The organism is Bradyrhizobium sp. MOS003 (assembly GCF_003020125.1).
Lineage (GTDB): Bacteria > Pseudomonadota > Alphaproteobacteria > Rhizobiales > Xanthobacteraceae > Bradyrhizobium.
This window is the reverse complement of record NZ_PYFW01000005.1, coordinates 57,011-113,023: the sequence shown is the minus strand read 5'-3', so window position 1 is coordinate 113,023 and position 56,013 is coordinate 57,011. Positions and strand designations below refer to the sequence as shown.

Here is a 56,013-nt window from a genome sequence, read left to right as displayed (position 1 = left end):
CTACAAGGGCAAGGTGGTGCCGTATCACGACACGGACAGCGCCAACAAGGAGATGAACTCGCTCGACTTCATGGACGCCACCACGCAGACCGTGCGCGGTGCCGCGCAATATCTGTCGCGTAACGGTGCCAAGGTCGGGCTGACCGGCTTCTGTCTCGGCGGCGCCGTCACCATCATCGGCTCGGTGCATGTGCCGGAGCTCGCAGCTGGCGTCGTATTCTACGGCATCCCGCCGGAACAGGCGGCCAAGCCCGCCGACGTCAAGATCCCGCTTCAGGCGCATTTCGCCAACAAGGACGATTGGTGCACGCCGGAGCTGGTCAACGGCTTCGAGAAGGCCATGAAGGCCGCCGGCAAGTCGCTTGAGCTGTTCCGCTATGACGCTGAGCACGCCTTCGTCAACGAGCAGCGCCAGGCCGTGCACGACCGCGAAGCCGCCGAGCTCGCCTGGGGCCGTGCGACGGAGTTCTTCCGGAAGCATCTTGGATAGCATGACGGGCAGCCTGAAACTCAGTTTTCGGCCGCTCGAAATGGACGATCTCGAGGCGATCAGTCTCGTGCACTACCGCGCCTGTCTGATCGCCTACCGATTCTTGAACTGGTCGTATTCGCTGCAAGAGGTCGAGGCTTGGTACTCGCCAAAGTTCGCCGAATGGAGCTGGACTCTTGCAGCGTTCGAGGCCGACGCCATGGCGGGCTTCATTGCGCTGAAGGACCGGCATGTCGACCAGCTCTACGTCGATCCATCGCGCCACAGATGCGGTGCCGGTTCTGCCCTGCTGGAGCGCGCGATTGCGAGTGCTCCCGGCCGGATCACGCTCGATGTTTTCGAGCAGAATTTCGTCGCCCGCTTGTTCTACGCGAAGCACGGCTTTCACGAGCGCGATCGATGGATGAACGAGGAAGAGGGAGCCATCGACCTGCTATATGTCCGCGAGGGCTGAGCAGCAGTTTGGGATATTTTGGGCCTTTCAGTCCTTCGAGGAGGGGCTTGGACGGCAAGGGGGCCGGTTCCGTCTCTTGACATGGCGTCTGCCGGATGGTGAGTATCCGGCCATGAGCATCGCAGCCCGCCCAGCCCGTCTTTGGTGGCGCACCTCCTAACGAGGTGGCCGGTGCGATTTTCCTTTCCCAAATCGTCTGAGGTCGCCTGCACAGCGCGGCGGCCTTCTCGTTTGTCCTGTGTGGCGTTTCCTCGGCAAGTTTCGTAAGAGGACGACATGAACAGGACCGTCTTTGCCCTCCCGGCCAGAAGCGATTATTTGACCCGCGCGGGTTTGGCTATCACGCGCGTGGCGGAGCAGTTTACCGGCGGCGCCAACAGGCTCGACGACCTTATCAATCTGCTCGACCGCCGCCGCGGCGTGGTGCTGTCCTCGGGCACGACCGTGCCCGGCCGCTACGAGAGCTTTGACCTCGGCTTCTCCGATCCGCCGCTCAAGCTCGAAACCACTGGCGTCAATTTCAGGCTGGAAGCGCTGAACGAGCGCGGGCACGTGCTGATCGCCTTCCTGGCCGATGTGCTGCGCGAGCCCTGCGTCGTGATCTCCGAGAAGACGCCTACGCGCCTTGCCGGCCATATCATCCGCGGCGATTCGCCTGTTGATGAGGATCAGCGCACGCGCCGCGCCAGCGTGATGTCGCTGGTGCGCGACATCATCGCAGCCTTTTCCGCCAATGACGACGGGCTTCTCGGCCTGTTCGGCGCCTTCGCCTACGACCTCGTGTTCCAGATCGAGGACCTCGTGCAGAAGCGCGCACGAGAGAGCGACCAGCGCGACATCGTGCTCTATGTGCCCGATCGCCTGCTGGCCTATGACCGCGCCACCGGCCGCGGCGTGGTGCTCTCATACGACTTTGCGTGGAAGGGTAATTCCACCGAGGGCCTGCCGCGGGAGACCGCCGAGAGTCCGTATCTGAAGACGCCGCGGCAGGGTTTTGCCGATCACGCCCCCGGCGAATATCAGGCTACGGTCGAGACCGCGCGCGCGGCCTTCGCCCGCGGCGATTTGTTCGAGGCGGTACCGGGACAGCTGTTTGCCGAGCCCTGCGAACGCTCACCGGCCGAAGTTTTCCAGCGCCTCTGCGTCATTAATCCGTCGCCTTACGGCGCGCTGATGAATCTCGGCGAGGGCGAGTATCTAGTCTCCGCCTCGCCGGAAATGTTCGTGCGCTCGGACGGACGCCGCGTCGAGACCTGCCCGATCTCGGGCACCATCGCGCGCGGCAGCGATGCGATCGGCGACGCCGAACAGATCCGCCAGCTCCTGAACTCGGAGAAGGACGAGTTCGAGCTCAACATGTGCACCGACGTCGACCGCAACGACAAGGCGCGCGTCTGCGTCCCCGGAACGATCAAAGTGCTGGCGCGCCGCCAGATCGAGACCTACTCGAAACTCTTCCACACCGTCGATCATGTCGAAGGCATGCTGCGCCCCGGCTTCGACGCGCTCGATGCCTTCCTCACCCATGCCTGGGCCGTCACTGTGACAGGCGCGCCAAAGCTGTGGGCGATGCAGTTCGTCGAGGATCACGAGCGCTCGCCGCGGCGCTGGTATGCCGGCGCGATCGGCGCGGTGAATTTCGACGGCAGCATCAATACCGGCCTGACCATCCGCACCATCCGCATGAAGGATGGTCTGGCCGAAGTGCGCGTCGGCGCCACCTGCCTGTTCGATTCCGATCCGGCCGCTGAAGACCGCGAGTGCCAGGTCAAGGCCGCCGCGCTGTTCCAGGCGCTGCGCGGCGATCCGCCGAAGCCGCTGTCGACCTTTGCGCCCGATGCGACCGGTTCGGGCAAGCGGGTGCTGCTGATCGATCACGACGACAGCTTCGTGCACATGCTCGCCGATTATTTCCGCCAGGTCGGCGCCGACGTCACCGTGGTCCGCCATGTCCACGCGCTCGACATGCTCAAGCAGAAGAGCTGGGACTTGCTGGTGCTGTCGCCCGGTCCCGGCAGGCCTGAGGATTTCGGGATCAAGAAGACCATCGATGCGGCGCTGGAGAAGAAGCTGCCGGTGTTCGGCGTCTGCCTCGGCGTGCAGGCGATCGGCGAATATTTCGGCGGCGAGCTCGGCCAGCTCACCCATCCGGCCCATGGCCGGCCCTCGCGGGTGCAGGTGCGCGGCGGGCGGCTGATGCGCAATCTGCCAAACGAGATCGTCATCGGCCGCTATCACTCGCTCTATGTCGAGCGCGACAGCATGCCGGAGGTTCTGTCCGTCACCGCCAGCACCGAGGACGGCGTCGCCATGGCGCTGGAGCACAAGACGCTGCCTGTTGCCGGCGTGCAATTCCACCCGGAATCGCTGATGTCGCTCGGCAATGAGGTGGGCTTGAAGATTGTCGAGAATGCGTTCCGGCTGGATGCGCGCGTTGATTGAGAGGCACCAATGACCTTTGACCACGATATTAAGGCAAGCGTCCGCACCATTCCCGACTATCCCAAGCCGGGGATCATGTTCCGTGACATCACGACCCTGCTTGCTGATGCGCGCGCCTTCCGCCGCGCGGTCGACGAGCTCGTCAATCCCTGGGCCGGCAACAAGATCGACAAGGTTGCCGGCATGGAAGCGCGCGGCTTCATCATCGGCGGCGCGGTGGCGCACCAGCTCTCGGCCGGTTTCGTGCCGATCCGCAAGAAGGGCAAGCTGCCGCACACCACCGTGCGCATCGCCTACTCACTCGAATACGGCATCGACGAGATGGAGATGCATGTCGACGCCATCTCGCCGGGCGAGCGCGTGATCCTGGTCGACGATCTCGTCGCCACCGGCGGCACCGCCGAGGGCGCGGTCAAGCTCTTGCGCCAGATCGGCGCCAACGTCGTCGCGGCCTGTTTCATCATCGACCTGCCCGAGCTCGGCGGCGCCGCAAAGCTGCGCGCCATGGACGTGCCGGTGCGCACGCTGATGACGTTTGAAGGGCACTGAGAGTCAGATCGCCTCGGCCTTCAGCTCCGCCAGCCAATGCTGCATGCGCTCCTTCAGGAGCGCGTTCCGGACGTAGCTGCTCTCTTCGTCCTCCAGACGCTCGCATTCGCCAAAAGTCAGGCCGGCCTCGCCATGTGCATTCCAGGCAGCCTGGAGGCTGCGGCAGGTGTGGCTGCCCTGGCGTAGCGAGAACCAGATGCGGTTCTGGATCGTCTCCAGGTTGGGGGCCTGTCCGACCCAGGCTTCGCCGGTGGCCGCACAGCGGACGACATAGATGCCCGCGATGATCTTTCGCTCCTTGTAGGCGGCGATCGCTGCTTTTCGGTCGATGCTCACGGTGACGGTCCCTGCTGCGGGGATACGCATGCCCGCCTCAATAAGCCCGCTCCAGCTCGCAGTCAATATTATCCGGGTAAAATTATCTAGGATCTCTGCAGAATCAGGCTGAGTTCGAGCTCGCGGAAGGCAAAGTAATTCCGCCGGGTCCATTGGTGCAGCTCGGTCGAGGCGTCCTTTTCCTGGCGCAGATAGCCGGTGAAGGAGAAGTTCAGTCGGTCGACATAGGTCTTGAGGAAGCCGGGCAATGCGGGCAGACGGAACAGGCGGCCGCCGGCCATCGCGGCCGGCAGCTCGCCCCGAATGACGTATTCGTTGTCCACCGTGATCAGATTCATCCGCGGGATCCGCCCGCGCAGCATCTCGTGAGCGCGGGCCGAGGCGCGGTCGGTGTCGGCGACGAACAGGATCTGTGGTGCGACATGGCGACGGGCGGCCTCCTTCAGCAGGCCGATCTCGTCGGCCATCTTGAAGAACTCGTCGAAGGCGTGGAAGCCGAGATCAATCACCTTGGCGACGCCGTCATCGACGATGACGCGGTCCATCAGCTGCATCTTGCCGTAGGTGTCGATGACGTCGGCGGTCTCCGTGATCTTTGGCAGGTAGTCCAGCAGCGACGGTTCCTTCAGATTGACGTCGAAGGCCGCGACGTTGCCGTTCTTGAGCAGCAGAAATTCGGCAAGCAGCCGCGCCAGCAGCGTCTTGCCGACCTGCGGGCGGGGCGAGCAGATGATGTAGACGGGCGTTGCGGGCATTGCGGCTCTATCTGAGCGAACTCACCGCCCCAATCCAGCCGTATCGGCCCGGACCGCGCAACTATTTTTCGCTGTTGCGGGTCGTGGCTTTCGACCCGACGATATCGGTCAGGCGGATCCGGTCGAACTCGCTCCAGACGTTCGCCAGCCAGTGCCGGACATAGCCGCGCAGCACAAACGAATAATTCGCGGCCTCGTCGTTGATGCCCTTGTTGGCAACGAACTTCAGGAACGGGACGGACGAGACTTCGACCTGCTCATAGGCCATTTCGTTGAGCTTTGGGATGGTCAGCTCGGTCGCGTCCTTGATCCGGTTGAAATACGATTGGTAGGTCGCCTGGTCCCACTGGAAGAACTGGGTGTCGTTGATGAAGTTCTTCACCAGGAAATATTTCGCGCCGCCCATGAAGCCCGCGGTCTCGGCGATCTCGTCCAGTGAGGCGATCGAGGGGCCGAGGATGTGGAACACCGCGAAGGTGATCTGGCCGGCCTTGGCGGCGTCCAGGAAGCCGATGTCGCGGAGCGAGGCCAGCGCCGGCGAAAGCAGGCCGGCGCGGACGTCGATCACGGTGACCGACGGGCTTGTTGCGTTCAGCGTGTCGAAGATCTTCATCTGATCGGCCGTCGTCGTCATGTCGACGATCTCGGTGATGTCGGGGTGGAAGCGCTTCAGCGTTCCGCGCGGCGACTCTGTGTCGAACGCGCGCGTCGGCACGTTGTTGGCGGAAAAATAATCGAGCAGGGTGCGCGATACCGTGGTCTTGCCGACCCCGCCCTTGTCCGCGCCCACCACAACCACTGCCGGCTTTGCCATTGCTGTCCCCTAACGCGCCCTCCGATCGCGAGGTCGCAATCGGCCGGGCCCCAAATCGATGTCCCGAGTCTGCTGTTGGGCGCGAACATGGCAGAAACAAGGGAGAATTCAATTCCTCGGCATGCCGATACGGCGATTCCCGAAATTTTTCCCAGCCCCATAAAACTTGAAGCGCGCTGGAGGTAAATGACGCACTCAATGGCGGCCCCAGGGGCCCATCGGATTGATGGGGCTTCCTGCTGCGGTTCCGGCGGGGCCGGGTGAGGGCACGGGTGGCGGACCAGCCGAGCTACCAGCGTCGTTCCACGGTCCCTTCGTCACCGGCGGCGGCGCATCGGGCTGGTCGGTCTGCGGCTCCGGCTCGTCAGTCTCGTCTCCGGGCGGCGGCAGCGGGCCGGGATCGCGGCCGCCGGCAAACTTGACCAGCGCGTCGACCCGGGATTGCACGGACGGGTGGGTCGCGAACAGATCGGCAAAGCCCTCGCGAGGATTGTCGACGCAGAGCTCCATCACGGCCGAGGTCGCGCCGGGCAGCTCGCCGCGATTCTCGATCTTGCGCAGTGCGGAGATCATCGCATCGGGATCTTTCGTCAGCTCGACGGAGCCTGCGTCGGCGAGATATTCGCGCGACCGCGACAAAGCGAGCTTGACCACCTGGGACAGCAGCCAGGCCACCACGATCAGCACGATCGCGATGATGATCACGATCACGGCGCCGCCGCCGGAATTCTTGTTGTCGCTCGAGGACGAGCGGGATGAGGAGGAGGATCCCGAGGACCACGAGCCCAAGCCGGAGCCCCAGTTGGAGTTCGCGAACAGGCGGAAGAACAACTCGCCGAAGAAGCCGACCACGCCGGCGATGATGACGGCGACCACCATCAGCTGCACGTCGCCGTTCTTGATGTGGGTCAGCTCGTGGCCCAGCACCGCCTCGATCTCCTTGTCGTTCAGCGCGCTGAGGAGACCCGTGGTCACGGTGATGGAATATTGCCTGGGATTGAGGCCGGTCGCGAATGCGTTCAGCGCCGGGCTCTCCATGATCTTCAGCCTCGGCATGGTGATGCCGCGCGAGATGCAGAGGTTTTCCAGCAGATTGTAGAGCCGCGGCTCCTCCTGCCTCGTGACGTCGTGGCCGCCGGTCACCGCGTCGATCATCGACTGGTGGAAGAAATAGGCGATCACGACCCAAACCGCCGCCACGATCGTCGCAACCGGTGCGGCCACGATCAGATCGTGGAGGGCGCGCCTCAGATAATAGACGACGGTCTCATTGCCGTTGCTGAAGACTTCTGCGACCAGCGCGCCGGCATAGACCAGCACGTAGACCAGCGCGAACAGGCCGGCGAGCAGCAGCACCGAACGAAACTTGTTCGAGGCAATGTGCGTGTAGAGACCATACGCGGCCATGACGCGGGGTGCCCTGCCGGCCTATCGGCTCAACTTCAGAATTTCACCTGCGGCGCTGCTTCGACTTCGGTGCGGCTGGCGCCGAGATCGAAGAAGTCCTTCTTGGTGAAGCCGAACATGCCGGCGAACAGCGCGGCGGGCATCTGCTGGATGCCGGTGTTGTATTCCTGGACGGCGTTGTTGAAGAAGCGGCGGCTGGCCGCGATCTTGTTCTCGAGGTCGGAGAGTTCGGATGCGAGCTGCTGGAAATTGGCGTTGGCCTTGAGGTCGGGATAGGCCTCCGACAGCGCGATCAGCCGGCCGAGCGCGCCGGAGAGTTGGTTCTCGGCCGCGGACACCTGCGCCGGGCCCTGCGCCGACATCGCCGAATTGCGCGCCTTGATGACGTCGTCGAGCGTGCCGCGCTCATGCGAGGCGTAGCCCTTCACGGTCTCGACCAGGTTCGGGATCAGATCGTGGCGCTGCTTGAGCTGCACGTCGATATCGGCAAAGGCCTGGCCGACCCGCTGGCTCAGCGCCACCAGCCGGTTGTAGGCGCTGAACGCCAGGAACACGAGAACGACGACGACGCCGAGAACGATCCAGCCGGTCGACATGGAGAACTCCTGAAGGGGGAAGAGGCGGGCGCTAGGGTAAACCAAATTGGCGCGGAGCGAGAGCCCCTGCGCAGAGGGGAGGTAGGATTTGGTCGGATCGGGAGCCATCCGAGTTCAAGGCAAAAGCGGCGAACGATGGTTAACTTTCGGACAGAACAGCGTCACCCCAGCGCCAGCGGCGCGCCCCAGCATAGGCAGCCTTGTCGCGGCGAGGCACCCTCGTGATAGCGACACCGTCCTCGGTGCAGAGCTTGGCGGTGATCTCGGCCTTGCCGACATCCGGCGGCGCCAGCACGCGCGCGGCGCGCGTTGTGGGCGGCGTGCGGGTCAGGGCGACGTAGATGAAGCGCTCGTCCTCGAACGGCACGTCGGCGCCCTTGATCTGGCGATGGGCCTGCGAGCGCGGCAAACGCTGGCTGAAATGGCACCAGTCGGGCGCGATGAGCGGGCAGGGCTTTTCGTGCGGGCAGGGCGCGGCGACGTAAGCGCCCGCTGCGATGAGTTGCTGGCGCAGCGCGAGGATACGCGCATAGCCGGCCGGCGTGCCCGGCTCGATCACGATCAGGGCACGGCGCGCCTTGGCCCACATGGCGTCCGCGAGCTTGCGCTGATCGGCCTCGCCGAGCTCGCCGATGATGTAGCTGGCCACGACGAGATCGGCCCGCGCGACCTCGATGAGGTTGCCGCCGGCATCGCCGGGCAGATAACGGCACTCCGCCAGCCGCGAGCTGTCGCGTGCGAGTTCAAGCGCGAGCCGGCTTAGCGTGGCGTTGGCATCGAGCAGTGTAAAATCCTGCAGCGACGGAAACGCCTCGGCGGCGGCCCAACTCGCGGTGCCCGGGCCCGCGCCGACGTCAAGCAGCGTTTCCGGGGTAAGATTGGGCGCGATCTCGGTCAGCGCATTCAGGCTGGCCGCCACGGCCGCATAGGTCGCCGGCATGCGCGCGAGCGCATAGGCGAGGGCATCGGCATCGGACTTGATGGAGCCCGAGCCGCCGCCTGAGCGATAGGTGGTCGAGATCTTCTGCGAGCGCTGTGCGGCCTCGGTGCGCGAGAAGCCCTGAAGCTTGCCGTCGAGGGCGGCCTTGAGTTCAGCGGGAAGGGTGGGCGAGATCATGTTCGCCCACCGTCATTTCTGGGCCAGCCGTATCACGCCACGTTCTGGTCGAGAATGTCCACCGCCTCGGACAGGCTGACCGACACCAGCTGCGAGACGCCGCGTTCGGCCATGGTGACGCCGAACAGCCGGTTCATCCGCGCCATCGTGATCGGATTGTGCGTGATGATGATGAAGCGCGTATCGGTCGAGCTGGTCATCTCGTGCAGCAGGTTGCAGTACCGTTCGACGTTGTGGTCGTCGAGCGGCGCGTCGACTTCGTCCAGCACGCAGATCGGCGAAGGGTTGGTGAGGAACACCGCGAAGATCAGCGCCATAGCGGTCAGCGCCTGCTCGCCGCCCGAGAGCAGCGACAGCGTCTGCGGCTTCTTGCCCGGCGGTTTTGCGATGATTTCGAGGCCGGCTTCGAGCGGGTCATCGCTCTCGATCAGGTGCAGCGCGGCTTCGCCGCCGCCGAACAGCTCGACGAACAGGCGCTTGAAGTGGTTGTTGACGACCTCGAACGAGGTCAAGAGCCGCTCGCGCGCCTCCTTGTTGAGGCTCTGGATACCCTGGCGCAGCCGCTTGATGGCTTCGACCAGGTCGTCGCGCTCGGTGACCAGACCGTTATGCTGGGTCTCGACCTCGCGCAGCTCTTCCTCAGCGCGCAGATTGACGGCGCCGAGGCGCTCGCGGTCGCGGCGCATCTTTTCGAGGTCTTCCTCGATGTCGTGCAGCGGCGGCAGCTCCGCGCCGGGCTCGATCTCGGCCAGACCTGCGACGGCCTGCGGCTCGACTTCCAGCATGTCGCGGATCTCGCGCTCGATGTCCTCGAGCCGGCGCCGCGCGCCTTCCATGCGCTCCTCGGCACGGGCGGTGGCCTCGCGCGAGCTGGAGAGCGCCTCCAGCGTCAGCTTGGCGACGCGGTCGGTCTCGGCCATCGCGCTCTCCGCGGTAGCGAGCGCGTCGGCGGCCATGCGGCGGTCGTTCTCGGCGTATTCGATCTCGGTGATCAGCGCGCTGCGCTTTTCGGCGAACACGGCGGGCGCGTTTTCGAGCTCGCTGCGCTCGATCGTGAGCTCGGCGATGCGGGCCTGGATGGTGTCGATGTGGGAGGCCGCGCTCTCCTTGCGGTTCTGCCACTCCGTGCGTTCGGCCAGGATCGCCTGGACGCGGCGGTCGGCAAGCTCGGCCTCGCGCGCCAGCGCCTGCGCCTCGGCGCGGACCTGGGCCGCCATACGGCGATGGCCTTCGATGTCGCTGCGGACCGCGGCGAGGCGGGTTTCGGTGTCCTCGCTCGACGGCAGCTCGGAGATGCCGGCTTCGGCATATTCGTAGGCGGCCTCGGCCTCGGCGCGGTCGGCGGCGAGACGGCTGTGCGCTTCCGACAGCGTCGCCTTGCGCGCGGCGTGACGGCTGATCTCGCGCTCGGCGGTGGCGTGACGCTCGCGCGCGACATTGAGCTCGCGCTGCGCGGCGCGCCAGGCTTCACGGCTGGCGCCTTCGGTGCTCGCTGCCATCTGCAGCTCGGACTCGGCGTTCTCCAGGGCCTGACGCTTGATCTGTGCGTCGATGCGGGCCTGCTCCAGCTCGTTCTCGATGTCGACGAGACGGGCGCGCTCGGCGAGGCGCCGTGCGGCACCGGTCGGGGCGTGGGCTGCGGCGACGAAGCCGTCCCAGCGCCAGACGTCGCCTTCGGGCGAGACCAGCCGCTGGCCGGTCCTGAGTTGCGACACCAGCTCGGCGCCGCGCTCGCGCGGCACCACGCCGATCTGGGCCAGACGGCGCGTCAGCTCGGCCGGCGCCTGCACATGATTGGCGAGCGGCACGGCGCCTTCGGGCAGCTCCGGATCGCCGTCGGTGTGCCCGACATTGGTCCAGCGCATCGGCGCCGACGGATCGATTGGCGCATCGAGATCGTCGCCGAGCGCTGCGCCGATCGCCTTCTCAAAACCCTTGTCGACGGTGATGCCGTCGATGATCGGCGGCCACAGATTCTTGGTCTCGCCGTTGAGGATCTTGGAGATCGTGCGCGCCTCGGTTTCGAGCCGCTGCGCGCGCTTGTCGGCCTCGACCAGCGGCGAGCGCGAGGATTCCAGCGTCTGGCGCGCCGCGACGTGCGCGGCTTCGCTCGCCTGCGCTGCGGCTTCGGAAGCCGCGAGCGTCTCTTCCGCGGTTTCGACCAGCGCGGTCAGCTCGTCGAGATCGCCGAAGCCGCCGGTCTCGGCGGCAAGCTTCTGCTCTTCGGCCGCGACGTTCGCGATCTCCTGGTCGAGCCGGGCCAGCTTGTCGCGGTGGGTGCGGACGTTGGCCTCGAGCTGGTTGCGCTTGGCGGTGAGGTCGGCGAGCGCTGTGGTGAGTTCGGCGAATTGCTGTTCGGTTTCGGTCAGCACCGCCTCTGCTTCGCCGACGCGCTCGTCGACGCCGGAGCGCTTCTCGACGCGCGACTTGATCTCTTCCTTCAGCTCGGAATCTTCGCTGTCGAGCCGCTGCAGCGCGACGTCGGCGTCCATGGTCTGCTGCTGGGCGCGGGAGATGTCGCCTTCGAACTGGGCGAGGCGGCGCTCGAGCTCGGCGACGCGCTCCTTGGCGCGCTCCTCCTCGCGGTCGAGCAGCTCGCGGGCATTGGTGAGACGCTGCAGCCCGGCCGCGGCGCGCGCCTCGGCATCGCGCAGCGCCGGCATTTCGGCGGCGCGAATGGCCTGGATGCGGGCGGCTTCGGCCTGGTGCTGGGTACGCTCGGCCATCTCGCGCACCGCGAGATCGTGGGTCTGGCCGGATTCGTTGACGTCGGCATGGGCGCCGATCCAGCGCAGATGAAACAGCGTGGCTTCGGCTTTGCGGACCTTGGCCGCGACTTCGCGGTAGCGCACGGCCTGGCGAGCCTGCTTCTTCAGGCCTTCCATTTGGCCTGCGAGCTGGCCGATCACGTCCTCGACGCGGGTGAGGTTGGTTTCAGCCGCCTTCAGCCGCAGCTCGGCTTCGTGGCGACGGGCGTGCAGACCGGCGACACCAGCGGCGTCTTCCAGCACGCGGCGGCGCTGCTCGGGCTTGGCCTGGATGATCTCGCCGATCTTGCCCTGGTGGACGAGGGCGGGCGAACGCGCACCGGTGGCGGCGTCGGCGAACAGGATCTGCACGTCGCGGGCGCGCACGTCGCGGCCGTTGATGCGATAGACCGAGCCGGCCTCGCGCTCGATGCGGCGGGAGATTTCGAGCAGCTGGCTGTCGTTCATCGCCGCCGGCGCGGTGCGATCGGCATTGTCGATCGTCATCGTCACTTCGGCGTGGTTGCGCGCGGGACGGTTGCCGGAGCCGGCGAAGATCACCGCATCCATGTCGGCGGCGCGCAGCGACTTGTACGAAGTCTCGCCCATCGCCCAGCGCAGCGCCTCGACGAGATTCGACTTGCCGCAGCCGTTGGGTCCGACCACGCCGGTCAGGCCGGGCTCGATTACGAAGTCCGTGGGCTCAACGAAGGACTTGAAGCCGTGAAGGCGCAGGCGGGTGATTTTCATAAGCACGCATCTCTGTTGGCAGGCGCGAATCCCCCTGCCGGGACACTACCATGGAAGGCAATGCCGCTATCCGGGCGAGTCGCGCGAGGCGCCTCATGCGGCTGGACAATGGCCGCGGTGCGCCGCGAGGGCAACCGGCGAAAGCCGCTTTTCCCAAGGGATTTATGCCGGGAAAGATACGGCTTTCGAGATGCGAATCAGGATCTTGACGAGCGAATCAGCTCTTCAGCAGCGGATTGATCTTCTTGGCGAACTCCTCGAACGAGGTCTCGCCCTTGATCTTCTCGCCGTTGATGAAGAAGGTCGGCGTCGAATCCACCTTGAGCACGTCGCTGGCATATTTCTGGTCGGCGGCGATCTTGTCGAGCAGCGCCTGATCCTTCAGGCAGGCCTCGACCTGCTGCTGGGTGAGGCCGGCCTGTTTGCCGATCCGCGTCAGGGTCTCGGTGGTGTTCTTCACCACCCAGTCGTTCTGCTGGCGGAACAGCATGTCGGTGACCGCGAAGTATTTCGGTCCGTCGCCATTGGCGATGCAGCGCGACAGCATCGAGCCGGCGGCAGCTTTGATGTCGAGCGGGAACTCGCGGAAGATGTAACGCACCTTGCCGGTGTCGATGTATTCCTTCTTGATCTTCGGGAACACCTGCTCATTGAAGGCGGCGCAGTGCGGGCAGGTCATCGAGGCGTATTCGGTGATGGTGACGGCGGCGTCGTTGGGGCCGAGCGCCATGTCGGGCAGCGACACCGGCTTGGCGACGTCGCCGGCCGACTGCGCCATGGCCTCGGATATGAACTGCAGCGGCGAGAGCCCGGCGAGCGCGGCAAGCCCTGTCAGCGACAGCATCGTGGTGAAGGCGCGGCGGGTGATGATCACGGTCGGCTCCCGAATTGGCAAAAATGTCGCCCCAGGGGTCTATCAAGTTCCCGCCCAGGCGGTCTGTCGCTAGCTTGAAACGTAGCTTGAGGCAATGGCGAGCGGCGGAGGCGGGTCCAGATTGACCGCGAAATAAGGCTCAATTTCGCTTGATGGCGGCCCCCAGCCGCGCCAGCGCCGTCTTGAGTTGTTCATCTTCGATGTCGCCCAGGCTCTCCGCCACCTTGGCCACCGATTTGGGATCGGGCGGGCTCGGCCGCACCGGCCGCCTGACGCGCGACAGGGGAGCCTGGCGGAAGGCGAGCTTGCCGACCGCGCTCCAGCCGAAGAAACGGTTGACCCGCTCCAGGATGATGTCGGCGGAATGCTGGATTTCCAGCGCCATCGGCCCCTCCACCCGCAGCACCAGGGTCGCCGGTTCCTGCGGCTGGCCCTCTACCGGGCGCGGCCATTGCATCTTCAGGGGCTCGGCATGGGCGGCGATCTCGGGACCTGCAATCTGCGCCCACCGCGTCACCAGCTCGCGCGCCGCAAAGCCCTGCTTGGCATAGGCCTCGGCAAAAACGTCGTTGAGCAGGACGCCCAGCGGCTTGGCGCTGATGGGGCCGGGCTTTGGAGGGTATTTGGACATGGGGCCTTATAGCACTCTCGCGCGCGATCGGCAGGCTGGTCGTCGTCATGGCCTGGCTTGTCCCGGCCATCCACGTTCTTCCCTCGAAGAAAAACGTGGATGCCCGCGACGAGCGCGGGCAGGACGTGGAGAGATCGGCGGGAGGTCGTTACAGTAAAAACATGAACCCGAAATCTGCGCGTAAGGCCAAGTCGGAACCAGTTCAGTCGGCAGGTTCGGCTCGCCCCACCTTGCTGCTCCAATGGTACGACCGCCACCGCCGCCGATTACCCTGGCGGGCGGCGCCCGGCGAGACGTCGGACCCTTACCGCGTCTGGCTCTCGGAGATCATGCTGCAGCAGACCACGGTAAAGGCGGTCGGGCCTTATTTCGAAAAATTCGTCGCGCGCTGGCCGGATGTCACCGCGCTCGGACGCGCCTCGCAGGACGACGTGCTGCGGATGTGGGCCGGGCTCGGCTATTATTCGCGCGCGCGTAACCTGTACGCCTGCGCGGTCGCGGTGACGCGCGAGCAGGGCGGCAGCTTTCCCGACACCGAGGAGGGGCTGCGTGCGCTGCCGGGCATCGGGCCGTACACGGCGGCGGCGATTGCCGCCATCGCCTTCGATCGCCACACCATGCCGGTCGACGGCAATATCGAGCGCGTGGTGTCGCGGCTCTTTGCGGTTGAAGATGAACTCCCGCAGGCGAAACCCCTGGTACAGCAGCTGGCGGCGACGCTGCTTGCAAACTCCCGCGCCGGCGACAGCGCGCAGGCGCTGATGGATTTGGGGGCCTCGATCTGCACGCCGAAGAAGCCGGCTTGCTCGTTGTGTCCTCTGAACGAGGATTGCACGGCGCGCCTGCAGGGCACGCAGGAGACCTTTCCGCGCAAGGCACCGAAGAAGAGCGGAACGTTGCGGCGCGGAGCGGCCTTCGTCGTCACACGCGGCGAGGAGCTGCTGGTCCGCAGCCGGCCCGAAAAGGGCCTGCTCGGCGGTATGACCGAAGTGCCCGGCTCGGACTGGCTGGCCGGCCAGGACGACGCGGCGGCGAGGCTGCAGGCGCCAGCGCTGAAGGGGCTGTCGCGCTGGCAGCGCAAAATGGGCGTCGTCACCCACGTCTTTACGCATTTCCCGCTGGAGCTGGTGGTCTACACGGCGAAGGCTGTGGCCCGCACCCGCGCCCCCGCGGGCATGCGCTGGGTGCCGATCGCGACTCTTGCCGATGAGGCGCTACCCAATGTCATGCGCAAGGTGATCGCGCACGCCCTCGACTGAATTCAGGCGGCGCGCGCGGGGCGCTCGACCTCCGCCGGCATCAGGAAAGTACGATTCCGCCCGGATGTCTTTGCGACATAGAGGCCCTGGTCTGCGCGCTCGATTACATCCTGCACGTCGCGGTCGCTCTCGTCGAACAGTGCGAGCCCGACCGAAACGGTGATGGGAATAACGACATTGCCATGCGTCACTTTCGCGCCCCCAATAGATGTTCGGATGCGGTCGGCAAGTAATATGGCGGTCTCCTGATCGATCTCACGCAGCAGCACCACGAACTCCTCGCCGCCGAAGCGGGCCGCCTTGTCAGTGGTCCGGATCGACTGGCTGACGATCTCGGCGACGCGCTTGATGGCGTCGTCGCCGGCGGCATGGCCATGGGTGTCGTTGATCTTCTTGAAATGATCGATGTCGATCATCAGCGTCGCCATGTTGCGCTTGTAGCGGCGGGAGAACGCCACCGCGTCGTCGGCGACAGCGAGGAAAGACCGGCGGTTCATCAGTCCGGTCATAAAATCGGTTTCGGCGAGCTGGCGCAGCTTCAACATGTCTTCCTGGAGCTGCATTGCGTTCTCGGTCGCGCGCAACTCGGCTTCCTTTGTGCGCTCCTCGGCAAGGCCGATGCGGCGCAGCAGCGAACGCAACGCGCGAGAGAGCTGCACCACCTCGGCCGAACCGCTCTGTCGGGCCAGCATGGTCGGGCCGTGGACGCGTCCGATGCGGTCGGCCTCCCGCGTCAGGGCGATGATCGGGGCTGCGATCCTTCGCGAGACCACAACGGCCAGCGACAGCGCGATCAGCGCCGTCGCAGCGCCGATCGCCAAAATCATCTGCGCAGACGAGATCGCGGCCTTGAGCGCCACGCTCGCAGGCTGGGTCGCGGTGACGATCCAGTTCAGGCCCTGATAGTCGCGATGTCCCTTGCCGACGTGGAAAGCCGTCAGCATTTGCTCGCCATTCTCGGTTTCCCTGAATGTGCCGGCGCCGGCTCTCACGATGCGCGCGAGCTCATCGCCGCCGTAGCGGATGCTCTGTTTCTGCGGGCCCAGCAGGACCATGCCGCCCTTACTGAGGATCGACAGGGTCGCGTCGGCGTTGCCGTCATTGGCTTCGACGTCTTTGATCAAGCTGGTGGCCCAGTCCCAGTTCAGGTGACCGCCGAGCACGCCGAGCAGATCGCCATGGACGTCACGCACGGGGACGGCAATATCGACGAAGCGGTAGGGCTCGTTATTGGCGCGCTGCGCCAGTAGTGAAGAGAGCAGCACCGCCTCATGCACGTCACCGACAGCCATCCTTTCGAGCCCCTGCTTGAACCACGGGCGCTCGGCCACGGACTTGCCTTGCAGGAGGCCGCCGGTGGCGGCGACAACGTTGCCATTGACGTCGGCATAACCAATCCAGGCGAATTCAGAAAAAGAGCGCTGGAGGTTCTCCAGCGAACTGCGCAAAGCGGCCGGATCCCCCTGCCAATGCGTTTGCATCGGCTGCATCTCAGCGAACAGCTTCATCTCCTGTTGGCGCGTCGCCATGAACCGATCGAGCCGGCCTGAAGCCGTGGCGGCAGTCGCTGTCAGGCTGCTCTCGATGAGAGTGGCCGTGTTCCTATAGCTGATTAGTGCGGCGCCGGCTGCGAGCGTGCCGACGAGCACGACGGACATGACAGCCACGGCCGCAGCGATCTGCGTCCTGACGGTTAAGTGGTCTTCAATCGCGTGCAGGCGGTTTCCGACCTGCTGCAAGAGGGCTCGCATGAATAGGCTCCGGTTTCACCGTCGCGTATGCCATGTGGTACCTGCCAACCGCTTACCGGCGGATTGCCCAATTGGATCGTATTGAATCGGTCGTGAAGCCGCTTGGTTGATAATACCTAAAGCGCTGCATCGCTCGCGAAGTTCCGGTGTCCGCGGCATGCTGCGGCGCGGTGTCGCCTGCTGACATCAGGCTGTCAGCAGGCCTCAGCTATGACTGACCGGCAACGGAGCCCCGAATGGTCAAGACTGCGCTCGACAATTTTCCAAGGCCGCCCTGCGCCGAATTGCTGGGATGGCGTCTCCTCGATGCCCGCCCCGAGGAGGGCTGGATCAAGCTCGGTTTCGAGGGCAAGCCGGAGTTCTGCAATCCGGCCGGCTTCATCCAGGGCGGCATGCTCTCGGCCATGCTCGACGACACCATGGGCCCGGCGGTGCTGGTGATGAGCGAGGGCCGGCTCTACACCTCGACGATCAGCATGACGGTGAATTTCCTCAGCCCCGCGAAACCCGGTCCGATCGTCGGCGAGGCGAAGGTGACGCAGCTCGGCAGGACGATTGCCTTCGTCGAGGCCAAGCTGATGGCTGAAGACGGCACGGTGCTGGCAACGGCAAGCGCGAGCGAGCGATTGCTGGAGGCGGCGCGGGTGGTGCGGTAAAGCGGGCACCCGTCTCTCACTCCCTCGCCCCGTTCTTGCGGGGAGAGGTGAAGAGGGAGCCCGCGGCTTTGTAAGTGTTAGCCCGCGCGCGCGCCCGCACTCACGATCGGCGGTTTCGCATTCAGCGCCTCGACCTGGAATCCCGCGACGCGCTTGTAGTTCGCTGCGATGTTCTCCAGCTCTTGCTGCGACAGCACGTCGGTGACGACCTTGTAGCCGTCGGGCGCGCGTTCCTCGACGAGTTGCATGACCTGCTCGGGGCCGTTCTTGCGGTTGAGCAGGACGAGGTCGGTGGTCGCGGGCCTCCGCTCGGCCTCGTAGGCGAGCAGCGCCGCCTGCGTCGGGCCGTGCGCGAGGATTTCGCGCGTAATGGTCCGGGCATCGAGGATGGCCTGCGAGGCGCCGTTCGAGCCGATCGGGTACATCGGGTGCGCGGCATCGCCCATCAGCGTGACCTTGCCGAAGGTCCATTGCGAGACCGGATCGCGGTCGACCAGCGGATATTCATAGGCGTGCGGGCAGTTTCTGATGAGGCCGGGCACGTCGAGCCAGTCGAATTGCCAGTTCTCGAACCAGGGCAGGAACTCTTCCAGGCGGGCGGTGCGGTTATAGTCCTCGCGCCGCCATTGATAGGTCGGCGGCATATGGCGTTCGGCGACCCAGTTGATCAGATGGTTGCCCGCTGCATCCGGCGCCTTGCTGATGGGATAGCAGACGAATTTCAGGATCTCATGGCCGGCCATGATCATGGTGCGGCCAGTCAGGAAGGCCTTGGACGGCGTGACGCCGCGCCAGAGGATGCGGCCGTTCCAGATCGGCGGACCTTCACCCGGATACAGCTTTTCGCGCACGGCGGAATGGATGCCGTCAGCGGCGATCAGGATCGCGCCGTCGTAGGTCCCGGCGGCCTTGCCGGTCGCCTTGTCGATGAAGTCGGCGCGCACGCCGCTCGCGGTTTCGGTCCAACCGGTCAGATGATGGCTGGTGAGGATGTTGCCTCGGCCGAGCCGCTCTATCGCGGTGTCCAGCAGGATCTGCTGGAGGGTGCCGCGATGGATCGAGAATTGCGGCCATTTGTAACCGGCGTCAAGCCCGCGCGGCTCGCTCCAGATCGGCTTGCCGTGCTTGGAGAAATAGGCGAGCTCGCGCGTCCTCACGCCGCTGGCATCGAGCTTGTCCAGCAGCCCGAGCTCGATCAGCTCGCGGACCGCATGCGGCAGCACGTTGATGCCGACGCCGAGCGGCTTCAGTTCGGTGACGCTCTCGAACACTTTCACGGGAACGCCGGCTCCGTGCAGGCTGAGCGCGAGCGTCAAGCCGCCGATGCCGCCACCGGCGATGAGTACCGTCATGACAAAATCCCCCCTCGATTCAAGGCGTCTTCGCACAGCCGGGCGGCGGTGGGCAACTGCGAAGACGTCCCCTATGGACGGCGCGGCTGAGGGCCGTTAACCTCCGATTTTCCCCATGAGGTCCGACATGCTCAAGCTCTACTACGCGACCGGCACCTGCGCGCTCGCCACCTACATCACCCTGGAGGAGGCCGGCGCCGACTACACGGCCGAACGGCTGAGCTTCAAGGACAACCAGCAGAACAGCCCGGACTATCTCAAGATCAACCCGAAGGGCCGCGTGCCGGCGCTGGTGACCGATCGGGGCGTCCTCACCGAGACGCCGGCGATGCTGGCTTACGTCGCCCAGACCTTCCCGAAGGCGAAGCTCGCGCCGCTCGATGATCCCTTCGATTTCGCCCAGGTGCAGTCCCTCAACTCGTATCTGTGCTCGACCGTGCACATCAACCATGCCCACAAGATGCGCGGCGCGCGCTGGGCGGCGCAGGAGAGCTCGTTCGCAGACATGAAGGCGATGGTGCCGAAGACCATGGCGGCCTGCTTTGCCCTGATGGAGCAGAAGATGTTCAGGGGACCCTGGGCGATGGGCGAACAGTACACGATCTGCGATCCCTATCTCTACACGCTCTCCACCTGGCTCGAAGGCGACAGCGTCGACATCAACGCCACGCCGAAGATTGCCGACCATTTCAAGCGCATGTCGGATCGTCCCGCGGTGGCGAAGGTGATGGCCGCGCAGAAGGCGTAGGAGAACCCGACTCTAGTAGGGGGCAAAGGCGCAAAGCGCCGTGCCCACCATTTCTCGCCAGCGGTGACAAGTGGGGGGCACGCTCCGCTTTGCCCACCCTACGTGAGTTTGCCCTTGGCTTGCTCCAATTCCCGCCCCGTCTCCAGCATCAGCCGCCGCAGCCAGATCGAGCCCGGGTCCATCTGGGCGCGGGTTGGGTAAAACATGAACTGCTCGTCGATCCCGGGGTCGAGCGGCGGCGTGACCGTGGCGAGGCCGAGCTGCTTCGACAGCGCTGCGATCAGCCGGCGCGGCACGAAGGCGACGAGATCGGTGCGGGCGGCGACGTGCAGCGCTTCGAGATAGCCCGGCACGACCAGCGAGATGTGCCGCTCGATGCCCTTGCTGCGCAGCCAGGTGTCGATCAAATCCTCGGGCTGGCCACGAATGATCACGCCGACATGGCGCGCGGCCAGGAAGGTTTCGCGCCGCTTCAGCTTCGCAGCCATCGGATGGCCGCGCCGCACCGCCAGCGCGTCGCTGTCGGTGTAGAGCAACTGGCGGTGAAAGCCTTTGAAGGCGTTGCCGATCGAGATTACCAGATCGATCGTGCGTGCGAACTCGGCGTGGAAGATCGTAGGACCCCGCCATGGCACGACGTCGATGCGGACGTTGGGCGCTAGCCGCGTCACCTTCTCCATCAAGGGCGGCATCAGCAGCTCGACCGCGAGATCCGGCATCATCAGGCGGAATTGCCGCTCGCTGCGCGGGGCATCGAATTCGTCGGGCACGAACAGCCCGCGCACCTGATCGAGCGCCTGTGCCAGCGGCGCGCGCAGCGCCTGCGCCCGCGGCGTCAGCTCCATGTGCGCACCGGTGCGCACCAGCAGCGGGTCGCCAAAGATGTTGCGCAGGCGCTGGAGCGCGTGGCTCGCGGCCGGCTGTGACAGACCGATCCTCAGGGCGGCGCGGCTGACATTGGCCTCGCGCAGCAGCGCGTCGAGTGCGGTCAGCAGGTTCAGGTCGAGCGAATTCAAATTCATGGGTCGAATAGATATCATATTCGCTATTGATTTGAAGAATGACCATTCCCCCGCGATGATCTCCGTGTTGCCATCAAACGGAGATGCCGCCATGAGCGCGAGCGCCAACAAGAAACTGATGCAGGACATTTTCGCCGCGGCTGCCGATCCGGATCCGGCCGCGCGGGACCGCGCCCTCTTTACCTCAAGCCTTGCCGACGACGCCCGATGGGTCGTGACCGGTCAGTATTCCTGGTCGAGGACCTTTTCGGGCAAGCAGTCGATCCTCAACGATCTGCACGCCTATGTGCGCACCCGCCTGGTCGACCGGACCCGCACTGTCGCCCACCGCTTCATCGCCGATGGCGACGTCGTCGTGGTGGAAGCCAAGGGCGACAACGTCACGCCGGAGGGCGTCCGCTACGACAACGACTACTGTCTGGTGTTTCGTCTCGAGGGCGGCAAGATCAAGGAGATCCGGGAATACTGCGACTCGATCCTGACTGAGAAGGCACTCGGGCCCTTTCCGCAGACAGCCGCGAGGGCCGCGAGCTGACCGGATTGCACCGCGTCGCGTCCGCCGGCCGGTCCTGTTCGTCACAGCCGGCGATGGTCATGCGGGCCTGGCGGACGCTTGTGGACATCGTGCGGGTCCGGCGGGAGCGGTCCCGGGCCCGGTATCAGCTCGCAGCCATGACCGAACGGGAGCTGCTGGACTGCGGCATGACCAGGTCCGAAATCGAATACGAGTTGAGTAAGCCCCGTCGGCAGCGGTAGGGCGCCGCCGCCGTTTTCCGGCTCTGGGTGGGAACCTTTGGGTTTCCCCCGGCGTTTGGTCCGTTCCGGGGCAATCGCGCCCCCGGCATGCGCGCGTTGGGAAATCTATGCTGGCTGGGGCTTCGGACGTTTCGACACATGTGGGCCGTAGCTTCCCCGGACTCCGCGAAAGACTAAGAGATGCCACTGCGGTTGCGCACCGGGACCTCGATGCGCAGCTGACGTCGTTCCATCTCGCCACCTTGTCCGGCTACCGTCGTTTTCTGCAAGCCAGTGCGGGCGCGCTTTTGCCGCTGGAGGCGGCGCTCGTCGAGGCGGGCGTTGCCAGAATGTTTCAGGATTGGCCGGAGCGGTCACGCAGCGCAGCGATTGCGGCTGATCTCGGCCGGCTTGGGAGCGCCGCGCAATCCACGGTGTCGGTGCGGCCCCTGACACGAAGCGGCGTGCTCGGCACGATGTATGTGCTGGAGGGCTCCCGGCTCGGCGCCAAATTCCTGCTCAAGGCGGTCGCTGACGCTGCAGACCCGCGCATCGGTAAGGCCACGGACTATCTCAGCCATGGTGCGGGCCAGCGGCTCTGGCAGAGCTTCCTGGCGAAGCTTGGAGCCGAAGACGCCTGCGACGACGAAGCGATCGAGGCGGCAGGCGCGGCCTTCGCCGCGTTCGAGCAGGCGGCGGACCGCGCATGAGCGAGGCGGTCAATCTCACCAATTGCGATCGCGAGCCGATCCACATTCCCGGCAGCGTGCAGCCGTACGGTTTTCTGCTCACCGTGCTCTCCGATTTCACGATCTGCATGGCGTCCGAGAATGCCGGCAGCTTCCTCGGAAGCGACGTGGCCGATCTGCTCCAGCAGCCCCTGTCGAGGGTTTTCTCCGAAGCCGCCGTCGAGACCATCCGCCGCCATGTCGACCATTTGAGCGGGCCGGATGCGACCGAGCGCCTGTTCGGCGTCGAGCTCCTGACCGGCAAACCGCTTTACGATCTCGCGATCCATTTCTCCGGGGTCTATCTCGTGATCGAGGCAGAGCCCAGCGTCGACGAGCCCGGTGTCAATTCCGGTGAGCTCGTCCGCCTGATGCTCGAGCGCATCCGCAAGACGCGCGGCATGAGTGAGCTTGCCCGCGAAGCCGCGCGCCAGCTCAAGGTGCTCACCGGCTTCGACCGGGTCATGGTCTATCAGTTTCACCCGGACGGGTCAGGCGAGGTCATCGCCGAGACCGCGGAAACCGGGCGAATCCTTCCTCGGCCTGCATTATCCGGCGTCCGACATTCCACGGCAGGCCCGCATCCTCTATCAGCGCAACTGGCTGCGCATCATCGCCGACATCAACGCCAGGCCCGCTGCGCTGGTCTCTACACCCACGCACAATGCCGGTCTGCTCGACCTCTCGATGAGCGTGCTGCGATCGGTTTCGCCGATCCACATTGAATATCTGCGAAACATGGGCGTCGCCGCGTCGATGTCGGTGTCGATCCTGCGCGACGGCAAGTTGTGGGGCCTGTTCGCCTGCCATCATTACTCGCCGCGCTACATCTCGTTCGAGAAGCGCACCGCGGCCGAGCTGTTCGGACAGATGTTCTCCTGGATCGTCGAGGGACGCGAGCGCGAGGGCGATGTCGCCTACGAGGCGCGAGCTCACCAGGTTCAGGAGCGCTTGATCGAGATCGCGGCCTCACACGAGCACAGCCGGCGCGCGGTCGTCGATTTTCTCAGCGATTACCGCAAGATGATCGCGTGCCACGGCGTCGCGGTCTGGTCCGACAACAAGATTTCGCTCGAGGGAGACACGCCCACCGAAGACGAGGTGAAGGATCTCGTCGCCTTCATCAACCGGACCTCGCCGGGCCGGATCTTTGCCAGCGCCGAGATCGCCAAGGTCTATGCCGCCGGCCAAGCCTTTCGCGACCGCGCGGCGGGTTTTCTCGCCATTCCCATCTCCCGGACACCGCGCGACTGCCTAGTCTTCTTCCGGCGCGAGGTCACGCGCTTCGTGAACTGGGCCGGCGCTCCCGACAAGGTCTATGACGAAGGTCCGAATGGGCCCCGCCTGACGCCGCGCAAGAGCTTCGAGCTCTGGCAGGAGACGGTGGCGGGGCAATCGAAGCCGTGGTCGTCTGCCGACATCCGCATCGCCGAGAGCCTGCGCGTCACGCTACTGGAGGTGATCCTGCAATTGTCCGACCTCGCCGCGCGCGAGCGCCGCGGCGCGCAGGAGCGGCAGGAGCTGATGATCGCCGAGCTCAATCACCGCGTTCGTAACATCCTGAGCCTGGTCCGCGCGCTGGTGGCGCAAAGCAAGGATACGGCGACGAGCGTGGAGGAGTTTGCGAGCGTCCTTGGCGGTCGCATCCAGGCGCTGGCCCGCGCCCACGACCAGATTACCAATCTGAACTGGGCCCCGGTGGCGCTGCGAACCCTGCTCGAATCCGAGGCCGGAGCCTATCTCGGGGCGCGCGCAGGGCGGGTGAAAATGGGCGGGCCGGACGTCGCGCTCGATCCCAAGGCGTTCTCCACGCTGGCTCTCGTCGTCCACGAAATGATGACCAATTCCGCCAAATATGGCGCGCTCGCCGATTCCACCGGCAGCGTCGAGGTGGTCTGGCGCCTCGATCCCTCGTCCAGCCTCGTGATCGAATGGAAGGAAAGCGGCGGGCCGCCGGTGCAGCCGCCGTCGCGGCGCGGCTTCGGCACCACGATCATCGAGCGCTCGGTGCCGTTCGATCTCAAGGGCGACGCGGAAATCCGCTTCGACCTTCTGGGCGTCCAGGCGACGTTCGTGATTCCCGCCAATTACGTCGAACTGATGCCGGCGATAGCAGGAGCAGCCATGCGAGTTGAGGAAAAGCAATCCGACCGTCCGCGGATCTCCGAAACCGCGCTGATCGTCGAGGATAATCTGATCATCGCGATGGCGGCAGAGGTCATTCTGCTCGATCTCGGCGCGCGCCACGTCGACACCGCCGCGTCGGTGGACCAGGCGCTACGTTCGATCGAGCGCACCCGACCCAACTTCGCACTGCTCGATCTCAATCTCGGCAACGAGAGCAGCATCAAGGTGGCGCAGAAGCTGAAAGAGATTGGCGTACCCTTCATCTTCGCAACCGGCTATGGCGAGCGCGCGCCGATCCCGGAACAGCTGGCCGACGCGCCGGTCGTTCAGAAGCCCTACACGCTGGAAGTGGTCGAGCACGCGCTCGGCAAATTGCAGAAGGCCCGTGCCTCATGAAGGTCGCCGGACTCTATGCATGCCGCTGCGGATCCTTTGCATAACTTCGCATAGCTGCCGATAAAATCAGCAGCATTTGCGTCGGCCGATTCGACTCGCGCGTAAAATTTGAAGGTTCAATTAAGGAGTGTCCTCCATTGTGCCGCGGTGCAGCGTGGGTCGCAACGATGCGACGCGCGGCTGCCGGGGTGGCCTGGTGACGAGACCGGCCGCTCGAAGTGAAATGCATCTTGGTGGACGGTGGGAATGCCGAAGTTTCGTTTGCGGATCAGGGGACGCCTGTACGCAGGCTTCATGGCCTTGGTGGTGGTTGGTCTCGTGATGGCGGTGGTTGCCGTCTGGAATTTGCGGGCGGTGCAGGAGCAGGTTGCAAGACAATCCGCGCTCTCGGACAGCACGGCGCGGGTGTTGGAAATTTCGACCCATCTTCAGGCGATCCAGCGCGCCAATCTGCGCTACGTCTACGACGCCGACGAATCCGCGATGAAAGAGGCGCTGGAGCGGGAAACCGCCGCAACCGAGCTGTTGCGTGTCGGTGCGAAGGGAACGGCCTCCGAGGAGCGGCGGGCGCTCTACAACGGCCTGATCGACGACATCGCCAAGATGCGACGCTTGCGCGACAACCTCGGCGACGCCGTCAACGAGGCGAGAACGGGCAAGGCCACGTTGCTGCCGAGCGGCGAGGAACTGGCCGTCAAGATGGGCAAGCTGGTCGATGCGGCGCGCGCAGCCGTCGACGAAGACACCGCGGCCCTCGTCGCTGACCTCGAATCCAGAACCCTCCTCGTTCGGGTTGCAAACTGGCGCTTCCTGGCGCTGCGCGACGCGCAGGGGCCGGCGAATTTCAGGGCGAGCGTAGACAGGGCGGCGCAACGGCTCGCGGCCCTCGAAAAGAGCCCGCAGGCGACGGAATTGCGATCCACGCTCGCGCCGGTGAAGACCTCGCTCGGGATCTACAAATCCGCGTTCGAGTCGACCTCCGCCGCAATGCTCCAGGCGGACGAAATCTACCACAAGGACCTCGCGCCCCTCATCGTTGGCAGCATCGGCAGGCTCAAGGCCGCGGAAACGACCCTGAAGAAGGACTATCAGGGCTCGCGAAATGAAGCCGACGCCGTGATCGCGGGCACGACGACCATTCAGGAGGTCGCCGGCGGCCTCGCCATCCTGTTCGGCGGCATCGTCGCCTTCCTGATCGCTCGCAGCATCGTCGGTCCTCTGACCTTGATGACGCGTGCGATGGGGCTGATTGCCGGCGGCAATCTCGTGGTCGAGATCCCCGGTCGCGGCAAGGCTGACGAGATCGGCGACATGGCCAAGGCGATCCAGGTGTTCAAGGACAACATGATCGACACCGAACGCATGCGCGCCGAGCAGTCCGAGCTCGAGGCGCGGCAGGCCGAGAGCCGCAAGAAGGACATGGTCAGGCTGGCCGACCAGTTCGAGCAGGCGGTCGGCGAGATCGTGAATACGGTGTCGTCGGCCTCGAACGAGCTCGAAGCCTCCGCCGGCACTCTCACCACGACCGCCTCGCGGGCCCAGGACCTGTCGACGGAGGTCGCCAGCGCCTCGCAGGAGGCTTCGGCCAATGTGCAGGCGGTCGCTTCGGCGACCGAGGAGCTCTCCTCCTCGGTGTCCGAGATCGCCCGCCAGGTGCAGGAATCCGCCCGTATCGCGGTTGAGGCCGTCGGTCAGGCGAGCAGGACCAATGACCGCGTCGGCGCTCTCTCCAAGGCCGCCGCCCGGATTGGAGACGTGGTCGAGCTGATCAGCACGATCGCCGGCCAGACCAATTTGCTGGCCCTGAACGCCACCATCGAGGCGGCGCGCGCGGGCGATGCTGGTCGCGGATTTGCCGTGGTCGCCTCCGAGGTCAAGGCGCTCGCCGAGCAGACCGCGAAGGCCACCGGTGAGATCGCCCAGCAGGTTTCCGGCATCCAGGCCGCGACGGAAGAATCGGTCGGGTCCATTAGGGAAATCAGCGGCACCATCGAGCGGCTATCGGAGATTTCGTCGACGGTCGCGGCCGCCGTGGAGCAGCAGGGCGCGGCGACGCAGGAGATTTCCCGCAACGTCCAGCAGGCGGCCCATGGCACGCAGAGGGTGTCGTCCAACATCGGCGACGTGCAGCGCGGCGCCTCCGAAACCGGATCGGCCTCATCGCAGGTGTTGTCGGCGGCGCGCTCGCTGTCGGCCGACAGCAACCGGCTGAAGCAGGAAGTGGCCAAGTTCCTGAATTCGGTCCACGCCGCCTGAGTCTCAAACGCAAAAGGCCACGCGCATGCGCGTGGCCTCGAAGAGCGGGGCGGTGCGATCAGGCGACCTTGGTCGCCATGTGCTTGAACATGTTGGCGCGCGCCTCGTCGTCCATCTCCGCCTTGAAGGTGAACTTGTCCTTCAGCGCGATCGCACGCGCCGCCGCCGGGCGCGCCGAGATCTCGTCCACCAGCCGCTTCACGTTCGGGTAGCGCGCGAAGGCGTCGTCGCCGAGCTTGAACGGCAACATCCGCGCCCAGCCCCACATCGCCATGTCGACGATCGAATAGCTGTCGCCGACCATGTAGCTGCGCCCGTCGAGGTGACCGTCGAGAATCTTGTAATGGCGATCGGTCTCGTACTGGTAGCGGTTATGGGCGTAGTCGTGGTTCTGGTCCTTCGGCGCGAAGTGCTTGAAGTGCACGGCCTGGCCTGAATAGGGCCCGACCCCGGTGGCGATGAACATCAGCCAGGACAGCGTCTCGCCGCGAACGCCGGCCGCGGGCAGGAACTTTCCGGTCTTCTCGGCGAGATAGAGCAGGATGGCGTTGCTGTCGAAAACAATCGTGCCGCCGTCGTCGATCGCCGGCACCTTGCTGTTCGGATTGATCTTGAGGAATTCCGGCGCGAATTGCTCGCCCTTGCGGGTGTCGATCTTCACCGGCTCGAAGGGCAGGCCGGCCTCTTCCAGGAAAAGCGCGACCTTGGTCGGGTTCGGCGAGCCGTTGAAATAGAATTTGAGCACGTTTGTCTCTCCAATCATCATTTTAGAGAATGGATGCAGCGTCGCTGCCTTCTCTGCCTGAACACGGACTGGGGGCGCAACCGGCGAGTTTGCCGGGCGGTACCTGCGCGCCGCGCAGATCAGCCGGCGTAACAAAGGCCGATCACCGCCGTAATGGCGGCGCCGAACGACCACCACGGTCAATTCCGGGGCTCGCCTCTTGGCGCGAGCCCGGAATGACGAGGGAGGGCGAGCTACCCCGCCGCCATGCCGGCGCGGATTTCGGCGCGCAGCTCGTCGATCAGCTTGAGGCCCTTCTTGGTCTCGACGTGCCAGAAGGTCCAGCCGTTGCAGGCCTGCGCGCCTTGCGCCACGGCGCCGATGCGGTGGATCGAGCCGACCTTGTCGCCGAACATGATGGCGCCATCGGCACGGACCAGCGCGCCGAGCTTCTTCTTGGCGTCGAACAGCTTCGTGCCGGGCATGATCATGCCGCGCTCGATCAGTTCGGAGAACGCGACCCGCGGCGCTTCGCGCGCGGTCATGAACGGGGCGAGGCTCGCCTCCGGCAGCGGCTCGACCGCGGCGATGCGCGCTTCCGCCGCCTTGGCATAGGTCTTGTCGCGCTCGAAGCCGATATAGGAGCGACCGAGGCGCTTGGCGACGGCGCCGGTGGTGCCGGTGCCGTTGAAGGGGTCGATCACGAGGTCGCCGGGCTTCGACGAGGACAGCAGCACGCGCGCGAGCAGGCCTTCCGGCTTCTGTGTCGGATGCACCTTCTTGCCGTCGGCACCCTTGAGGCGCTCCTCGCCGGTGCAAAGCGGGATCAGCCAGTCGGACCGTGCCTGCACGTCCTCGTTGGCGGCCTTCAACGCTTCGTAATTGAACGTGTAGCCCTTGGCTTTTTCGTCGCGCGCGGCCCAGATCATGGTCTCGTGCGCGTTGGTGAAGCGGCGGCCGCGGAAATTCGGCATCGGGTTCGACTTGCGCCAGACGATGTCGTTCAGGAGCCAGAAGCCGAGATCCTGCATGATCGCGCCGACGCGGAAAATGTTGTGATAGGAGCCGATCACCCAGATCGTCGCCGACGGCTTCATCGCGCGGCGCGCGGCCAGCAGCCAGGCACGGGTGAAATCGTCATAGGCGGAGAATGAATCGAACTTGTCCCAGTCGTCGTCGACGGCGTCGACGTGGGATTCGTCGGGGCGCTTGAGATCGCCCTTGAGCTGGAGATTGTAGGGCGGATCTGCGAACACCAGATCGACCGAACCAGCCTGAAGCTTCGACATCTCGGCGACGCAATCACCGAGGATGATGCGATGCGACGAAGACTCAAAATTTGTGCGGGGCGCCCTTGCAGACGCCCCGCGACGCGACTCTACCATGACTCAAGAACTCTGACTCAGGCGACGCTGTCGGCGACGCGGGACCAAACAACCGACTGACCGTTACAATGAAGCGGCAAAGTAAAAATCGACTTAACCCGCCGTTTTGTTGAGCAGGCCGCACGTCGCGTTCTACGTGCATGTCGTCGTGCGCATTCGCCGTTTTTTACAGGGGATTTTGCATTCGCTTGGGTTGCGGGAGTGATCATGGCTGCAAAAAGGCTGCAAATTTCTCTCGGAAAATATTGCTCGACCCTGGGAAAAAATTGCTGGCATCGGCGGGCTGTCGCACTAGGCAATAATTGCCGAGCGAGATATTGATAAAAGCAACGGAAATTTTACGTGTGTGGCGCGTTGAGCTTTCGCGCCTATGCGCCCAAATGATGCCAATCGAGGACTGAGGGAAGCCCGCCATGCGCTACGATGATTTCCGCCGCAGCGACGACATCGAGGATCGTCGCGATGATGGTGGAGGCGGCGGTGGCGGCGGGTTTGGCCTGCCCATGGGCGGCGGCGGGCTCGGCATCGGCACCATCATCGTGCTTGGCCTGGTCGGCTATGCCTTTGGGATCGATCCGCGCATCCTGATCGGCGGCGCCGAGATCCTCACCGGCGGGGGCCAGGCGCCGAGCTACCAGACCGACCGCCAGTCGTCCTCGACCGCGAAGCGAGGCGCGCCGACGGACGAGATGGGCAGCATGATCTCGGGCATTCTCGGCGAGATCGACGACCGCTGGAGCGAAATCTTCCAGGCCTCGGGCCAGTCCTACACCGGCCCGAAGGTCGTGCTGTTCCGCAACGTCACCAATGGCGGCCGCTGCGGCCGGGCAGAGTCGGCGATGGGGCCGTTCTATTGTCCGCCGGATCGCACCATCTTCCTCGACACCTCGTTCTTCCGCGAGGTCGAGACGCGCTTCCGCGGCTGCTCCGGCAAGTCCGCCTGCAATTTCACCACCGCCTACATCATCGCGCACGAGGCCGGCCATCACATCCAGAACCTGCTCGGCATCATTCCGCGCGTGACGCGGCTGCAGCAGCAGGCGGGCTCGAAGGCGGAGGCCAACGCGCTCCAGGTCAAGGTCGAATTGCAGGCCGATTGCCTGTCCGGCGTCTGGGTCAACCGCGAGGCGAAGAAGCGTCCGAACTTCCTCGAGGCCGGCGACATCGACGCCGCGCTGACCACGGCGAGCGCGATCGGCGACGATACGCTGCAGCGCCAGGCCACGGGACGTGTCGTGCCTGACTCCTTTACACATGGCTCGGCCGCGCAACGCAAGCAGTGGTTCATGACCGGCTACCAGCAGGGCACGGTCCAGGCCTGCAACACGTTCGGCGGCGGGCAGTAGGAGTTAGCCGACTCTGTGCCCCGGACGCAGCGTAGCGCTTCTTCAGCGGTGCGCTGCAGAGCCGGGGCCCACAACGCCGGTCTCCCAAACCTCTGAGATGGGTCCCGGCTCTGCGGTGCGGTGCTGATGTGCCGCACCTTTCCGGGACACGAGAGACGCACCCATGGCCTCCACCGACGAAGCAAAACAGTTCATCCCGCTCGACATCGCGGTGCTCACCGTGTCCGACACACGTGCGCTCGCGGATGACAAGTCCGGGCAGACGCTCGCCGACCGCCTTACAGCGGCCGGCCATCGCCTCGCCGCGCGCGAGATCGTCACCGACGATGTCGAGGCGATCCGCGCCATCGTTCGCCGCTGGATCGCGGATGGCGGAATCGACGTCGTCATCACCACCGGCGGCACCGGTTTTACCGGACGCGACGTCACCCCCGAGGCGATCGAGCCGCTGTTCGAAAAGCGCATGGACGGTTTCTCGATCGCCTTCCACATGCTGAGCCACGCCAAGATCGGGACCTCGACGATCCAGAGCCGCGCCACCGCCGGCGTCGCGGGCGCGACCTACATCTTCTGCCTGCCGGGCTCCCCCGGCGCCTGCCGCGACGGCTGGGACGGCATCCTGGCGGCTCAACTGGACTATCGTACGCGGCCCTGCAATTTCGTCGAGATCATGCCGCGGCTGGATGAGCATCTGCGAAGGCCGAAGGCCAAAGGCGCGACGGTGTGATTGCTTTGTCCCTTTTCGTCTTGTGGGAGGCGGCGCGAGTTCGTGTCCGCCGGCGTTGCTGTTCTCCTACAAGGGCGAGGGCGCAGTCATGCGCATCTCGCCCGCAGTGATCAGAGATCTCGCTCCCAGGTCTCTCCGATCAAATCCTGCCCGAAGCTGCGATGCGGCTCGGTGGCGACGAGCTTGAACCCCGTGCTTTGATAGATGCCGCGTGCGGCCACCAGGATGCTCTGCGTCCACAGCGTCATTCTACTGTATCCCCGCTCACGAGCGCCCTGGAGGCACTGCTCGACCAGCGCGCGGCCGACGCCGAGGCCCCGCGCTTTCTTCTCCACCTGCAACAAGCGGAGCTTGGCGATCTCGTCGGTGGCCTTGACCAGGAAGATCGAGCCGACCGGCTCGCCGGCCACTTCCGCGATCCAGCAGTGCTCGCGTGCGGCATCGTAGTTCTTGATGAACTGAGCGCAGATCTCGGCGACCAGCGCCTCGTAGCTGATGTCCCAATTGTAGTCCGCGGCATAGGCGGCGGCCTGCCTGGAGATGACCCAGCCCATGTCGCCGACGCGATGGCTGCGCAGCACGACCGCCGCGGGCCGGGGACGTCCCTCCAGCACGGCCTCGATGGTCGCCATCGCCTGCGTCAGCCGCGTTGCATCCTCGGCCGAAAGCTGAGCCAGCATCGCGGCGACCTCGTTTTGCGAGTTCAGGTTCAGCTTGGCGTAGGTCTGGCGGCCCTTGGCAGTGAGGCTGAGCTGGTATTGCCTGCGATCTGCGGGAAGGGGCTTTCGCGTGATCAGCCCTTTTTCCTCGAAACTTTGCACGATGCGGCTGAGATAACCGGGGTCGAGGCCAAGCTCGTTTCCGATCTCCTTTGCCGCCAGTTCGTCGCGATGCGCGAGTTCGTAGAGGACTCGGGCCTCGCTGAGCGAAAACGGGCTCTTTCCCAGATGCTGGTCGAGCACACCGAGCTTGCGGGTATAGAAGCGGTTGAAGGCGCGGACCGCTGCTATGCGATCGTCGGCAACCTGTTCGGTCGCAATGGCTGACGGAGAAAGGCTTGATGGCATGGGGCACCTCGATATTTGCCATTGTCAATTAATTGTTTGACTTTGGCAAGTATGAGGCGGCTTCAGGCGACCATGACGATCCGGCTTCGCAGCATGGTCCGGGACGAGCGGCCGAGACGCCGGAGCAGCCGTGCCTCGGCGCGGCGGGCCTGCGGCGGGTAGCCGCCGATGCGATCGTAATGATCGCGCGCAATCAAAAGGCCCTGATCGCCGAAAGGCCCGATCAGCCTGCGCACTACGGCCCGGAGAATGTCGCGCAATCCAGTATCGGCGTAAGGCGAGCGCGCATAGCGGAACACGGCGGCACGGTCCCGTCCGCTGCTCGCGACGGCCTGGATGAACTGGGTGGTTTCCTCGATCCAGCCGGTTTCCAGCACGGCGCCTGCGGGCAGGAACATCAGCCAGGGCGAGCGGGCCTGGAGCGCGCCGGCCGCGAGCGCGGCGCCTTGCGAGGAACCCTCGAAGCCGACGAAACGGCAGCCTGCGACGTCGGCAACCCGCTCGATGACTCCGTTGCGGGTGCCGTCAACCAGAAGCACCTCCCGGATGATTCCGGCCGCGGCCCCGGGGACCAGCGCGGCCAGGGTCGCCACCGCGGTCTGCTCGACGCCTTCGGTCGGAATGATGACGCTCAGCATGATTGAGGCTTCAATGTCCGCATTTCGGGAGAAGCGTAGCTTGCTATGATGTTGTCATAAACACGTGGCGTTGCCGAGTGCAACTTTCCGGCGGCGCTTCGGCGTGCGATGGTAAACTGCAGCCAGTCATCGCAGCCAAATGTGTCATGCGCAGGTTGGCGATGTTGCCGAATGTTTCGGCACAGGCTCGTCCCGAGAGTGTTAGCCGGCAGCTTCACGGTGTCGTTGCGCGGCGCGGATGGTTTTTCCGGCAAGGAGGGCCGCGCCCGGCCAGAAAGGTTCGAACGGGAAATGTGTGACTTTGGTCCCCACGGAGGCCTCCTGTGAACGCCGATCAACTTGCGATTGGCCCGGCGTCGACGTTGCCGAAGCCGGAGGCTGCGCCGACCTTGCGGATCCGCGCGTTGATGCTGGGCGATCGCATCAACGCCTCCGGCCTCGAGATCGGCACGCTGGTCTCGTCGTCGCCCGCCGCCTTCCGCGTCCATGCCGGTCTTGCCGTGGTCTTCCGCTACGGCGTCGTGGTGCTGATCGGGCTGCTTCCGTCCGAGGAGAAAGTGCTGATCGATGGCCTGAAGCCGCGGGTGATTGGCGAGCTCAGCCCGTATGAGGAGGAGATCGCGCAGGCACAGCTCTGCAAGGATGAAAACACTGAGGCGATCCAGCCGGGCGGGCCGATATGCCTCGCCAAATTCTCCGACGACCGGCTGCTGCTGGTTGCGGATGCGCTCGCCAAGAGCACGTCGCTGGCGCGCGACGAACGCCGCGTCGCTGCGGTCTTCGATGTGATCGAGCCGTTTGCGCGGGAGCTTGCCGAGCACGGCCGCACGCCGCGCCGGCGCAAGGGCATCCTGCAACTGATCGGCAATGCACTGCTGGTGCAGCAGCGCGTCGCCGGCCGCGTCGCGATCGCGGAGAAGCCCGACGTGCTCTGGGAGAAGCCCGAGCTCGACCGGCTCTATTCCCGTCTGGAAGACGAGTACGAACTGAAAGAACGCCTCGACACGCTCGAGCGGAAGCTCTCCGCGGTGTCGGAGATCGCCAACGCGCTGACCGACATCATCGACACCCAACGCTCGCTCCGCCTGGAGATCGCGGTCGTCGTGCTGATCGTGATCGAGGTCGCGATCGGGTGTTTTCAGATCCTGACGGGGACGCATTGAGCGCTTTTTTCGGCGCGTTGTTGTGCCTCACATCTCCTCGAGTGTCGTAGTGTTGTAGTGTTGTAGGGTGGGCAAAGCGCAAGCGTGCCCACCACCTGTCGTGACAGAGAAAGATTGTGGGCACGGCGCTTTGCGCCTTTGCCCACCCTACGATATTGTCGCTGTAGTTTGCAGCATTGCCGCGCAACGCCTCGCGATCATCAGCTCCTCGTTCGTGGGAATGACGAACGCATCGACAGCGCTGTCGCCGCTATTGATGCGCTCGAGTGCCCTGTCATTCGCAGTTGCATCGATGCGCACGCCCATCCAGGCAAGACGTTCGCCGATGCCGCTGCGGATCTCCTTGGCGTGCTCGCCGATGCCGCCGGTGAAGACCAGACAGTCGAGGCCGCCAAGCGTCGTCGCCATCATCGCGACCTGCTGCGCCGCGCGGAAGGTGAAGAGATCGACCGCCTCTCGTGCTTCCATCTCGCCGCTCGCGAGCAGCGCGCGCATGTCCGCGGAGATGCCGGAGACGCCGAACAGGCCGGACTCGTGATAGAGCAGGTGCTGGACGGCCTCTATCGACATCTTGTCGTGCTGTTGCAGGTATAGCAACACGCCAGGATCGATCGTACCGCAGCGGGTGCCCATCACGAGGCCGTCGAGCGGCGTCAGGCCCATGGTGGTGTCGACGCTGCTTCCGTTGCGCAACGCGCACAGGCTGGCGCCGTTGCCGAGATGCGCGATGACGACGCGCTTGGCGACGAGCTCCGGCGCAATCTCGGCGAGGCGGCTTGCGACATATTCGAAGGAGAGGCCGTGAAATCCGTAGCGTCGGACGCCGCGTTCCTCGTAGCGCCTGGGAATGGCGAAGCGGCTCGCGGGCGGCGTCAGACCGTGGTGGAACGCCGTATCGAAGCACGCGATCTGCGTCAGTGCTGGCCGGATGGCCGCGAGCGCGCGAATTGGCGCGAGGCACCGCGGCTGGTGCAACGGCGCCAGCGGCGTCAATGCCTCCAGCTTCGCGATGACATCCTCGGTCAGCGCGACCGGGCCTGACTGGTCCGGCCCGCCATGAACGATGCGATGGCCGACGGCGCACAGATGATGATGTTGGCCGAACCGGTCCTCGATGAAGGCGAGCACATCGGCGAACAGATGGCCGCCATCGGCGTCCGGCGCCTCTCTCCGTGTCTCGAACAGGTCTTCGCCCGTCGGGCTCTTCACCACGAGCCCAGGTTTTGCCTCCTGCTCGTCGAGCAGGCCCTTGCAGAGCAGGCTGGGCTCAACAGCCGAGATGTCGAACAGGCCGAACTTGATGCTCGACGATCCCGAGTTGAGGACGAGGACTGACGCCGATGCCGGCATGATGTCAGCCCGTCTTGCCCGGCCAGGTCCAGTCGCGGATCTCAGGCATGTCCTCGCCATGCTCGCGAATGTAGCGCGAATGCTCGATCAGCGCGTCGCGGAACTGCTGCTTCACAGCCGCGGCTTTGGTCGCAAGGCCCGGCACGCGTTCGATCGCCTCGATCGCGAGGTGATAGCGGTCGAGTTCGTTGAGCACGACCATGTCGAACGGCGTGGTCGTGGTGCCTTCTTCGATGAAGCCGCGCACGTGCAGGCCGGCATGGTTGGTGCGGTTATAGGTCAGCCGGTGGATCAGGTGGGGATAGCCGTGATAGGCGAACACCACCGGCTTGTCGCGCGTGAACAGGCTGTCGAAGTCGCGATCGGAAAGACCGTGTGGATGCTGCTCCTTGGGCTGAAGCGTCATCAGGTCGACGACGTTGACGACACGGATCTTCAAGTCGGGCAGCGCCTTGCGCAATAGGTCGACGGCGGCGAGCGTCTCCAGTGTCGGCACGTCGCCTGCGCAGGCCATCACCACGTCGGGCTCGCTGTTCGCGTCCTCCGTGCCGGCCCAGGTCCAGATGCCGATGCCGGCATCGCAATGGGGGGCCGCTGCTTCCATCGAGAGCCATTGCGGCGCCGGCTGCTTGCCGGCGACGATCACGTTGATGCGGTTATAGGTGCGCAGGCAGTGGTCGGCGATCCACAGCAGCGTGTTGGCATCCGGCGGGAAGTAGATACGAACGATATCGGCCTTCTTGTTGGCGACGAGATCGACGAAGCCGGGATCCTGATGGCTGAAGCCGTTATGGTCCTGACGCCAGACATGCGAGGTCAGGAGATAGTTGAGCGAGGCGATCGGGCGCCGCCACGGCAGGTGCCGCGTCACCTTCAGCCATTTGGCGTGCTGGTTGAACATGGAGTCGACGATATGGATGAAGGCCTCGTAGCAGGAGAAGAAGCCGTGGCGGCCGGTGAGCAGATAGCCTTCGAGCCAGCCCTGGCAGAGATGCTCGCTCAGGACTTCCATGACGCGGCCGTCTTGCGCCAGATGCACGTCGTAAGGCTCGATCGGCTCCATCCAGACCCGCTCGGTCTCCTCGAACACTGCATCCAGCCGGTTTGACGCGGTCTCGTCCGGGCCCACGATGCGGAAGTTGCGTTCCTTTGCGTTGAGGCGGATGACGTCGCGCAGGAATTTGCCGAGCTCGCGCGTCGCCTCGGCGATGACGCCGCCGGGCTGATGAACCTCGATGGCAAAGCTGCGGAAGTCCGGCAGCTTCAGCTCCTTCTTCAGCAGGCCGCCATTGGCGTGCGGATTGGCGCCCATGCGCCTGACACCTTCGGGCGCGAGCGCCTGAAGTTCTGGAATGAGCGCGCCGCTTTCATCAAACAGCTTTTCGGGCCCGTAGCTGCGCATCCAGTCTTCGAGAATTTTGAGATGCGCCGGATTTTCGCGGCAACCTGCAACGGGAACCTGATGTGCGCGCCAAAAACCCTCGACCTTTTTGCCGTCGACCTCCTTCGGGCCGGTCCAGCCCTTCGGGCTGCGCAGCACGATCATCGGCCAGCGCGGCCGCGCGACGCTCTTGTGGCCGTCGCGGGCGTGCTGCTGGATCGAGCGGATGCTGGCGAGCGCGACATCGAGCGCGTCAGCCATCGCCTGGTGCATCAATTTGGGATCGTCGCCCTCGACGAATAGCGGCTCGTGGCCGAACCCGCGGAACAGATCGCGGATTTCGCTGTCGGGCATCCGCCCCAGCACGGTCGGATTGGCGATCTTATAGCCGTTCAGGTGGAGGATCGGCAGCACTGCGCCGTCATGGGCGGGGTTGAGGAATTTGTTGGAGTGCCAGGACGCAGCCAGCGGGCCGGTCTCAGCCTCGCCGTCGCCGACCACGCAGGCGACGATCAAATCGGGATTGTCCAGCGCTGCGCCGTAGGCGTGCACGAGCGCGTAGCCGAGTTCACCGCCCTCGTGGATCGAGCCCGGCGTTTCCGGCGCTGCGTGGCTCGGAATGCCGCCGGGGAAGGAGAACTGCCTGAACAGCTTGCGCAATCCGTCCGAGTCGCGCGCGATGTCGGGATAGATCTCGCTGTAACTGCCTTCCAGATAGGTGTTGGCGACCATGCCTGGCCCGCCATGGCCGGGGCCGCAGACATAGACCACGCTGAGATCGAGTGCGCGGATGACGCGGTTGAGATGGGCGTAGATGAAGTTCAGGCCGGGCGTTGTGCCCCAATGGCCGAGCAAGCGCGGCTTGATGTGCTCGGGGCGCAAGGGCTCGCGCAGCAGTGGATTGTCGAGCAGATAGATTTGCCCGACGGAGAGGTAGTTCGCGGCTCGCCAGTAGCGATCGAGGAGGTCGAGGTTGCTGCTTGCCGCGGCCGATTGTTGTTGATTTGTCATGTTCCTGCTGACCTTCACCCCGGCGATCGTCACCAACATTGTTCCGCGACGATTGATCCGGCCGGCATCAAACCGGATCATTGCGGCGGGCATGTTGCGTGAGGTCAAACGGCCGAGCCCGAAATTTGGGCGCTACTGTGCAGGGGTTGTTTCCCATTTTTGGTTTGCGTTCTTGATTTGTTCCTTTGTCGTGCTATCATGGCTTCATGAGTCCAGCAGCATCCTCTCATGCTCTCAAGCACCCGCCGGTCAAGGCGCCCTCCGAGCCGGCGGGTGTGGACTCTGACTTTCCAGAACTTGGCGTTGCCATTGACCGCGCGCGCAGGCGAGGGCGGGGTGCGCAGTCCAACGCCAGCGGCCGCTATGAGGCCGAGGCCCGTGTCGCCTTCGACGATGGCTGGCAGAGCCTGGAAGAGCTGCCGCCGTTCAAGACCAGCGTGGGGGTCGACACCTCGCGCAAGGTGATCACCCGCAACGACAGCCCCGATATCGGCTTCGACCGTTCGATCAATCCCTATCGCGGCTGCGAGCACGGCTGTGTTTATTGTTTCGCGCGGCCGACCCATGCCTATCTCGGCCTGTCTCCGGGGCTCGACTTCGAGTCAAAACTTTTCGTCAAGCCCGAGGCGCCGGCGCTGCTGGAGAAAGAGCTCGCCGCGACCGGCTACGAGCCGCGGATGATCGCGATCGGCACCAACACCGACCCTTATCAACCGATCGAGCGTGAGCGCAAGATCATGCGGGGCATCCTCGAGGTTCTCGAGCGTGCCGGCCATCCCGTCGGCATCGTCACCAAATCGGCGCTGGTGGTGCGCGACATCGACATTCTCGCGCGGATGGCCAAGCGCAACCTCGCCAAGGTCGCGATCTCGGTCACCTCGCTCGATCCGAAGCTGGCGCGCACCATGGAGCCGCGGGCCTCGACGCCGCCGAAGCGGCTGGAGGCGCTGAAGCAGCTCTCGGATGCCGGCATCCCGACCACCGTGATGGTTGCGCCCGTGATTCCGGCGCTGAACGATTCCGAGATCGAGCGCATCCTCGATGCCGCCGCTCATGCCGGCGTCAGGGAAGCCTCCTATGTGCTGCTGCGGCTGCCGCTGGAGGTGCGCGATCTCTTCCGCGAATGGCTGATGGCGAATTATCCGGACCGCTATCGCCACGTCTTCACGCTGATCCGCGACATGCGCGGCGGGCGCGACTACGACGCGAAGTGGGGTGAGCGGATGAAGGGCACCGGACCGATGGCCTGGACCATCGGCCGCCGCTTCGAGATCGCCTGCGAACGGCTCGGGCTGAACAAGCGGCGCTCGAAGCTGACGACGGATCATTTTGCCCGGCCGAAGCGGAACGGCGATCAGCTCAGCCTGTTCTGAACGGGAAGTGGGAGGGGCGTCGCATGAGCACGCAATTGCAGGCCCCGGTGCCGCGACTCACCGTCATCACGCTGGGCGTCAGCGATATCCGCGCCAGCATTGCGTTTTATGATGCCCTCGGCTTTTCACGCCGGCTGAAGGCGACCGGCGAGGCGGTGGCGTTCTACGATACCGGCGGTCCGGTGCTCGCGCTGTATCCCTGGGATCAGCTTGCGGCCGACGCCCAGCTGCCGGACGATCCAAGGCCGACGGCCTTCCGGGGTATGACGCTCGCCTGGAACTGCACCACGCGTGAAGAGGTGGATGCCGTGCTGGCCTTCGCCCTCAGCAAGGGGGCGAAACTCGTGAAGGCCGCGCACGAGACCGATTACGGCGGTTATTCCGGTTATTTCGCCGACCCCGACGGCCATCCCTGGGAGGTCGTGGTCGCACCCGGCATCGAGGTCGGCGGGGACCGGCGGGTGCATCTGGCGGAGTAGGGCCGCCTGAATAGCGGGTGTTGCGAGGGGTTTCCGGTTGCGCCGGCCGAGCAGCGTGCGCACGATCCCGGCCATGATTCGGAGCAAGTCCGCCAAGACACCGGCCAAAGACGCGCCAAACAAGGACGCCGCGAAGAAGGCAGCGCCCGCCAAGGCCGGCAAAGCGCCTGCGACCAAGGTTTCGGCCGGCAAGAGCGCGGGCAAGAAAGGCATCATCGCGGTCGCTCCCCCAAGCTTCCGCCGCGAGCGCGCGCTGATCAAGCGCGGCGTCTGGCCGGTCGCCGGCTGCGACGAAGCCGGCCGCGGGCCGCTCGCCGGGCCCGTGGTGGCTGCGGCCGTGATTCTCGACCCCGACCGGATCCCCCGCGGCATCGACGATTCCAAGCGTCTGACGGCGGAGGAGCGCGAAAGACTGTTCGACAAAATCTGCGCCACGGCCCAGGTCTCGGTCGCCGTCGCGTCGCCCTCGCGAATCGACCGCGACAACATATTGCGAGCCTCACTCTGGGCACTGAAGCGTGCCGTGGTGGCTCTGCCGGAGGCGCCGAGGCACGTCTTCGTCGACGGCCGCGACAGGCTTGATACGCCTTGCGATTGCGAAGCCGTGATCGGCGGCGACGGTATCGTGCTGTCGATCGCCGCGGCCTCCATCGTCGCCAAGGTGACGCGCGACCGCCTGATGAGCGCGCTGGCGCAGGACTGCCCCGGCTACGGCTTCGAGCAGCACAAGGGCTACGGCGTCCCAGAGCACCTCGATGCGTTGAACCGCCTTGGCCCCACCGTCCACCACCGCCGCTTCTTTGCCCCGGTCGCCGCGGCGCGTGCCAAACACATGCCGTGGACGGTCGAGCCGGTGCAGGATTTGTTTGGGGTCACCGAGGTCCAGGTGCAGGTGGAAACGAGCGTCGAGGTCGACGCCGCGGCAAATCTCTAGGGATATCGTCGCATAGCTTCCGCATCGTCATGGCCGGGCTTGACCCGGCCATCCACGTCTTGCCCGTGACACGAAAGGACGTGGATGCCCGGGACAAGCCCGGGTATGGCGGGCAAACCATCGTTGCCACGACGCGTGACGCCCCTTATCAAAGTACGCGTGAGCGAATAGGGCCGGCTGACGGGTTGGCTGCATCTTTCGGGCGTTGCATGCGGTTTACCTCCCTGGTTATCGAGCTCATTCGCGCCCGGCCGCGGCTGATCGTCTGGATCGCCGTGCTGCTGCAGGCCGCGATGTGGCTGTTCGTGGCGCTGGTGTTCTATCGCAGCCCGCCCGGTACCCTCGCGACGCTGCTGGCTTTCGGACGCGAATACCAGGTGGGCACCGATCTCGGCCCACCCTTGCCGGTCTGGCTCGCCGACATCGCCTATCGCGCTGCCGGCGGACACATGTTCGGCGTCTATTTGCTGGCCGAGCTCTGCGAGATCGCGACCTTCATCACGCTCTACTACCTGTCGCGCGCCGTGGTCGGCTCGCAGCAGGCGGTGCTCGCCGTGCTCTTGACCATGACGGTGCTCGCCTTCTCCTCGTCGGCACTCGACTTCGGCCCCCTCATCCTGGCCCGGCCACTCTGGGCGCTGCTGCTGCTGCACTCCTGGCAGATCATCGGCCAGCGTCGCGGCAATGCCTGGTTCGCCTGGTCGATCGAGGCCGGTCTGTTGCTGCTGACGACGCCCGCGGCGATCTTCCTGCTGCTGCTGATCGTCATTTTCGCGGTGTCAACCGCCGGCGGCCGCCGGACGCTGCGCGCGCTCGATCCACTGTTCGCGCTGATCGTCGTCGCGGTGCTGGCGCTGCCCTACGCGGTCTGGCTGATGCGCGCGGAGACGCTGGTGATGCCGGCCCTGCCGCAGGTCGCGGAGCTGAAGGCCCGAACTCTGCATGCGGCCTGGCTGCTCGGCGGCCTGGTGCTCGGTGCGGCCGCGATTCCCGCGCTGACCTTCCTCAACACCGGTCTGTTTGCCGGCAAGGGCGAGGAGCCGCCGATCATCTATCGGCCGCCGGTCGAACCGCTCGCGCGCAACTTCGTCTATTTCTTCGCGCTGGCGCCTGGGCTGGGCGCGGTGCTGATCTCCTGCCTGCTCGGGCTCGACTCCGTCGTCGGCAGCGCCGGCGTCGTGCTGGTCATGTCCGGGCTTGCCGTGGTGGTTGCGGCCGGGGATCTCATTGCGATGCGCCGCGCGCGGATGCTGCGCATGGTGTGGGCCGCGGCCGTCGTGGCGCCGGCCGTGGGCGTCGTGCTCGCCGTCCTGCTGCTGCCCTGGACCGGGGCAAACGAGATCGCGACCTCGATGCCCGCGCGCGCGATCTCGGATTTCTTCGACGAGAGCTTTGCCCGCCGCACCAACCATCGCCTGCGCGCGGTGGCCGGCGAGACGCAGCTGGCAAGCCTGATCACGCTGCATTCCGGCCGGCCGCATCTCTTCATCGATGCCGACCCCGCGCGCACGCCGTGGATCAATCAGGCCAAATTCAGCGAGACCGGCGGCGTCGTGGTCTGGCGCGCCTCCGATACCGCGGGCACGCCGCCGCCGGACATCCTGAAGCGCTTTCCCGGCATCGTGCCGGAGGTGCCACGCGCCTTCGAATGGCTGGTGACCGGTCGCCAGCAGCTGCTTCGCGTCGGCTGGGCCATCGTGCGGCCGAAGGGGACGTAGCTCGTCATTCCGGGGCGCGCCGTCAGAAATCGTAGGGTGGGCAAAGGCGCAAAGCGCCGTGCCCACGCCGGCTCTGTCCGACGCCACGATAGAGTTGGTGGGCACGATGCGCTTTGCCCACCCTACGAGAGCTCGCTACCCCGCCAGCACCTTGGCGATGGCGCGCAGATCCTGCCAGGCCAGCCGCTTGTAGGACGGCGAGCGCAACAGATAGGCCGGGTGAAACGTCGGCAGCGCGCGGATGGTGCGCGCCCCCGTCTCATAGTCGAACCAGCGCCCGCGCGTGCGCATGATGCCCTCGCGCGTCGACAGCAGTGTCTGCGTCGAGGGATTGCCGAGCGTCACCAGCACGTCGGGATTCACCAGCTCGATCTGGCGCTGGATGAAGGGCAGGCAGATCTGCGTCTCCTGCGGCGTCGGCGTGCGGTTGCCGGGCGGCCGCCACGGAATCACGTTGGCGATGTAGGTCGTGCTGCGGTTGAGGCCGATGGCTCCCATCATCAGATCGAGCAGCTTGCCGCTGCGTCCGACGAAGGGCAGTCCCTCGATGTCCTCGTCGCGGCCCGGCGCTTCGCCCACGAACATGATGCGCGCCTGCGGATTGCCGTCGGCGAACACCAGCCGCGTCGCGGTGTGCTTCAGTGCGCAGCCCTCGAAGCTTTGCATCAGCTCGCGCAGCGCTTCCAGCGTCGGCGCCGTGCGCGCGGCCTCGCGGGCGGAGGCAATCGCGATGTCGGGCGCCGGTGCGGCCTCGCCGCGCAGGGTCGCGGGGGCGGCGACAGGGCGAGGTGCCTCGACCGGAGGCGCCACACGCGTGGCCGGCGGCGGAGCATCCAATTCCGCCAGGCGGTCGACGGGTTCCTCCGCGAGCGCGCAATCGACCCCGGCCTCCAGATAGAAGGCAAGAAGCTCTCGGACGGTGGGTGCGGGCTCGGGGATCATTTGGAAAGTCAGACTATTAGTTCATCTTAGGCCGCCTTGCATCCCCGCGGAACGCATTTCCGCTGTTGTCCTACCCGGAAAAATCGGAAACAAGGGGGCGCAAACGACCAAGGACCGTCTCAAGGGCTGAGATCAGATGAGCACCGAAGAACTTCCCCCGCGCGAATCCATGGAATTCGACGTCGTCATCGTCGGCGCCGGCCCCTCGGGCCTGTCGGCCGCGATCCGGCTGAAGCAGCTCAATGCCGATCTCAACGTCGTCGTGGTGGAGAAGGGCTCCGAGGTCGGTGCGCACATTCTCTCCGGCGCCGTGATCGATCCTGCCGGCCTCGACAAGCTCGTGCCCGACTGGCGCGAGGATTCCGATTGCCCGCTGAAGACCCAGGTGAAGGACGATCGCTTCTACTGGATGACAGCCGGCGGTGCGATCAAGCTGCCGGGCTTCATGATGCCGCCGCTGATGGACAACCATCATTGCTACATCGGTTCGCTCGGCAATGTCTGCCGTTGGCTCGCGCGCAAGGCTGAAGCGCTAGGCGTCGAGATCTATCCGGGCTTCGCTGCGGCCGAGGTGCTCTATGACGACGCCGGCAACGTCAAGGGCATTGCCACCGGCGACATGGGCATCGGCCGGGACGGCAAGCCGAAGGACTCTTTTACCCGTGGCATGGAGTTGCTCGGCAAGTACACGCTGTTTGCCGAAGGCGCTCGCGGCAGCCTGACCAAGCAGCTCATCGCCAAGTTCGCGCTCGACTCCAAGAGCGAGCCGGCGAAGTTCGGCATCGGTCTCAAGGAAGTCTGGCAGATCGATCCCGCCAAGCACCAGAAGGGCATGATCCAGCATTCCTTCGGCTGGCCGCTCGATCTGAAAACCGGCGGCGGATCGTTCCTCTATCATTACGACGACAATCTCGTGGCCGTCGGCTTCGTCGTGCATCTGAACTACGACGATCCCTATCTGTCGCCGTTCGACGAGTTCCAGCGCTTCAAGACCCATCCTTCGATCCGCGGCACCTTTGAAGGCGCCAAGCGCCTCGCCTACGGCGCGCGCGCCATCACCGAAGGCGGCTATCAGTCGGTGCCGAGGCTGAGCTTCCCCGGCGGCGCCCTGATCGGATGCGCGGCTGGCTTCGTCAACGTGCCGCGCATCAAGGGCGTGCACAATGCGATGGGCACCGGCATGCTCGCGGCTGAACATGCCGCGGCGGCGCTCGCCGCCGATCGCGCCAATGACGAACTGGTCGACTACGAGAATGCGTGGCGTTCGTCGTCGGTCGGCAAGGATCTGTTCCTGGTCCGCAACGTCAAGCCGCTGTGGTCGAAGTTCGGTACGGTGCTTGGCGTCGCGCTGGGCGGCATCGACATGTGGTGCAACACGCTGTTCGGCGGCTCGCTGTTCGGCACCCAGGCGCACGCCAAGCCCGATCGTGCCACGCTCGATCCGGCCAAGAGCCACGCGCCCAAGAACTACCCGAAGCCGGACGGCAAGATTTCGTTCGACAAGCTGTCCTCGGTATTCATGTCCAATACCAACCATGAGGAGGACCAGCCGGTCCATCTCAAGGTCACCGACATGAACCTGCAAAAGACCTCCGAGCACGACGTGTATGCCGGTCCCTCGAATCGCTATTGCCCGGCCGGCGTCTACGAATGGGTCGAGGAGGGCACGGGCCCGCGCTTCCAGATCAACGCCCAGAACTGCGTCCACTGCAAAACCTGCGACGTGAAGGACCCCAACGGTAACATCACCTGGGTTCCTCCCGAGGGCGGCGGCGGCCCGAACTATGAGGCGATGTAAGAGCCCGCCAAGCAAGAGGACCTGATGGCGAGCGTGATCCGGCGCACGTTCGCGTGAGGACACGGCTGCGGCCACCGGTCGCGGCCACGATAAGGCCATACTGGCAGCGTCTTGGGACAGCTCTTGGCCGATTTAAGGCGTGCGGAGGGGATCGCTCGGCCCGAATCCTTGCGGCGAAGCGCCAAAAGCGGCATTGTCGGCCCGACGGTTCCGGGTCCCCATGCCACCGGGCGCTTTAGCGTGCGATACGGCCCTCTGCTGCAAACCCAGGCACTACCAACTCAAGGCGAGCCCTGATGTTTTCAAATCGTTTCAACCGCTGGACTGTTGCCGCCATCGCCCTCATGGGCACAGCGATCGCGACCGTCCCCGGCAGGGTCCTGGCGCAGACGCCGGATCATCCGTCCGACACGGCGGCGCAGTTTCCGACCCGAAACGATCTGAAGTCGCTCACCACCGCCGGCAGCTATCTCGCCGCCCGCCACGCCAGCGTCGAGCGCGACGCGGCTTCCGCCGCCGCCTTCTACCGTTCGGCGCTGCGCACAGATCCCAAGAACAACGAGCTGCTCGACCGCGCCTTCATCTCCTCGGTCGCCGACGGCGACATCGACGAAGCGGTCAAGCTCGCCGAGCGCATCCTGACCATCGACAAGACCAACCGCGTTGCGCGTCTCGTGGTCGGCGTGCACGATCTCAAGGTGAAGAAATACGCGGCCGCGCAGACCAACATCAACCAGTCGATCCGGGGTCCGATCACCGATCTCGTCGCCACGCTGCTGTCAGGTTGGGCCGCCTATGGCGCGGGCGACGCCAAGGGCGGTGTCGCCACCATCGACAAGCTGGCTGGTCCCGAATGGTACCCGCTGTTCAAGGACCTTCACGCCGGCATGATTCTCGAACTCGCCGGCAAGGAGAAGGATGCCGGCACCCGCTTCGAGCGCGCCTACAAGCTCGACGATTCCATGCTGCGCGTGACCGAGGCCTATGCGCGCTGGCTGTCGCGCAACAAGGATTCCGCCGCCGCGACCACCGTCTACCAGGCCTTCGACAAGAAGCTCGCGCGCCATCCGCTGATCCAGGAAGGCCTGCGCGAGACCAAGGCCGGCAAGAAAATGCCGCCGCTGGTCGATTCCGCCCAGGCCGGCGCCGCCGAAGCGCTCTACGGCATCGGCGCCACGCTGACCCGCCGCGGCGGCGAGGACCTGGCACTGGTCTATCTCCAGCTCTCGCTTTACCTCCAGCCGACCCATCCGCTGGCGCTGCTCTCGCTCGCCGACCTCTACGAGTCGGTGAAGCGGCCGCAGATGGCGATCAAGGTCTACGAGCGCGTGCCGGCGAGCTCGCCGCTCAAGCGCAACGCGCAGATCCAGCTTGCCATCGATCTGGATTCCGCCGACCGCACCGAGGAGGCGATCAAGATCCTCAAGGGCGTTACATCCGAGGATGCCAAGGACCTCGAAGCGATCATGGCGCTCGGCAATATCGAGCGTGGCCGCAAGAAGTTCGGCGACTGCGGCGCGACCTATTCGCAAGGCATCGACGCGCTGACACCGGGCAACGATAAGGCCAACAGCGTCTGGTACTATTATCGTGGTATCTGCGAGGAGCGCTCCAAGCAGTGGGCCAAGGCCGAGGCCGACATGAAGAAGGCGCTCGAGCTGCAGCCCGACCAGCCGCACGTCCTCAACTATCTCGGCTATTCCTGGATCGACCAGGGGATCAACCTCGACGAAGGCATGAAGATGATCAAGCGCGCCGTCGAGCAGCGTCCCGACGACGGCTACATCGTCGATTCACTGGGCTGGGCCTATTATCGCATCGGCAATTACGAAGAAGCGGTGAAGAACCTCGAGCGGGCCATCGACCTCAAGCCCGAGGATCCCACCATCAACGACCATCTCGGCGATGCCTATTGGCGGGTTGGCCGAACGCTGGAAGCCAAATTCCAGTGGGCGCATGCGCGCGATCTCAAGCCCGAGCCGGAAGAGCTGCCGAAGATCGAGGCCAAGATCGCTAACGGTCTGGCCGACGACAATTCGAACTCCTCTGCAGCGCAGGCCGAGAAGAAAAAGGACGACGGCAAGGGCGGCTAGTCTGAGTGAAGTTGGGGGCGTGTCGCCGATGCCGGCGTTGATTGAAGAAGGACGGGCGAAGGTCAATCTCAGCCTTCGCGTCGTAGGCCGTCGTGCCGATGGCTATCATGATCTCGAAAGCGTGGTCGCGTTTGCCGACTGCGCCGATCGGCTTACCTTGGAGCCGGGTGGCGAGCTGAAGCTCACCACCACCGGACCGCTTGCCGCGGCTTGCGGCGATACCGCGGACAATCTCGTCTTCAAGGCGGCCAAGCTTCTGACTGACGCGGTGCCGAACCTGAAGCTCGGCGCCTTCGCGCTGGACAAGGTGCTGCCGGTTGCCGCCGGCATTGGCGGCGGCTCGGCTGATGCCGCGGCGGCGCTGCGGCTGCTCGCGCGTCTCAACGATCTCTCGCTCGATGATCCCAGACTCCAGAAGGTCGCGCTCGCGACCGGTGCCGACGTGCCGGTGTGCCTGCTCTCGCGCGCCTGCGACATGACCGGCGTTGGCGAGCAGCTGCTGCCGCTCGCGCTGCCGAACATGCCCTGCGTGATGGTCAATCCGCGCGTGCCGGTCGCGACCAAGGACGTGTTTCAGAAGTTGGGCTTGCGCAACGGTGAGCTCCTGGTCGGCGCTACGGCGGTGCTCCGCGCTCCGGCCTGGCCGGAGGAGGGCGGGTCGATCGCCGATTGGGTCGAGGTCCTCGAACGCGTTCCCAACGACCTGGAAGCGCCTGCGCTGCGGATCCAGCCGATGACCGGCGAGGTGCTGGAGGCCTTGCGCGGTTCCGCCGGCGTCAAGCTCGCCCGCATGTCCGGTTCGGGCGCGACGTGCTTTGCGATCTACGGCTCGCCCGCCGATACGCATGCCGCGGCCGAAAAGATCCGACGCGATCATCCCGGCTGGTGGGTGCATGCGGGGACGTTGAGCTAGGTGCTTCCGCGAAGACGGTGTCGTAGGGTGGGCAAAGCGCAGCGTACCCACCAAATTGTTCGTGCAATCTCGATGTATGGTGGGCACGGCGCTGTCGCGCCTTTTGCCCACCCTACGGCAGTCGAGCTGGTCTAGCCGCTGCCTTCCTCCTCGGCCAGCCCGAGAAATTTTCGTATCTCGCCCAACACCTCGTCCGGCTTGTCGTGCTGCAGCCAGTGCCCCGCGCCGGCGATGGTCTCAATGCGCGCGTTCTGGAAATTCCGCTCCAGGCCTGCTGCTCGGGCACCGGCGAGGAAGCTCTCGCCGGCGTTGAGCAGCAGGGTCGGGCAGGTGATGCGCGACCACAGCGCGAGGTGATCGTCCGGCCAGAGCCGGTGCGGCGCGGAGGCGCGCTGATAGGGATCGAACTTCCAGCTATAGGTGCCGTCCTCGTTCTGCCGCGCGCCGTGCGTGGCGAGATGCAGCGCGAGGTCGCGGGACAGGCGCTTGTTGTGCAGCACCATCTGTGCGGCCGCGGCTTCGAGGGTCGCATAGCGGCGCGGCGTGCGGTCGTGCAGCTTGTCGAGCTGGGTGACCCATTTGCCGATGCGCTCATGCGCCGGCGGCTTCGGCGTGTCCGGCAGCATGGTCACGCCGTCGAGCACGACCAGCTTCGAGACCTGCTCGGGGAATGCGCCCGAAAAGATCAGGCTCACCATGCCGCCCATCGAATGGCCGATGAGAGTCACCTGGGGCGCTGCGATGGTACGGAGGAGCTGGGTGAGATCGTAGACATATTCGGTCAGCGCGTAGCTGCCGCCTCTGGTCCAGTCGGAATCGCCGTGGCCGCGCAGGTCGGGCGCGACCACGTGGAAATGCGGCTGCAGCGATCGGGCGATGACGTCCCAGCTCCGGCAGTGATCGCGGCCGCCGTGGACCAGGATGAGAGGCGGCGCGCCCTCATTGCCCCAATCTGCGTAATGCAGTCGCAGCCCATGCGACTCGTAGAAGCGGCTTTGCGGGGCGAACATCGGGGCGCTATCCATTCACCGGCCGCCGCACCAGTGCCAGCGACAGGCCGAGGCCTGCAATGAAGACGCCGGAGCCCTGGGTGAGACGCCGCATCAGATGCGGCCGCCCGATCAGCTGCGTGCGTGTTGCTGAGGCCATCAGCACCACGACGATATCGGCGAGCGTGTTCAATGCCACCGAGATTGCGCCGAGCATGATGAATTGCAGCGTGGGGCTCGACCCCGCGGGATCGAGGAATTGCGGAATGAAGGCGAGGAAGAACGCGGCGGTCTTCGGGTTCAGCGCCTCGACCAGCACGCCGTCGCGGAACGCGCGCTTGTCACCGGCCGGCTCGCTTTCGAGCGACAGTGCGCGGCCGGCGCTGCGGAACGTCTTGATGCCGAGCCAGACCAGATAGAGCGCGCCGACGAGTTTGACGGCAGCAAACAGTTCGGCGCTGGCGAGGATGATCGCGGAAATGCCGAGGCTGCCCGCGACGACATGAACGAGCCCGCCCAGCGCCGTGCCCGCGGTCGACGCAAAACCGCTGGCGCGTCCCTCCGACAAGGTCCGTGCCGCGACGTAGAAGATGCCGGGGCCGGGAACGGCGGCAATGAGGCAGGCTGCGGCCAGGAACAGCCAGAAATTCGTTTCGATCATCCTGTTTTCGTAACGGAGCGGGCCGCGATTGCAAGTCTTGTGGCGCGAGGGGCCCGTCATTTAACCTATGCGGCGGAAGATCACGCTGGCATTCACGCCGCCGAAGCCAAAACCGTTGGAGATCGCGTGCTGCATCGGCATCGGCCGCGCGGTGGCGGCGACGATGTCGATGCCTTCAGCGCCCGAATCGGGGTTTTCGAGATTGAGCGTCGGCGGTGCGATCTGATCGCGCAAAGCGAGCACGGTGAAGATCGCCTCGAGGCCGCCGGCGGCGCCGAGCAGATGGCCGGTGGCCGATTTGGTCGCGCTGACGGCGATGCCGCGGTTACGGCCGAATAGCGCGGCGATGGCGCCAAGCTCGCTCTCGTCGCCCGCCGGCGTCGATGTCGCATGGGCGTTCAGGTGCTGCAGATCGGCCGGCGCTAGCTTCGCCTGCCGAAGCGCGATCTCCATGGCGCGGCGGGCGCCGTCGCCGTCGGGCGGACCTGACGTCATGTGGTAGGCGTCCGCCGTCGTGCCGTATCCGATCACCTCTGCGATCGGCGTGGCGCCGCGCGCGAGCGCATGTTCGAGCTCCTCGATGACAAGAATGCCGGCGCCTTCGCCCATGACGAAACCGTCGCGGTCCCGATCGAACGGGCGCGAGGCCCGCGCCGGCTCCGCGTTGAAGGAGCTGGACAACGCGCGCGCCGCCGCAAAGCCGCCGAGGCTGACGAGGTCGATGCAGGCCTCTGCGCCGCCGCAGATCGCGATATCGGCTTCGCCCGCACGGATCATGCGCGCGGCATCGCCGATCGCCTGGACGCCCGCGGCGCACGCGGTGACCGGTGTGCCCAGCGCGCCCTTGTAGCCATATTTGATCGAGACGTGGCCGGCGGCGAGATTGGCGAGGAACGAGGGGATCGTGAACGGCGAGAGCCGGCGCACACCGCGCTGCTCGGTAATGCGCACCGCCTCCGCCATCGCCGGAAAGCCGCCGACGCCGGAGGCAATGATCGTTGCGGTCCGTTCCCGCGCGGCCGTATCCCGCGGCGTCCATTTGGCCTGCGCGACGGCTTCCGCGGTGGCGAGCAGCGCGAACAGGATGAAGCGGTCCATCTTGCGCTGGTCTTTTGGCGGAGCCGCCTGTGCAGGGTCGAAGCCGCTCTCGGCGTCATAAGCCTTGTCGGGCACGAGGCCGGCAATGCGCGCCGGAAGGACTTGCGCCCATTCGGGCAGGGGGCGCAGTCCGCTTAGTCCGGCAAGCAGGCGGCGCCAGGAGGTTTCGACACCGCAGCCGAGCGGCGACACCGCTCCCATGCCTGTTACGACGATACGACGCATGTCAGTCTCCAGCCGGCGCGACGGCCGGGTTCATGGCCTTGAGCGAAGCGAGCCGCTTGCGCATGCCGCGGCTGGCGCGGGGGCCGGCGACGACGACAGCATTGGCGAGCGTGATTGGCTGCAGGTCGGCAGCGTCGACAACGATCGGATCGAACGGCCGAGCGTCACTCCGGTTCGCCAGCACGATGGATTCACCCTTGGGCGCAAGATGCTTGTTGCCCCAGGCGAGCAGCGTAGCGATCACCGGGAAAAAATCCCGCGCCCTGCCGGTCAGAACATATTCATAACGCGGCGGTCGCTCCTGATAGCGGCGGCGCACGAACATGCCTGATGCCGTGAGATGGGCAAGCCGCCGCGACAGGATGTTCGGCGCGATCCCGAGGCTTTGCGAGAACTCGTCGAATTTCGTCGCACCCTGAAACGCATCCCGCAGGATCAGGATGCTCCACCATTCGCCGACCGTTTCCACCGCGCGGCCCACGGGGCATTCGAGGATCGAGGGCGATTTGGGCTGCATGCCGGGAAGCTAGGTGAGTGACTTGCAAAATGCAAGTTACCAAAGTTGCCCCCGAGGTGGGTGGAGGATGCGACGAGCCTGCGTCGGCTGGGCGAGTGGAGGGAAGGGTATGGCGCCGGATAGCGCTCTCGTGCCCCGGACGCAGCGCAGCGCTTTTTCAGCGGTGCGGTGCAGAGCAGGGGCCCATGTTGCCGATTTCTGGGTGCCGTGGGTCCTGGCTCTGCGCAGCAGCGTTACACGCTGCAGCGCGTCCGGGACACGAGTGCCGAGTATACGACTGTCAGCTTCCCGTCATTGCGCGGGGATGGCGGGCTAATTGCAGCGCGGTCCAGGCGGCGTGTTGGCGGAAACGTAGCTCTCTAATGCGACCGCGCCAGGCAGAACGCCACCACCTGCTCCAGCGCGCTCTTCATCGGCGACGGCGGGAACAGCGCCAGCGCATCCACCGCCATGGCGCCGTAGTGCTGGGCGCGGCTCAGCGTGTCCTCGAGTGCGCGGTGCTTGTTCATCAGGCCGATGGCGTGATCGAGGTCGCTATCGCCGATCTCGCCGCGCTCCAGCGCCTTGATCCAGAACGCGCGCTCGGTGTCGTTGCCGCGGCGGAAGGCGAGCACCACCGGCAGGGTGATCTTGCCCTCGCGGAAATCGTCGCCGGTGTTCTTGCCGAGCTTGGCGCTCTTGCCGCCATAGTCCAGCACGTCGTCGACGAGCTGGAAGGCGATGCCGAGATTCATGCCGACCGAGCGGCAGGCGGTTTGCTCCGCCTTCGGGCGGTTGGCGATCACGGGGCCGACCTCGCAAGCGGCGGCGAACAGCTCGGCGGTCTTGCCGCGGATCACGGCGAGATATTCGTCCTCGGTGGTCGCGGTGTTCTTGGCCGCGGCAAGCTGCATCACCTCGCCTTCGGCGATGGTGGCGGCGGCCGCAGAGAGGATGTCGAGCGCACGCAGCGAGCCGACCTCGACCATCATGCGAAAGGCCTGGCCGAGCAGGAAGTCTCCGACCAACACGCTGGCCTCGTTGCCCCAAAGCATGCGCGCCGACAGCTTGCCGCGGCGCAACTCGCTCTCGTCGACGACGTCGTCGTGCAGCAGCGTGGCGGTATGCATGAACTCGACGCTAGCCGCCAGCTTGATATGGCCGTCGCCGGCGTAGCCGGCGAGGTTTGCCATGGCGAGCGTCAGCATCGGCCGGAGCCGCTTGCCGCCGGAGGAGATCAGGTGGTTGGCGACCTCCGGGATCATGGTCACGTCCGAACCGGTCCGCGACAGGATCGTGGCGTTGACGCGCTCCATGTCAGGGGCGACAAGGGCAACCAGCTCTTCGATCGACGCGCCGGGAGTTTCGAAAGGTACGATGACGGCCACGCCGGTCTCCAATATTTGCCCCGGAAGGGCTATTCTGACGGAAAGACAATAGAAACTGGCGGCGGATGCGGCAAGACCCGCGGAACCATTGACATTTGCCGCTTTAGCCCCTTCGAAGCAAGGAAACCCACGTTTTGCGTGAACTGGTTCGGACCAACGATATGGTGCTGGTGTCGGCGATCGGCGCGCTGCTCGACGGCGCCAAGATCCATCATCTGGTGCTGGACCAGAACATGAGCATCATCGAGGGCTCGCTCGGCATTTTGCCGCGGCGGATCCTGGTTCATGAGGACGATGCCCAGGAGGCGCGGAAGTTGCTCACCGAAGCCGGTCTCAGCCACGAACTGCGCGGCGATGAGTGAGGCCGCAGATATCACCGAGGACGCTTTTCTCGGCGGCCAACTGCGCCTGAAGCAGAAGCGGAGCGGCCACCGCGCCGGGCACGACGCCATCTTGCTTGCGGCGGCGACCGATGCCCGCGGGGGGGACCGGGTGGTCGATTTCGGCGCCGGCATCGGCACGGCCGGGCTGGCGTTGGCCCGGCGCGTCCCCGGTATCGGGCTGAGCCTGGTCGAGATCGATCCGGAGCTGGCCGAGCTGGCGCGCGCTAATGCCGCCGCGAATGCGCTTACCGCGGAGACCATCGTGCTCGATGTCACGGCCGACGCGCAGGTCTTTGCGGCAAACGGGCTGTCGCCCGATAGCGTCGACGTCGTGCTGATGAACCCGCCGTTCAATGACCCGGCCCGGCATCGCGGCTCGCCGGACCAGGCGCGTCACACTGCGCATGTGGCGACGGAGGAGACCCTGAATGCCTGGGTGCATGCAGCGCGGCGCATCCTCCGATCGAATGGCGCGCTGACCCTGATCTGGCGCGCAGATGGAATCGCCGATGTCCTGGCGGCGCTGTCGCGCGGCTTCGGCAGCATTGCGATCCTGCCGGTTCACGGCGAGGCGGGGCAGCCTGCGATCCGCGTGCTGGTGCGTGGGGTCAAAGGCAGCCGGGCTCCGACGCGATTGCTGCCGGGTCTCATGCTCAACGACGAGTCAGGCGCGTCCAAGACAAAACTGGTCGAGATTCTGGAGGGGAGAGCCGCCTTGCCGATGGTGGAACCGTGACGGCTTACTGCGGCAGCGATTCCGGCTGCTGCTCTTGCGGAGACGTCAGGCGGATCGCCATGAACAGCGCACCGATCAGCAGCATCAGCAGATAGATTTTCATGGTGTTCTCCGCTGGCTCATTGCAGCCTCCCAACGGGAATTCTGCAAAACACGTTCCAGGCACTTCCAATGACAGTCGCGTGATAAAAATTGGTTAATCAGAGGTAACGGCATGGCCGAACAATTGAATGATCGTGAGAGTTCCGGCCTGGCCGATAAGCTCATGCAATATCTGCCGGCACGCTTCCGCCCCGGCACAGCCGTCGTGCCGGTGGTGCGGCTGTCCGGGGTGATCGGCGCGGTGACGCCGCTGCGCCCGGGCATGACGCTCGCAGCCGTCGCCAAAGTGCTGGAGCGCGCGTTCTCATATCGGCACGCCAAGGCGGTGGCGCTGGTGATCAACTCGCCCGGCGGCTCGCCGGTGCAGTCGCGCCAGATCTACCTGCGCATCAAGCAGCTCGCGGCGGAGAAGAAGCTGCCGGTGCTGGTGTTCGTCGAGGACGTCGCGGCCTCCGGCGGCTACATGATCGCCTGCGCCGGCGACGAGATCATCTGCGATCCCTCTTCGATCCTCGGTTCGATCGGCGTGGTCGGCGGCAGCTTCGGTTTCCAGGAGGCGATCAAGCGGCTCGGCATCGAGCGGCGGCTCTACACCGCCGGCGAACACAAGGCGATGCTCGATCCGTTCCTGCCAGAGAACCCCGACGACGTCGCAAAGCTCAAGTCGATCCAGCGCGAGATCCACCAGATCTTCATTTCGCTGGTGAAGGAGAGTCGTGGTGCGCGCCTCAAGGGCGCGGACGACATCCTGTTCACGGGCGAATACTGGGCCGGCGACACCTCGGTGGCGCTCGGACTCGCCGACAGCATCGGCGATCTCCGCTCAACTCTTCGTGCCCGCTATGGCGAGAAGGTTCTCACCCCAGTGATCGCGCAACCGACCGGGCTGCTCTCCGGCCTTCTGGGCCGGAAATCGCCCGGTGCGGGGCAGCTTTCGGCCGTGGAATCAATGGCCAGCCTGCCGGATCAGCTGATCTCGGCGGTCGAAACACGGGCGATCTGGGCGAAATTCGGGTTCTAGGCGGTGCCTTCCCGCGCCATTTGGTCCGGCCCGAGCCAATTGCGGCGCGGGCCGGTCTGCGCAAGAATGCGCGTGGGGGCTGAGCACTAGACAAGGAACGACCGATGCCGCCGTTCGTCGCTTTCGCGGGCGTGCTGGGTGGGCTTGCCGTGGTCCGCTGGGCCTACAAGACCGCCGTCAAGATCAACCAGGAGCTGGATGAGATGCGCCTGTCGCGCGTCGCCGAGGCCGCGCATACGGCGGATATCCAGAAACTGAAGCGTGACCCCGTGACCGGAGCGTACCGGCCGGGCTAGTTACCACAGTCGTCATGCCCGAGCCTGTCCCGGGCATCCACGTTCTGCGTGCGGCGACAAGACCGTGGATGGCCGGGGCAAGCCCAGCCATGACGGAGCACGGCCCGCTTTCGGGCCCCCTTTGCCTTGATTCCCACCCCCGCCGTCGATACGGTCCCGCGCGATTCAAACCCCCGCGAGAGCTGATCTGACGATGGACGCCTCATTGCCCGCCCATATGCGCCCGGAACGCTCGTTCCAGGGTTTCATCCTCGCGCTCCAGCGGTTCTGGGCCGAGCAGGGCTGCGTGATCCTGCAGCCCTACGACATGGAGATGGGCGCGGGTACCTTCCATCCGGCGACAACCTTGCGCGCGCTCGGGCCAAAGCCATGGAACGCCGCCTATGTGCAGCCCTCGCGCCGGCCCAAAGACGGCCGTTACGGCGAGAATCCGAACCGGATGCAGCACTATTACCAGTTCCAGGTGATCATGAAGCCGTCGCCGCCGAACCTTCAGGAATTGTACCTGAAGTCGCTCGCCGCGATCGGCATCGATTCCGCCGTGCACGACATTCGCTTCGTCGAGGACGACTGGGAGAGCCCGA

The 56,013-nt window shown here is 65.4% G+C and carries 50 protein-coding genes and 1 pseudogene (2 of these 51 only partly in view); 27 read left to right on the top strand and 24 right to left on the bottom strand.

Annotated features, from left to right (window positions below; genetic code table 11):
• From C7G42_RS22680 to C7G42_RS22665, 4 genes are all read left to right on the top strand, one after another.
• Positions 1 to 490, top strand: the 3' portion of a protein-coding gene (locus tag C7G42_RS22680) for a dienelactone hydrolase family protein (protein WP_106951171.1). It extends 185 nt beyond the left edge of the window; 490 of the gene's 675 nt are visible here — the last part of the coding sequence; the start codon falls outside the window, past its left edge; its stop codon occupies positions 488 to 490.
• 1 nt (position 491) lies between these two features.
• Positions 492 to 944: a GNAT family N-acetyltransferase gene (locus C7G42_RS22675; RefSeq protein ID WP_245427912.1), complete on the top strand. Its 453-nt coding sequence runs from the start codon at positions 492 to 494 to the stop codon at positions 942 to 944.
• Positions 945 to 1,220: 276 nt separating this feature from the next.
• Positions 1,221 to 3,386: an anthranilate synthase component I gene (locus C7G42_RS22670; RefSeq protein ID WP_106951169.1), complete on the top strand. Its 2,166-nt coding sequence runs from the start codon at positions 1,221 to 1,223 to the stop codon at positions 3,384 to 3,386.
• A 9-nt stretch (positions 3,387 to 3,395) separates the two neighbouring features.
• Complete coding sequence (locus C7G42_RS22665) at positions 3,396 to 3,935, top strand: adenine phosphoribosyltransferase (protein ID WP_106951168.1); 540 nt, start codon at positions 3,396 to 3,398, stop codon at positions 3,933 to 3,935.
• Positions 3,936 to 3,938: 3 nt separating this feature from the next.
• Here C7G42_RS22665 and C7G42_RS22660 read toward each other — a convergent pair whose 3' ends face one another.
• From C7G42_RS22660 to C7G42_RS22620, 9 genes are all read right to left on the bottom strand, one after another.
• A complete protein-coding gene (locus C7G42_RS22660) occupies positions 3,939 to 4,271 on the bottom strand; it encodes a GIY-YIG nuclease family protein (RefSeq protein ID WP_106951452.1) in 333 nt (110 codons plus the stop codon).
• An 86-nt stretch (positions 4,272 to 4,357) separates the two neighbouring features.
• Positions 4,358 to 5,026, bottom strand: coding sequence for a P-loop NTPase family protein (locus C7G42_RS22655; RefSeq protein WP_106951167.1), 669 nt, complete (start codon positions 5,024 to 5,026; stop codon positions 4,358 to 4,360).
• A 61-nt stretch (positions 5,027 to 5,087) separates the two neighbouring features.
• Positions 5,088 to 5,840, bottom strand: a complete 753-nt coding sequence (locus tag C7G42_RS22650) for a P-loop NTPase family protein (protein WP_106951166.1) — start codon at positions 5,838 to 5,840, stop codon at positions 5,088 to 5,090.
• Between the two features lie 195 nt (positions 5,841 to 6,035).
• Complete coding sequence (locus C7G42_RS22645; protein WP_106951165.1) at positions 6,036 to 7,247, bottom strand: M48 family metallopeptidase; 1,212 nt, start codon at positions 7,245 to 7,247, stop codon at positions 6,036 to 6,038.
• 35 nt (positions 7,248 to 7,282) lie between these two features.
• Positions 7,283 to 7,843 carry a LemA family protein gene (locus C7G42_RS22640; protein ID WP_094975717.1) on the bottom strand — a complete coding sequence of 187 codons (561 nt, stop codon included), beginning with the start codon at positions 7,841 to 7,843 and terminating at the stop codon, positions 7,283 to 7,285.
• 139 nt (positions 7,844 to 7,982) lie between these two features.
• Positions 7,983 to 8,960 carry a small ribosomal subunit Rsm22 family protein gene (locus tag C7G42_RS22635; protein WP_106951164.1) on the bottom strand — a complete coding sequence of 326 codons (978 nt, stop codon included), beginning with the start codon at positions 8,958 to 8,960 and terminating at the stop codon, positions 7,983 to 7,985.
• Between the two features lie 32 nt (positions 8,961 to 8,992).
• On the bottom strand, positions 8,993 to 12,457 hold the full coding sequence (smc, locus tag C7G42_RS22630) for a chromosome segregation protein SMC (protein WP_106951163.1): 3,465 nt from the start codon (positions 12,455 to 12,457) through the stop codon (positions 8,993 to 8,995).
• A 217-nt stretch (positions 12,458 to 12,674) separates the two neighbouring features.
• On the bottom strand, positions 12,675 to 13,331 hold the full coding sequence (locus C7G42_RS22625; protein WP_106951162.1) for a DsbA family protein: 657 nt from the start codon (positions 13,329 to 13,331) through the stop codon (positions 12,675 to 12,677).
• 139 nt (positions 13,332 to 13,470) lie between these two features.
• The gene (locus C7G42_RS22620) at positions 13,471 to 13,962 is read right to left on the bottom strand and encodes a DUF721 domain-containing protein (RefSeq protein WP_106951451.1); all 492 of its coding nucleotides are present in this window, start codon (positions 13,960 to 13,962) and stop codon (positions 13,471 to 13,473) included.
• A gap of 161 nt (positions 13,963 to 14,123) precedes the next feature.
• Here C7G42_RS22620 and mutY point away from each other — a divergent pair, with 161 nt between their 5' ends.
• Entirely contained in the window at positions 14,124 to 15,221 is a 1,098-nt protein-coding gene (gene mutY, locus C7G42_RS22615; RefSeq protein WP_199581078.1) for an A/G-specific adenine glycosylase, read from the top strand.
• Between the two features lie 2 nt (positions 15,222 to 15,223).
• Here the strand turns inward: mutY and C7G42_RS22610 are convergent, their stop codons facing one another.
• On the bottom strand, positions 15,224 to 16,972 hold the full coding sequence (locus C7G42_RS22610) for a sensor domain-containing diguanylate cyclase (RefSeq protein ID WP_106951160.1): 1,749 nt from the start codon (positions 16,970 to 16,972) through the stop codon (positions 15,224 to 15,226).
• A gap of 236 nt (positions 16,973 to 17,208) precedes the next feature.
• Here C7G42_RS22610 and C7G42_RS22605 point away from each other — a divergent pair, with 236 nt between their 5' ends.
• Complete coding sequence (locus C7G42_RS22605; protein WP_106951159.1) at positions 17,209 to 17,628, top strand: PaaI family thioesterase; 420 nt, start codon at positions 17,209 to 17,211, stop codon at positions 17,626 to 17,628.
• Between the two features lie 77 nt (positions 17,629 to 17,705).
• On the opposite strand, the gene C7G42_RS22600 is transcribed toward C7G42_RS22605, so the two are convergent.
• Complete coding sequence (locus C7G42_RS22600) at positions 17,706 to 18,980, bottom strand: flavin-dependent oxidoreductase (protein ID WP_106951158.1); 1,275 nt, start codon at positions 18,978 to 18,980, stop codon at positions 17,706 to 17,708.
• A gap of 127 nt (positions 18,981 to 19,107) precedes the next feature.
• On the opposite strand from C7G42_RS22600, the gene C7G42_RS22595 reads away from it, so the two are divergent.
• A complete protein-coding gene (locus C7G42_RS22595; protein ID WP_094975708.1) occupies positions 19,108 to 19,728 on the top strand; it encodes a glutathione S-transferase family protein in 621 nt (206 codons plus the stop codon).
• Positions 19,729 to 19,826: 98 nt separating this feature from the next.
• Here the strand turns inward: C7G42_RS22595 and C7G42_RS22590 are convergent, their stop codons facing one another.
• The gene (locus C7G42_RS22590; RefSeq protein WP_106951157.1) at positions 19,827 to 20,750 is read right to left on the bottom strand and encodes a LysR family transcriptional regulator; all 924 of its coding nucleotides are present in this window, start codon (positions 20,748 to 20,750) and stop codon (positions 19,827 to 19,829) included.
• Positions 20,751 to 20,841: 91 nt separating this feature from the next.
• Here C7G42_RS22590 and C7G42_RS22585 point away from each other — a divergent pair, with 91 nt between their 5' ends.
• The 5 genes and pseudogenes from C7G42_RS22585 (at position 20,842) to C7G42_RS22565 (ending at position 26,992) form a co-directional block, all read left to right on the top strand.
• On the top strand, positions 20,842 to 21,285 hold the full coding sequence (locus C7G42_RS22585; RefSeq protein WP_199581077.1) for a nuclear transport factor 2 family protein: 444 nt from the start codon (positions 20,842 to 20,844) through the stop codon (positions 21,283 to 21,285).
• A gap of 53 nt (positions 21,286 to 21,338) precedes the next feature.
• A complete protein-coding gene (locus C7G42_RS36155) occupies positions 21,339 to 21,506 on the top strand; it encodes a YjiS-like domain-containing protein (RefSeq protein ID WP_106951155.1) in 168 nt (55 codons plus the stop codon).
• Between the two features lie 107 nt (positions 21,507 to 21,613).
• Entirely contained in the window at positions 21,614 to 22,195 is a 582-nt protein-coding gene (locus C7G42_RS22575; protein ID WP_106951154.1) for a biliverdin-producing heme oxygenase, read from the top strand.
• Positions 22,192 to 24,736 (top strand): annotated as a pseudogene (locus C7G42_RS22570) (HWE histidine kinase domain-containing protein). The gene C7G42_RS22575 and the pseudogene C7G42_RS22570 overlap by 4 nt, the downstream one beginning before the upstream one ends.
• Before the next feature lie 246 nt (positions 24,737 to 24,982).
• Positions 24,983 to 26,992 carry a methyl-accepting chemotaxis protein gene (locus tag C7G42_RS22565; RefSeq protein ID WP_199581076.1) on the top strand — a complete coding sequence of 670 codons (2,010 nt, stop codon included), beginning with the start codon at positions 24,983 to 24,985 and terminating at the stop codon, positions 26,990 to 26,992.
• A gap of 58 nt (positions 26,993 to 27,050) precedes the next feature.
• On the opposite strand, the gene C7G42_RS22560 is transcribed toward C7G42_RS22565, so the two are convergent.
• Entirely contained in the window at positions 27,051 to 27,737 is a 687-nt protein-coding gene (locus tag C7G42_RS22560) for a glutathione S-transferase family protein (RefSeq protein ID WP_199581075.1), read from the bottom strand.
• Positions 27,738 to 27,970: 233 nt separating this feature from the next.
• Complete coding sequence (locus C7G42_RS22555) at positions 27,971 to 29,101, bottom strand: site-specific DNA-methyltransferase (RefSeq protein ID WP_106951152.1); 1,131 nt, start codon at positions 29,099 to 29,101, stop codon at positions 27,971 to 27,973.
• Positions 29,102 to 29,514: 413 nt separating this feature from the next.
• Between C7G42_RS22555 and ypfJ the strand changes: the two genes are divergently transcribed.
• Both ypfJ and moaB read left to right on the top strand, forming a co-directional pair.
• Positions 29,515 to 30,447: a KPN_02809 family neutral zinc metallopeptidase gene (gene ypfJ / locus C7G42_RS22550; RefSeq protein WP_106951151.1), complete on the top strand. Its 933-nt coding sequence runs from the start codon at positions 29,515 to 29,517 to the stop codon at positions 30,445 to 30,447.
• Positions 30,448 to 30,610: 163 nt separating this feature from the next.
• A complete protein-coding gene (gene moaB / locus C7G42_RS22545) occupies positions 30,611 to 31,174 on the top strand; it encodes a molybdenum cofactor biosynthesis protein B (RefSeq protein WP_106951150.1) in 564 nt (187 codons plus the stop codon).
• A 110-nt stretch (positions 31,175 to 31,284) separates the two neighbouring features.
• On the opposite strand, the gene C7G42_RS22540 is transcribed toward moaB, so the two are convergent.
• Together C7G42_RS22540 and C7G42_RS22535 are read right to left on the bottom strand one after the other, a co-directional pair.
• Positions 31,285 to 32,241 (bottom strand): bifunctional helix-turn-helix transcriptional regulator/GNAT family N-acetyltransferase, encoded by a 957-nt coding sequence (locus tag C7G42_RS22540; RefSeq protein ID WP_106951149.1) that lies wholly within the window; start codon positions 32,239 to 32,241, stop codon positions 31,285 to 31,287.
• Positions 32,242 to 32,303: 62 nt separating this feature from the next.
• Positions 32,304 to 32,879, bottom strand: coding sequence for a glycosyltransferase family protein (locus C7G42_RS22535; protein ID WP_106951148.1), 576 nt, complete (start codon positions 32,877 to 32,879; stop codon positions 32,304 to 32,306).
• Positions 32,880 to 33,202: 323 nt separating this feature from the next.
• Between C7G42_RS22535 and C7G42_RS22530 the strand changes: the two genes are divergently transcribed.
• Complete coding sequence (locus C7G42_RS22530) at positions 33,203 to 34,042, top strand: RMD1 family protein (protein WP_106951147.1); 840 nt, start codon at positions 33,203 to 33,205, stop codon at positions 34,040 to 34,042.
• Positions 34,043 to 34,189: 147 nt separating this feature from the next.
• Here C7G42_RS22530 and C7G42_RS22525 read toward each other — a convergent pair whose 3' ends face one another.
• A complete protein-coding gene (locus tag C7G42_RS22525; protein WP_106951146.1) occupies positions 34,190 to 35,392 on the bottom strand; it encodes an acetate/propionate family kinase in 1,203 nt (400 codons plus the stop codon).
• 4 nt (positions 35,393 to 35,396) lie between these two features.
• Positions 35,397 to 37,784 carry a phosphoketolase family protein gene (locus C7G42_RS22520; protein ID WP_199581074.1) on the bottom strand — a complete coding sequence of 796 codons (2,388 nt, stop codon included), beginning with the start codon at positions 37,782 to 37,784 and terminating at the stop codon, positions 35,397 to 35,399.
• A 206-nt stretch (positions 37,785 to 37,990) separates the two neighbouring features.
• Here C7G42_RS22520 and C7G42_RS22515 point away from each other — a divergent pair, with 206 nt between their 5' ends.
• From C7G42_RS22515 to C7G42_RS22500, 4 genes are all read left to right on the top strand, one after another.
• Entirely contained in the window at positions 37,991 to 39,157 is a 1,167-nt protein-coding gene (locus C7G42_RS22515; RefSeq protein WP_106951145.1) for a PA0069 family radical SAM protein, read from the top strand.
• Positions 39,158 to 39,180: 23 nt separating this feature from the next.
• The gene (locus tag C7G42_RS22510) at positions 39,181 to 39,636 is read left to right on the top strand and encodes a VOC family protein (protein WP_106951144.1); all 456 of its coding nucleotides are present in this window, start codon (positions 39,181 to 39,183) and stop codon (positions 39,634 to 39,636) included.
• 73 nt (positions 39,637 to 39,709) lie between these two features.
• Positions 39,710 to 40,570 carry a ribonuclease HII gene (gene rnhB / locus C7G42_RS22505; protein ID WP_106951448.1) on the top strand — a complete coding sequence of 287 codons (861 nt, stop codon included), beginning with the start codon at positions 39,710 to 39,712 and terminating at the stop codon, positions 40,568 to 40,570.
• Between the two features lie 209 nt (positions 40,571 to 40,779).
• Positions 40,780 to 42,288: a glycosyltransferase family 39 protein gene (locus C7G42_RS22500; protein ID WP_106951143.1), complete on the top strand. Its 1,509-nt coding sequence runs from the start codon at positions 40,780 to 40,782 to the stop codon at positions 42,286 to 42,288.
• 135 nt (positions 42,289 to 42,423) lie between these two features.
• Here the strand turns inward: C7G42_RS22500 and C7G42_RS22495 are convergent, their stop codons facing one another.
• The gene (locus C7G42_RS22495; RefSeq protein ID WP_106951142.1) at positions 42,424 to 43,230 is read right to left on the bottom strand and encodes a uracil-DNA glycosylase; all 807 of its coding nucleotides are present in this window, start codon (positions 43,228 to 43,230) and stop codon (positions 42,424 to 42,426) included.
• Positions 43,231 to 43,366: 136 nt separating this feature from the next.
• On the opposite strand from C7G42_RS22495, the gene C7G42_RS22490 reads away from it, so the two are divergent.
• The 3 genes from C7G42_RS22490 to C7G42_RS22480 all read left to right on the top strand — a co-directional run bounded on the left by C7G42_RS22490 (position 43,367) and on the right by C7G42_RS22480 (position 48,034).
• A complete protein-coding gene (locus tag C7G42_RS22490) occupies positions 43,367 to 45,028 on the top strand; it encodes an electron transfer flavoprotein-ubiquinone oxidoreductase (protein ID WP_106951141.1) in 1,662 nt (553 codons plus the stop codon).
• A 296-nt stretch (positions 45,029 to 45,324) separates the two neighbouring features.
• The gene (locus tag C7G42_RS22485) at positions 45,325 to 47,121 is read left to right on the top strand and encodes a tetratricopeptide repeat protein (protein WP_106951140.1); all 1,797 of its coding nucleotides are present in this window, start codon (positions 45,325 to 45,327) and stop codon (positions 47,119 to 47,121) included.
• 28 nt (positions 47,122 to 47,149) lie between these two features.
• Positions 47,150 to 48,034: a 4-(cytidine 5'-diphospho)-2-C-methyl-D-erythritol kinase gene (locus C7G42_RS22480; RefSeq protein WP_199581073.1), complete on the top strand. Its 885-nt coding sequence runs from the start codon at positions 47,150 to 47,152 to the stop codon at positions 48,032 to 48,034.
• Positions 48,035 to 48,165: 131 nt separating this feature from the next.
• On the opposite strand, the gene C7G42_RS22475 is transcribed toward C7G42_RS22480, so the two are convergent.
• The 5 genes from C7G42_RS22475 to C7G42_RS22455 all read right to left on the bottom strand — a co-directional run bounded on the left by C7G42_RS22475 (position 48,166) and on the right by C7G42_RS22455 (position 52,891).
• Complete coding sequence (locus C7G42_RS22475) at positions 48,166 to 49,044, bottom strand: alpha/beta fold hydrolase (protein WP_106951138.1); 879 nt, start codon at positions 49,042 to 49,044, stop codon at positions 48,166 to 48,168.
• A 7-nt stretch (positions 49,045 to 49,051) separates the two neighbouring features.
• Complete coding sequence (locus C7G42_RS22470) at positions 49,052 to 49,684, bottom strand: LysE family translocator (RefSeq protein WP_106951447.1); 633 nt, start codon at positions 49,682 to 49,684, stop codon at positions 49,052 to 49,054.
• Between the two features lie 60 nt (positions 49,685 to 49,744).
• Positions 49,745 to 51,007, bottom strand: a complete 1,263-nt coding sequence (gene fabF, locus C7G42_RS22465; RefSeq protein ID WP_106951137.1) for a beta-ketoacyl-ACP synthase II — start codon at positions 51,005 to 51,007, stop codon at positions 49,745 to 49,747.
• A 1-nt stretch (position 51,008) separates the two neighbouring features.
• Complete coding sequence (locus C7G42_RS22460) at positions 51,009 to 51,524, bottom strand: winged helix-turn-helix transcriptional regulator (protein WP_106951136.1); 516 nt, start codon at positions 51,522 to 51,524, stop codon at positions 51,009 to 51,011.
• 359 nt (positions 51,525 to 51,883) lie between these two features.
• Entirely contained in the window at positions 51,884 to 52,891 is a 1,008-nt protein-coding gene (locus tag C7G42_RS22455; RefSeq protein WP_106951446.1) for a polyprenyl synthetase family protein, read from the bottom strand.
• Between the two features lie 134 nt (positions 52,892 to 53,025).
• Between C7G42_RS22455 and C7G42_RS22450 the strand changes: the two genes are divergently transcribed.
• The 5 genes from C7G42_RS22450 to C7G42_RS22430 form a co-directional block, all read left to right on the top strand.
• On the top strand, positions 53,026 to 53,253 hold the full coding sequence (locus C7G42_RS22450; RefSeq protein ID WP_106951135.1) for a putative signal transducing protein: 228 nt from the start codon (positions 53,026 to 53,028) through the stop codon (positions 53,251 to 53,253).
• A complete protein-coding gene (locus C7G42_RS22445; protein WP_106951134.1) occupies positions 53,246 to 54,010 on the top strand; it encodes a tRNA1(Val) (adenine(37)-N6)-methyltransferase in 765 nt (254 codons plus the stop codon). The genes C7G42_RS22450 and C7G42_RS22445 overlap by 8 nt, the downstream gene beginning before the upstream one ends.
• Before the next feature lie 214 nt (positions 54,011 to 54,224).
• Complete coding sequence (locus C7G42_RS22440; RefSeq protein ID WP_106951133.1) at positions 54,225 to 55,133, top strand: S49 family peptidase; 909 nt, start codon at positions 54,225 to 54,227, stop codon at positions 55,131 to 55,133.
• Positions 55,134 to 55,237: 104 nt separating this feature from the next.
• Complete coding sequence (locus C7G42_RS22435) at positions 55,238 to 55,429, top strand: hypothetical protein (protein WP_106951132.1); 192 nt, start codon at positions 55,238 to 55,240, stop codon at positions 55,427 to 55,429.
• A 193-nt stretch (positions 55,430 to 55,622) separates the two neighbouring features.
• A protein-coding gene (locus C7G42_RS22430; RefSeq protein ID WP_106951131.1) for a glycine--tRNA ligase subunit alpha crosses the window boundary here: on the top strand, positions 55,623 to 56,013 show its 5' end (the start). Its footprint extends 545 nt past the window's final position; only the first 391 of its 936 coding nucleotides appear in the window; its start codon is at positions 55,623 to 55,625; its stop codon lies off the right edge, out of view.

What these genes read in the sequence shown, in the direction of transcription:
- C7G42_RS22675 (WP_245427912.1), top strand. Translation starts at nt 492, where the DNA reads ATGACGGGCAGCCTGAAACTCAGTTTTCGGCCGCTCGAAATGGACGAT.
- C7G42_RS22670 (WP_106951169.1), top strand. Translation starts at nt 1,221, where the DNA reads ATGAACAGGACCGTCTTTGCCCTCCCGGCCAGAAGCGATTATTTGACC.
- C7G42_RS22665 (WP_106951168.1), top strand. Translation starts at nt 3,396, where the DNA reads ATGACCTTTGACCACGATATTAAGGCAAGCGTCCGCACCATTCCCGAC.
- C7G42_RS22655 (WP_106951167.1), bottom strand. Translation starts at nt 5,026, where the DNA reads ATGCCCGCAACGCCCGTCTACATCATCTGCTCGCCCCGCCCGCAGGTC.
- C7G42_RS22650 (WP_106951166.1), bottom strand. Translation starts at nt 5,840, where the DNA reads ATGGCAAAGCCGGCAGTGGTTGTGGTGGGCGCGGACAAGGGCGGGGTC.
- C7G42_RS22645 (WP_106951165.1), bottom strand. Translation starts at nt 7,247, where the DNA reads ATGGCCGCGTATGGTCTCTACACGCACATTGCCTCGAACAAGTTTCGT.
- C7G42_RS22640 (WP_094975717.1), bottom strand. Translation starts at nt 7,843, where the DNA reads ATGTCGACCGGCTGGATCGTTCTCGGCGTCGTCGTCGTTCTCGTGTTC.
- C7G42_RS22635 (WP_106951164.1), bottom strand. Translation starts at nt 8,960, where the DNA reads ATGATCTCGCCCACCCTTCCCGCTGAACTCAAGGCCGCCCTCGACGGC.
- smc (WP_106951163.1), bottom strand. Translation starts at nt 12,457, where the DNA reads ATGAAAATCACCCGCCTGCGCCTTCACGGCTTCAAGTCCTTCGTTGAG.
- C7G42_RS22620 (WP_106951451.1), bottom strand. Translation starts at nt 13,962, where the DNA reads ATGTCCAAATACCCTCCAAAGCCCGGCCCCATCAGCGCCAAGCCGCTG.
- mutY (WP_199581078.1), top strand. Translation starts at nt 14,124, where the DNA reads ATGAACCCGAAATCTGCGCGTAAGGCCAAGTCGGAACCAGTTCAGTCG.
- C7G42_RS22610 (WP_106951160.1), bottom strand. Translation starts at nt 16,972, where the DNA reads ATGCGAGCCCTCTTGCAGCAGGTCGGAAACCGCCTGCACGCGATTGAA.
- C7G42_RS22605 (WP_106951159.1), top strand. Translation starts at nt 17,209, where the DNA reads ATGGTCAAGACTGCGCTCGACAATTTTCCAAGGCCGCCCTGCGCCGAA.
- C7G42_RS22600 (WP_106951158.1), bottom strand. Translation starts at nt 18,980, where the DNA reads ATGACGGTACTCATCGCCGGTGGCGGCATCGGCGGCTTGACGCTCGCG.
- C7G42_RS22595 (WP_094975708.1), top strand. Translation starts at nt 19,108, where the DNA reads ATGCTCAAGCTCTACTACGCGACCGGCACCTGCGCGCTCGCCACCTAC.
- C7G42_RS22590 (WP_106951157.1), bottom strand. Translation starts at nt 20,750, where the DNA reads ATGAATTTGAATTCGCTCGACCTGAACCTGCTGACCGCACTCGACGCG.
- C7G42_RS22585 (WP_199581077.1), top strand. Translation starts at nt 20,842, where the DNA reads ATGAGCGCGAGCGCCAACAAGAAACTGATGCAGGACATTTTCGCCGCG.
- C7G42_RS36155 (WP_106951155.1), top strand. Translation starts at nt 21,339, where the DNA reads ATGGTCATGCGGGCCTGGCGGACGCTTGTGGACATCGTGCGGGTCCGG.
- C7G42_RS22575 (WP_106951154.1), top strand. Translation starts at nt 21,614, where the DNA reads ATGCTGGCTGGGGCTTCGGACGTTTCGACACATGTGGGCCGTAGCTTC.
- C7G42_RS22565 (WP_199581076.1), top strand. Translation starts at nt 24,983, where the DNA reads ATGCCGAAGTTTCGTTTGCGGATCAGGGGACGCCTGTACGCAGGCTTC.
- C7G42_RS22555 (WP_106951152.1), bottom strand. Translation starts at nt 29,101, where the DNA reads ATGGTAGAGTCGCGTCGCGGGGCGTCTGCAAGGGCGCCCCGCACAAAT.
- ypfJ (WP_106951151.1), top strand. Translation starts at nt 29,515, where the DNA reads ATGCGCTACGATGATTTCCGCCGCAGCGACGACATCGAGGATCGTCGC.
- moaB (WP_106951150.1), top strand. Translation starts at nt 30,611, where the DNA reads ATGGCCTCCACCGACGAAGCAAAACAGTTCATCCCGCTCGACATCGCG.
- C7G42_RS22540 (WP_106951149.1), bottom strand. Translation starts at nt 32,241, where the DNA reads ATGCCATCAAGCCTTTCTCCGTCAGCCATTGCGACCGAACAGGTTGCC.
- C7G42_RS22535 (WP_106951148.1), bottom strand. Translation starts at nt 32,879, where the DNA reads ATGCTGAGCGTCATCATTCCGACCGAAGGCGTCGAGCAGACCGCGGTG.
- C7G42_RS22525 (WP_106951146.1), bottom strand. Translation starts at nt 35,392, where the DNA reads ATGCCGGCATCGGCGTCAGTCCTCGTCCTCAACTCGGGATCGTCGAGC.
- C7G42_RS22520 (WP_199581074.1), bottom strand. Translation starts at nt 37,784, where the DNA reads ATGACAAATCAACAACAATCGGCCGCGGCAAGCAGCAACCTCGACCTC.
- C7G42_RS22515 (WP_106951145.1), top strand. Translation starts at nt 37,991, where the DNA reads ATGAGTCCAGCAGCATCCTCTCATGCTCTCAAGCACCCGCCGGTCAAG.
- C7G42_RS22510 (WP_106951144.1), top strand. Translation starts at nt 39,181, where the DNA reads ATGAGCACGCAATTGCAGGCCCCGGTGCCGCGACTCACCGTCATCACG.
- rnhB (WP_106951448.1), top strand. Translation starts at nt 39,710, where the DNA reads ATGATTCGGAGCAAGTCCGCCAAGACACCGGCCAAAGACGCGCCAAAC.
- C7G42_RS22500 (WP_106951143.1), top strand. Translation starts at nt 40,780, where the DNA reads ATGCGGTTTACCTCCCTGGTTATCGAGCTCATTCGCGCCCGGCCGCGG.
- C7G42_RS22495 (WP_106951142.1), bottom strand. Translation starts at nt 43,230, where the DNA reads ATGATCCCCGAGCCCGCACCCACCGTCCGAGAGCTTCTTGCCTTCTAT.
- C7G42_RS22490 (WP_106951141.1), top strand. Translation starts at nt 43,367, where the DNA reads ATGAGCACCGAAGAACTTCCCCCGCGCGAATCCATGGAATTCGACGTC.
- C7G42_RS22485 (WP_106951140.1), top strand. Translation starts at nt 45,325, where the DNA reads ATGTTTTCAAATCGTTTCAACCGCTGGACTGTTGCCGCCATCGCCCTC.
- C7G42_RS22480 (WP_199581073.1), top strand. Translation starts at nt 47,150, where the DNA reads ATGCCGGCGTTGATTGAAGAAGGACGGGCGAAGGTCAATCTCAGCCTT.
- C7G42_RS22475 (WP_106951138.1), bottom strand. Translation starts at nt 49,044, where the DNA reads ATGTTCGCCCCGCAAAGCCGCTTCTACGAGTCGCATGGGCTGCGACTG.
- C7G42_RS22470 (WP_106951447.1), bottom strand. Translation starts at nt 49,684, where the DNA reads ATGATCGAAACGAATTTCTGGCTGTTCCTGGCCGCAGCCTGCCTCATT.
- fabF (WP_106951137.1), bottom strand. Translation starts at nt 51,007, where the DNA reads ATGCGTCGTATCGTCGTAACAGGCATGGGAGCGGTGTCGCCGCTCGGC.
- C7G42_RS22460 (WP_106951136.1), bottom strand. Translation starts at nt 51,524, where the DNA reads ATGCAGCCCAAATCGCCCTCGATCCTCGAATGCCCCGTGGGCCGCGCG.
- C7G42_RS22445 (WP_106951134.1), top strand. Translation starts at nt 53,246, where the DNA reads ATGAGTGAGGCCGCAGATATCACCGAGGACGCTTTTCTCGGCGGCCAA.
- C7G42_RS22440 (WP_106951133.1), top strand. Translation starts at nt 54,225, where the DNA reads ATGGCCGAACAATTGAATGATCGTGAGAGTTCCGGCCTGGCCGATAAG.
- C7G42_RS22435 (WP_106951132.1), top strand. Translation starts at nt 55,238, where the DNA reads ATGCCGCCGTTCGTCGCTTTCGCGGGCGTGCTGGGTGGGCTTGCCGTG.